This window comes from Phenylobacterium sp. (genome assembly GCF_030681155.1).
Classification (GTDB): domain Bacteria; phylum Pseudomonadota; class Alphaproteobacteria; order Caulobacterales; family Caulobacteraceae; genus Phenylobacterium.
The window spans coordinates 56,346-114,016 of sequence record NZ_JAUXXE010000056.1 but is presented as its reverse complement, the minus strand read 5'-3'; the positions used below and the strand labels follow the sequence as shown (position 1 = coordinate 114,016).

Sequence of the window (57,671 nt, the reverse complement as noted above, 5' to 3'; positions counted from 1 at the left end):
CAACAAGCGCCTCAGCGCCCGCCGCGCAGCCGCCGTGAAGACCTACCTGCTTGAGAACGCCGGCGTGCTGCCGGGCCAGTTCGTGCACTCGACTGCGCTCGGCGAGTCCTCGATCGTCGATGATCCCGATCCGCCGAAGAACGCCAGTGAGGCGCGCCGCGTGACCGTCACCATTATGGTCAGCAAGGCCAGCACTCCGGGCTAGCCCCGCGCGCTCGGGTCGCCCGCCTCGCGGTTCAGCCGGGCGGCCTCGGCGGCCGGGCCGCGACCACCTCGTCGGTGGCCTCCGTCGAAAGGATCGCATCACTCAGGATGCGATTGAGCGAATCCGGATCGAGTAGCGTGGTGAGGCCTCGCGATCAGTCAGCGCTTGATCCGGGGCTGGAGGTGTCGCTTGAGACAGAGCAGTCGTCGTTCGAAACAGCGCTAGCGCTTGAATCCGCGATGGCGTTCGCCGCGAGGGCTGTCGCGATAAGCACATCTTCATCCGGGCGCTTTGGCTGGTGACCAACCTCTCGGGGCTCTCCCATTTCTTGGTGGTGAGTCTGTCATTCGGTCATGAGACTGAGCGGCGGCGCTATTGCGCGCAGCACACGGCGAATGTGGCCGCGCCTGAACATCTGCACAGGACGCTCTTGGACGCGAATTACCGGGGCGCAGCAACCTTGATGGCTCTGCCGGAAACAGCCAACGGCCGCCGCATGGTGCTCTTCGGATACGACATGGGAGCCCCGGAAGTCCGCCGGCGTTTGCGCGGCCGATCCGAACTCTACGACGTACGCCTAAGCCAATGTATTGTCATGGTGCCTGGGCGGTCGTCGCAGCCCCTGAGCCGATCTTGTTCCGGGAATGGGACTTGGCGAAGGTCTGAGTGGGGCGGAAAGCGACGCGACATCCGTCAAGTGTGGTGCGATGTTTCTTATCCGCACAGGCGCCGCCATTGGCGCCAATAAGCCAAAGCACGTCTAGGCCATCCACTACCAAAAGTTTGGCCCTCGGATGCCGTGAGCGGGAGCCATCCGCCCCATCTGCTTTGGATTTCGCACCCCTCAGATGCGGTGAAAGAACTCATCAACACGACGAGATCGCGTCCGCCCCGTCGACGGCCTCAGGAGAAAAACCCTGTTCTCCTTCTCCCCCATTGTCAGGGTTGGCTAGTTTCTGGACATGGTTTGAACACTGGAAACCTGTCCTATCGCTGACGCTCATCTCTTGGCCCTCGATGACGCCCTGTGGTGGCCGAGGTCCGTTACGATGACGCGTAGGAGCATCCCAGATGCGGTTCCACCTTGAATGGAGAGGCGCCCTAGGCGCCACCCTCGCGCTGCTGGCCACACCTGTTGGCGCGGTGGAGACGTCGCCGGAGGCGAAAGGGGCGGCGATAGCCATCCGTGATTGCGGTGGTTGTCACGCCGTTGGTTCGGACGGCGTGAGCGCCGTTTCGGGAGCGCCTGCTTTTCGCGACTTGGGCAAGCGCTACAATGTAGGCGACCTCGCTGAATCCTTGGCGGAGGGGATCTCAGTGGGCCACCCGATGATGCCGGTTGTCGCCTATTCCCCTCAAGAAGTTGAGGAATTGATCGCCTATCTCCGAGGGCTCCAACTATCGCTGCCGCCGACGCCAGGACGCTGAGATGGCCGACCCAACCGTAAGGCTCTTCAGCATTGCAATGTGTGGCCTGACGGCGGCTTGCTCCACAATGATAGGCGCGGCCCGGGGCGACGACGTTGGAGCCATGTGGCGGGGCCGCAGCTTGGCAGATAGTCGTTGCGCGTCCTGCCATGCGGTCGGCGCCAGGGGACAAAGCGCCAATCCGAAGGCTCCGACTTTCGCCGTGATTAGCACCCGCTACTCCGAACCTGGTCTCGGACGAGAGCTTGAGGGAATATCGGCCGTCGGCCACTACGAAATGCCGGCCCTCGAAATCACGCCTCACGACCGCTCAGCGATAGTCGCCTACATAGTCAGTCTTCGGCCCACCGGCCAGCTACGTTGAGGTCGGTCGATTTGGCTGGGTCCGGCTGCTATCGAAGGCCAGTGGTGGGTGGACATTTGAAGAATGGAGGGTCCGAGGCCGCGATCAGAACGTCCAGCGCAGGCTCGGAGGGCGTCGGCTTGGGTAACGTGCCATAGTCGCTCGCGCGGCCTTGCCCAATCCTAACTCACGACGCGAGGGCAGTTGTGAAATAGCCCGACGCACGCTTGGCGCTGATCTCGACATCGGCGCGCCGAGGCACGAGGCCATCGGGGATCTCGACCTGCTGGATGATGCGGATGCCAGCGTCCTCGAGGGCGGCGGACTTCAGATTGCTCATCGACACCCAGCGGTCGATCCGGCGCAGGCCCAACCAGTGCAGGACATCGACCGACAGCGACTGGAACCGCATGTCCGGCACCCCGGCCACGGCCTCGGTGCGGCCGAAATAGTCGGCGGGGCGGTCGCCCGCCGCCGCCTGGCTGCGGGCGTTGTAGACCAGCAGCTTGACCACCTCGCCCAGGGCCCGCCCTTCCTTGCGATTATAGATCACCGCCCCCAGGCCGCCCCGCTGGGCCTGGCGGATGGCTTCTTCCACGCCGAAGGCCAGATAGGGCCGGCAGGTGCAGAGGTCGGAGCCAAATACGTCCGAGCCGCTGCATTCGTCATGCAAGCGGCAGGTGATGCGGGTCGAGGGACGCGCCAGGCGTGCGGGATCGCCGAACAGATAGACGCTGGTCCCGCCAATCGGCGGCAGGAAGACCTTGCGCTCGAGCTGCGACAGCAGGGCGGGATACATGCCGTCTGTGACGGTGAACAGGGCCTGGCGTAGCGCCTGCTCGGCCAGGCCCAGGCGCTCGGCCACGCCAGGCAGCCACCAGACGGGCTCGATGGCGATCTTGGTGACGCGGATGTCGCCGGTGCGGCCCAGGATCTGGCCGTCGGCCGACAGGCGGCCGCTGTCGAGAGCGGCGTTGATCTCGGGCATCAGAAGGTGGCCCGTCGTGACAGCGATGCTCGGGCGGATGTCCAGGCCCGCGGCGCGCTCGGCGGCGAACACGTCACCCACCCGATGGCCCCAGGGGTCCATAGTGACGATGCGGCCCGGCTCGGACCATTGCGGAAACGGACCCAGGGCCGCGGGCGGCGCGGTGCCGGTTAGGTCGGGCCGGTGATGGATCGACAGCGCGCCGGTCGCCACCGCCAAAGCCTGGTAGACGCTGAAGGCGCCGGCATGCACGCCGATCGCGTTGCGGTGCTCGCCGGCGTCGAGCCCGGCCACTACGGGACCCCGGGCTTGGGCGGTGTCGGCCCCCCAGCGGATGATCGGAGCTTTGCTCATTGGGCTGCCGCCTTGGCCTTGGATGACACCGGACAGAAGCCGTGGGGCGCGTCCAGGTCGGCCCCCCGACGCAGGATGAAGACGATTTGCTCGAGGCGGCTGAGGCCAACCACGGTCGCGGTGGCGGTGATCCACCACGACCAGCCGGTCAGGGCGACCAGAGGCCACAGGATGAACAGCAGGAAGGCCCCGGCCTTGGCCGACCAGAAGTGGAACATCATCACCCGTCCGGCCAGCAGCTTGGAGACCGGCAGGTAGAGCAAGGGACCGCCGAACAGAACGATCAGGGCCAGCAGGTGGTCATGGCTCACGCCCGGGACCCCCACTATCAGGAACGTCAGGATGGCCACCGAGAAGATATTATCGACGCCGGCGTCCAACTGGGCGCCGAACGGGGAGGCCTGGCCCGAGCGCCGCGCCAGCCAGCCGTCGATCAGGTCGGTGGAGCAAGCCGCCAGATAAACCGCCAGCGCCCAGCGGGGATGGTCCAGGAGTAGCAGTATCAGGACGGGCGCGATCAGCAGGCCGCGCGACAGGGTCACCACATTGGCCAGCTTCAGCCGGCCGTTCTCGATGATCAGGGACTTCATCGGCGTCGTCACGAGCCAATCTCCTGCTCGATGAGGCGAAGGGTGGTCGGTCGCGCGATGAGGGCTTCGACCGAAAAGGCGCTTCCGTGCTGCGGGCAGACGATTTCGTCGGCGTCGTTCACGAAGCCGGACTTCAGCGGGCCGCCGCGATGGGGGCACTGGTTGAGAACCAGATAGAGCCCGTCCTCGCGGCCCAGCAGGAAATATTCCCGCTCGCCCCGGCGGATAGGCGGCAGGTCCTTTCCGATCCAGGTCGCGCTCACGCCGCCACCTCCATCGGAACGCGACCCAGCGCGTCCTGAGGAAAGTCGGCGAACAGCCCGGCCTCCACCGCGCCCAAACCGCCGACCTGGACCAAGGCGGTCGGGTCGAGGCGCACGGCGCTGGAGGGCGTCACGGGCGCGCCCGCTCGCGAAAGGTCCGGACGGCGCGGCGCGGCGCGGCCCTGGTCGATCGCAGCGTCGAAAGCCCGGCTGACCGCCAGCAACTGGTCGCCGGCCTCGGCGAAGGCCAGGCGGGTCAGTTCCGCGCCGGCGACGATCTCGTAGCCGACCTCGGGACCATGGGTGGCGACCAGCGGCGCGGCCACCTCCTCGATCACCATACGCGTGTGGTGCAGGTCGATATGGGCGTGCTCGCCGAAATAGCGGGCGTCGACCTCGGGATGAAATTTCGCCAGGTAGCGGAAGTGATCCCGAGTGGAGCGCTGATAGGCGGTCTCGGCGTGCAGCAGAAAACCGATCTGCAGGAACAGGTAGCGCGGGTTCTGGAAGAGGCAATGAATGGTGTTGTGCAGGCGCAGGGCGGCGGTGTCGAACAGTGGCCAGCAGGCATTGTACTCTTCGGGCAGGTCAAACCCGCGCATCACCGCGCGATAGAGCACACTGTGCTTGCGCTCGTGCACCCCATAGCCGAACTCGTCGATCAGGATGCGAAACAGCGCCGACTGGGCCGGGCCGAACTCGCCGATCACCCCAAGCGCCGAGGCCGAGGCCTCGGCCAGCAGGTCGGCCGACGATTGCAGCACAAAGTTGCGATAGTGGGCCTCGCGATGTGGGCTGGTCCGCAGGAAGGCCACAAAGGGGCTTTCGGGCGCGGCGCGGACCGTCGTCAGCAGGGTCTCGGCATAGGTCGCCCAGTCGATGCCCGCCGCTGTTGCACGAGCGCGCTCGATCGCAGGAGTGATCAGCAGGTCCTCGAGCTCGGTCCGGGTCGCCTCGACCATGGCCAGGGTAAGGGGATCGTAGCGGCGACGAAGCTGCTCGACCACGTCGCCGGGCGCCCCGTCGGTCGGCAACAAGGCGTAGCGCGACTGGTAGGCGCGCATCAGGGTCTGGTGGCGGGCATGGTCCAGCAGGGCCGGGTCGGCGAGATCGCTGTCGGCGTCGATGCGCACTTCCCAGATCGCAGGCGCGCCCGATACATCTCGACCCGAAAGATGGCGACCGATGCGTGCGATGTCGGCGGCCTCGATCACGCTGCAGCCTCAAACGGGCTGTAGATCGAGATCGCGACGCCACTCAAGACGAACAGTTCCTCCAGGCGCCACCGTGACAGGGACAGGGCGGGGCCTGATGGGCTAGCGCGCAGATAGGTCGGCGCGTCCTCGGCGCCGGCGATGATCGGGATCTGCTTGATGATGATCCGTGACACCAGACCCAGGGCGTGGAGCGCGTGCAGCAGGCGCGAGCCCCCCTCGACAATTAGGCTGCGCACCCCACGGGCCTCCAGGGCCGCCATCAGCGCCGACAAATCCACTTGATCCTCGCCGCAGACGATCACCTCGACGTGCGCCCGCGCTTCCAGGGCCGCGATGATTTCGGGAGACGCCTTGCGCGACACGGCGATCAGGGTCGCCACCCCGTCCCTCAGCAGGCCGCAATCGGACGGCAGGTCGCCCAGGGAGCAAGGGATCACCCTCAGGGGATTGGCCCCGGCCGCGTGGCGCACGGTCAGTTCCGGATCGTCACTGCGCACTGTGCCCGCGCCCACCATGATGGCGTCGTGGGCGGCTCGCTGGCCATGAAACCAGGCGCGCAGGTCGTCGCCATAGAAGCCGAAGAGGTCCTTGCTGGACGCGCCGGGGCCCAGAGACAACTTTCCGTCGATCGTGAGTTCCGACAGCGTTGTGATTTTGACCATGAAACGCCCGCAGCTCGGATAGTCCGAATGCGGTTAAACGAGCAGCTTGGCCGTTGGTTTCCTAAGGGAAATAAAGAGCTGACAGTAACAATGCTTCGCTGTCGCGGCGTCCTTAGCGACTGACTTTCGTTCGCACCTTGGATTCCACGGCCGAAAGTCCGATGAGTACATCTCTGGATTTATCAAGTGTCGCGTTAAGCGACTTCAAATTCCTTCGTGTCGATACGTCTTTTCGCACTGGGGCGGGTCCATTCGAAGCCGATCTGGCGGCCTAGGCGGCAGGCCCGACGGGTCACGTCCGCTCGTTGCGCCGGCGGCGCGCGGGCCGCCAGCGCGTGGACGACGTCGTTCCAGTAAGGCTTTGCCGACTAGGCCTGCGTGACCATGAGTTCAGCCGGTCGTGGCTGTGAACCACCAAGCTAATCAGCTGATCAAGCCCGATCTATTCGTGGAAATGAATGTCGTTTTCTGGACCGATCCCGAGGTCCGCGAGTGGCCCAGCTTGAAAGGATTGGCAGGGCAGGGTGGTGAGCGGAATCTAAGGTGCGGATGCTCCGTGAATGGTGATTGTGCAGCGGACACCCCATCAGGCGACTTTGCGAGCCGTCATGCCACTGAGGCCGTCAAAACCAACGAGCCCCTCGAACATCGGCTTGGCCAGCACGTAACCCTGGATCAGGTTGGCGCCTAGGTCCTGAAGAACGCCAAGCTCCTCGGCGGTCTCGACCCCTTCGCAGATGGTCTGGATATTCAAATCGCTGAGCAGGGTGATCATCGACTTGACGATCCGTTGCTTGACCCCGTCTCGGTCGATGCCGCGGATCAGCTCCATGTCGAGCTTGACGATATCGGGTTGGAATTTCGAGAGCAGGCCAAGACCCGCGTAGCCGGCCCCAAAATCGTCGATCGCCGTCTTGAACCCCATTGCGCGATAGGTTCGCAGGATGTTGAGCAGATGATCGGTGTCGAGCTTCTCGTCCTCGGTAAACTCGAAGATGATCTTGTTGAGGGGGAAGCCGGTGCGCATAGCCGTGGCCAGGGTCAGGCGAATGCAGGCCCTGGGCTCATAAACCGCGTTGGGCATGAAATTGATGGAAAGCGACGCGCCAGTTTGGGGCAAGCCTAGGCCGGTGGCCAACTCGATCGCCTTGACGCGGCATTGTTGGTCGAACGCGTAACGGTTGCCGTCGGCGACCTGGCTCAAGACCGAGTAGGCACCTTGCCGTTCCGTGCCGCGAACCAGCGCCTCGTAAGCGAAGATCGCTTGGCCGTTGACATCGACGATGGGCTGAAACGCCATCGAGAACGGTTGTTCAAATCCGGTTCCGTCGCGGCAGCCCTCGCATCCCGTCGTCATGGTCCCGCTTCCTCAATCTCTATCCGGATTCAGCTTAGAGATTGTCGGTTTATGGAGTCTTGAGCGCCGTCCGCGAGGACTGCTGAACGTCCGCAAGCTGGCACGAGTCCAATTTCCGCTTCTGGCGCTGTCGCTGACTCCAAACCCTGCGACCGCACTTCCGCTGTCCGTCACATGTCGGCCCGACTCATAACCATGCGACTGATTCAATAAGCGCGGGTTTTGACTCCAAACTCTGCGACTGAGATTTGCACGGCTTTTGAGTCATTGCCTCGGGGGCAAGCGCGCTGGTCTGTGCCGATGGCTGGAGTAAAACGGAGCACCGCCAGGCGAGCACGCTAGACCTGGCGCCAGCCCTCAAGAATGTCGCTTACCTCTCTGGCGACGATCAATCTCGCCTCGGCGCGTTCCATGCCTGGGATCTTCAGAAGCAGATCATAATCGGTGAGCTGATGCCGGACGAAGGTCGAAGCGACAATACCGACGACCTTGCCAAGGGATGCTTCTGTCCATCTGGCCACTCCATCTTCGCCTAAGGAATATTATCGGAAGACGGAACAGGTTTAGCCGTGTTGCAATCGGACTGCGATCATCGCCACTAGGTCATGACAGCACAGGCTTTTGTACGTTCCCTCTAATGTCAGTGCAGTTCGTCCAACGCGCGGAGCCCTCTATCGCGCAGACCAACGGGCGCACTTGGAGTCGGAAGTTAACGCGTGGCCTAGCGCTCTGCGATCAACGACCAGCGCATATGGCGCCACGGCCGACTTGCCTTGCGCTGCGCTTCAGCATCCAGCGACCCGTCAGCAACCAGCAGCCCCAATCATTCACATAAGGATATCCTTATGTCCCTGTTGACTCGTCACGTCCTCTCGCCATAGATGCAGCCGTCGTGGTTCCCCGGGGCGTTCGCGCTTTGGGGCTAAGATGGGAATCCGGTGAGGTCGCTTGCGACCAATGCCGGCGCTGCCCCCGCAACTGTAAGCGGCGAGCCGACGTCCAATACGTGTCACTGATCCGCCGAACTTGAACGGTGGCGGATCGGGAAGGCCAGGACGAGAGGCGCTGACCCGTGAGCCAGGAGACCTGCCTCGACAGATAACGTCCTCCGGCGGGGTGCCCGGTCAGGTCGCAAGCATGCCCGACCTGCGCACCCGCGCCGGTTTGCGCCCGCTCGCGTCTGCTCGCCTCGCCATCAACAGAACTGGCAAGGCATCATGACCGTCACCGTCGCCACCCTCGGCTTCCCCCGGATAGGCCCCAAGCGCGAACTGAAGACCGCGCTGGAGCGATATTGGGCCGGCAAGAGCGACAAACAGGCGCTGCTCGACGTAGCGGCCGATCTGCGCGCCAAGACCTGGGCCCGCCAGCGCGACCTGGGCGTCGATCATATCCCGTCCAATGACTTTTCGTTCTACGATCACGTGCTGGATACGAGCGCCATGGTCGGCGCCATTCCGGAGGTCTATGGCTGGAACGGCGGGGCGGTCGAGCTCGACACCTTCTTCGCCATGGCTCGCGGCGCGCAGGGCGAGGCCGATTACGCCGACTGCGGCCACGGCCATCACCACCACGCCCTCGATGCGCCCGCCGCCGAGATGACCAAGTGGTTCGACACCAACTACCACTACCTGGTTCCGGAAGTGTCCCCGGACCAAGCCTTCGCCCTCGCCTCGACCAAGGCGATCGACGAATTCATCGAAGCCAAGGCGCAGGGGATCGATACTCGCCCGGTGCTGTTGGGACCGGTCACCTTCCTCAAGCTCGCCAAGTCCAAGACCGATGGTTTCGACCCGCGCACCCGGCTCGGCGACCTGGTGGACGTCTACACCAAGGTGCTGAACAAGCTGGAGTTGGCCGGCGCCACCTGGGTGCAGATCGATGAGCCCTGCCTGGTGCTTGATCTCGACGGCACAGACCGCGCCGCCCTGCATGAGGCCTACCGCCTGCTGGCGCGCACCGCACCGGGCGTGAAGCTGATGCTGACCACCTATTTCGGGGCGCTCGACGACAACCTGGAAACCGCCCTCGCCCTTCCTGTCGCCGGTCTGCACATCGACCTGGTCCGCGGCGGCGACCAGATTGACCGCGTGCTGGCCAACGCGCCGACCGGGCTCGTCCTCTCTCTCGGCGTCATCGACGGCCGCAATGTCTGGCGCACCGACCTCGAGCGCTTGCTGGCCAAGCTGGAGCCCCTGCTCGCCACCAAGCGGGAAATCATCCTTGCGCCATCCTGCTCCCTGCTCCACACGCCGATCGACCTGGCCCTGGAGCGCGACATCGATAGCGACGTCCGGCAATGGCTCGCCTTCGCGGTCCAGAAAATCGAAGAGCTTGTCGTCCTGGCCCGCGCCCTGAATGGCGGCCGCGCCGTCGTCGCCGCCGAACTCGCCGCCAGCACGGCCGCGGCACAGGCGAGACGGACTTCGGCCAAGATCCATGGCCCGCAAGTCGGCGCGCGGCTCGCCGCGGTCAGCGCCGCCATGACCGCTCGCAAGTCGAACTTCGGACGCCGCCGCGCCGTGCAGATCGCCCGCCTCGACCTCCCGGCCCTTCCGACAACCACCATCGGCTCGTTCCCGCAGACCGAGGAAGTCCGCAAGGCGCGCGCCGAGCATGACAAGGGGCGCACCAGCGACGCCGACTACGAAACCTTCCTACGCGAGGAGACCGAACGAGCCATCCGCTGGCAGGAGGAAGTCGGCCTCGACGTCCTGGTGCACGGCGAGTTCGAGCGGAACGACATGGTCCAGTACTTCGGCGAGCAACTGGCCGGCTTCACCTTCACCAAGTACGCGTGGGTGCAGTCCTACGGCTCACGGTGCGTGCGTCCCCCGATCCTCTATGGGGATGTCTCGAGGCCGGCTCCGATGACCGTGGAATGGTGGCGCTACGCCCAGGGTCTGACCGAGAGGCCTATGAAGGGCATGCTGACCGGCCCGGTGACCATCCTCAACTGGTCGTTCGTGCGCGACGACATCACCCGCGAGCGCGCCTGCCGCCAGATTGCCCTGGCTATCCGCGACGAGGTCGTCGACCTCGAAGCGGCCGGCGCCAAGATCATTCAGATCGACGAGGCGGCTCTGCGCGAGGGCCTGCCCCTACGCCGCAAGGATTGGGACGCCTATCTCGACTGGGCGGTGGAATGCTTCCGGCTGACCGCCTCGGGGGTGGCCGACCACACCCAGATCCATACCCACATGTGCTACTCGGAATTCAACGACATCATCGCTGCGATCGGGGCGATGGACGCCGACGTCATCTCCATCGAGACCGCACGCTCGAAGATGGAGCTGCTCGACGCCTTTGCAGACTACGCCTACCCGGCTGAGATCGGCCCTGGCGTCTATGACATCCACTCGCCGCGCGTCCCAAGCATGGAGGAGATGGCCGACCTGCTGCAAGCCGCCCAACAACGGCTGTCGGTCGGCCAACTCTGGGTGAACCCCGACTGCGGCCTCAAGACCCGCAAGTGGCCGGAGACCAAGGCCGCTCTCGTCAACATGGTCGCGGCGGCCCGCCAGGCCCGGGCGGTTACGGGGCTCTGACTTTCCTGGCGCCGCAAGCTTGCAGCTCGCGGCGCCTCTTTCCCGATCTTCGGCTAATTCCGCGGTCGATGGGTTCTCGACGGCCGACCGCATCACCCAATGCGTCGTGGTTCGGCCTTAGCCCATCGGCCCCCATGCTCTCTCAAAAGTGACTCAAATAGCCACCGTCGACGGCGATGACCTGTCCGGTCACGTAGGATGCGGCCGGCGATGCGAGAAACACCACGGCGCCGGCAATTTCCTGTGGTCGGCCCCAACGCCCAAGCGATGTTCGCTTCTGAAGATAGGCTTCGACCTCGGTGTCAGCCGTCATCGCCCGGTTTGCCTCAGTCGCGAAGTAGCCAGGCGCGACGGTGTTGACCGTGATGTTCCTGGGGCCGAGCTCGGCAGCCAGGGCACGGGTCAGGGCGTCGAGGCCGCCCTTGGCCGCGGTGTAGGCGGCGTCTCCGGACCTGGCGATAGGACCGGCGATGGAGGTGATGTTGATGATCCTTCCCCCCGCGGGCATGTGCCTCAGAGCCATACGCGTCAGGTCGAAGGGCGCGACAAGATCGATCTCGATCAGGTCGCGGACGGCGGCCCGATCGAGCGCGCCAATGGGCCGCCGGTCGCGAACGCTGGCGTTGTGGACCAGGATATCGAGGCGGCCGTGCCGGCCTGCCAAACTCTCGACAGCCACCTTCAGCGCCACTTCATCTGCGAGATCAGCGATGCACGTATCGGTTAGAGCCGATGGCTCCCGCTCGACCATGAGCGCGATCGCCGCCCGCAGTCTTACGGGATCGCGACCGTGCAGCACGACAAGCGCCCCAGCCCTGGCCAAACCGAGTGCAATCTCGAACCCAAGACCGCCGGAAGCGCCGGTGACCAGAGCAACCTTGCCACTTAGATTGAAGGAAGAATCCATTCCGTTCCTTGCCATATCTGGACGAACTCCGACCAGCCAAAGGAGCAGCCGGCTTCTCGCAGTTGCAAAATTCGGCATAGCTCCCAATTTGTGCGAAGTCGTCGCCCTGCCCTGCGCGCGGCGTTTGCCAGCAGATTGGAGCCCACCTTGGCTAAGCCCATGAAGATCGACTTCATCTCGGACGTCTCGTGCCCATGGTGCGTCGTTGGGCTAGGTGGGCTTGAGGAAGCCCTGAGCAAGGTCGGCAACCTGGTCGAGGCCGACATTCATTTTCAGCCCTTCGAACTCAATCCAAACATGCCGCCCGAGGGGCAGAATATCGTCGAGCATGTCGGCGAAAAATACGGGGCGACGCCCGAGCAGTCCGCCGCCAACCGAACGGCCATCCATGCCCGAGCGGCCGAGGTGGGGTTCGCGATGAAAACCCACGACCAAAGCCGCATCTACAACACCTTCGACGCTCACCGACTGTTGCACTGGGCGGGGATCGTCGGCGGCCAAGCCAAGTTGAAGCGCGCTCTTTTCGACACCTACTTCACCCAGGGTCGCAGCCCAGCCGATCATGAGGTGCTTGTAGACACCGCCATAGCCGCTGGCCTTGACGGCGAGGCCGCACGTGAGGTCCTGGCGTCGGGGCGTTATGCCGATGAAGTACGGCAAGCCGAACGTCGATGGCATTCGGCCGGGATCAATTCGGTCCCAGCCGTGGTCATCAATGACCGCTACCTGATCTCCGGCGGCCAGCCGGCTGCGGCTTTCGAACAGGCCCTGCGCACGATCGCCGCCGAGCTCGCCGAGCCCGCGGCAACCTAGGCCCCGCACCCCCCTTCCCTGGTCTGCGCGCGCCGTCGGTGGAGCGCCGAAGCGCTCCACCGGAGCCGTATGAGCGATATGTCGCGCCGCCAAACGCGGCCGCACCATCCGCTTCGGCATCAGGCTGCACATCATCGTCCGCGAGACCGAGGGCGAAGCCGGGGACGCCGCCAACAACGTGATCAAGTGTGTCTCAGATGACGCCATCGCCGAGCGGCTGGAGGAATACGCCCAACTCGGAATCGATACGATCATCGCCCCGGGCTATCCCCACCTGGAGGAAGCCTATCGCGTCGCCGAACTTCTGTTCCCGAAGGTGAACCTCAAGCACGATACCGGCGAGGCGACGCTGAAATTCCCCCATATCTCTCCGTCATTCGCAGCGCCGCTACAACGCGCCGCCTCGTGGCGTAGGACAGGGCCGGCCGGGTATGCGGCTGGCCCATCATAGGGTTTCCACCGATCAACATCGGCCGCTTAGCGGCCCAAGATCATGGTCGGCGCGGAAGCGCGCGCCGATGGATCATCGTCATGACGGTCGCTGAACTGGTCCCGCTGGTGCTCAAGTCCAGCATCTCGGTCCTGGTGTTCACCATCGGCCTGGGCACCGCCCCGCGGGAACTGGCGTATTTCGTCCGCCAGCCTGGGCAGCTTATTCGTTCCGTGATCTCGATGAACCTCGTGATGCCGATCATCGCGGTGCTGATCGTGGTCATTTTCCCGCTGCATCGCGCGGTCCAGATCACCCTTGTGGCGCTGGCCCTGTCGCCCGTACCGCCGATCCTGCCGAGAAAGTTGGTGACCGCTGGCGGGGGCCACGCCTACGTCATGGCCCTCTTATTCTCTGCGGCGCTCTTGTCGCTCATCACCATTCCGGTAGGCGGGATGATCCTCGATGCGATCTTTCCGGCCAAGATCCGCATCCCCGCCGGCCCCATAGTTCCGCTGATCCTAGCTACGGTCATCGTCCCGACCCTCGCCGGCATAGGTCTTCGGCTCGCCGCGCCGAGAGTGGCCGCACGCATCGCAGCGCCGCTGGCGCTTGCCGCCACCGCGCTGATCGTCGCCGCCGCTCTGCTGATCATGGTGAAGGCGGGACCCGCGGTCCTCGCCCAGATCGGAGACGGGACCCTGGTCGCCATCGCGGCCTTCGTGATCCTGGGTCTGGCTGCAGGCCATCTGCTCGGCGGCCCAACGCCCGGCGATCGATCGGTACTGGCCCTGGCCACGGCCTCACGCCATCCGGGCATCGCCATGGCCATCGCCCATCTGGTCAACCCCACCGAGAACGCGGTCCCGGCCGCCATCCTGCTCTATCTGGTCACCAGCATTGTCATCAGTCTGCCCTATGTGATGTGGCGCAAACGAGCCCATGGCGCTACGCCCGCCGCGAACGCCTCAAATCTCTAGCGCCCAGGGCTCGCGTGATGGCGCGAGCCCTGCAAGCGATCAGCGGAACGCCAAGCCTTCGAACTGGCCCGAGTTTCGCCAGCCATCGAGATACTTGAAGTACGCCGTCGCACCGGCGGGGTAGCCAACATTCAAGCGCGCCGCCGGGCCGGGATCCTGCCCCTCATTATTGTAGTAGCCAGGCGTGCAGTCGGGGGCGCCGATCATCCGCCCCGGCGCATTCAGCAGCAGTTCAACCCAGGCCGCTTGGGCTTCTGGAGTGACCTCGACCTGGCGAGCGCCGACGTCCAGAGCGTGCTTGATGGTCACGGCGATCGTGCGGCCGGCCTCGGTCAGGTTGTGCGGCACATTGGAGATCAGGTTCGCGCCCTGGGTCGGCTGCACGAAGAAGGCGTTCGGGAAGCCGTGGACATGGATGCCGTGCTTGGAGCGCATGCCTTCCGCCCAGGCCTCGGAAAGCGTCAGGCCGTCGCGGCCGGTAAGCTCGAACCCTGCCCGGCGCTTGTACTCGGTGCCGACCTCGAAGCCTGAGGCGTAGATGATGCAATCGACCTCGTACTCGACGCCACCGACGACGAACCCCTTTTCGGTGATCCTCTCAACGCCCTTGCCATCGGTGTCGACAAGGTGGGCGCCAGGCGTGTTGAAGGCCTGCAGATAGGCGTCGTGGAAGCACGGACGCTTGCAGAGCTGGCGATACCACGCCTTCAGCTTCTGGGCGGCCTCGTCGTTCTCGACGATGGCGTCCACGCGGGCGCGAATTTCCTCCATCTTCTCGAAGTCGGAATCCTCATAGGCGGCCAGCATCTTCTGCGGCGTCATGTCTTCCCGCGGAAGCTGGGAAATCTTGGCCCGGATCCGTCGGGAGAGGTCGGTCCACCCATCTTGGACCAGATCGACCTCCGCATTTCCACCCGCCTGGTTGGCGGTGAAATTCTCGAGCCAGCGCTGCTGCCAGCCGGGCGTGGCGATCTCGGCGAACCAATCGGGATCGATCGGCGCATTCGCCCGCACATCCACCGAGGACGGGGTGCGTTGAACGACGTAGAGCGCCTTACAAGCCCGCGCCAAATGCGGAACGGCCTGAACCGAGGTCGCTCCAGTGCCGATGATCGCAACCCGCTTGTCGGCGAGTTTCTCCATCAGCGCACCCTTGGGGTCGCCGCCAGTGTAGCCGTAGTCCCAGCGGCTGGTGTGGAACGAGTGGCCTTTGAAGGACTCGATTCCGGGAATGCCCGGAAGCTTGGGCACATGCAGCGGGCCGGTGCCGAGACCAATGAAACTGGCCGTGAAGCGGTCGCCGCGATTGGTCGAGATCACCCAGCGGGAGTTCGCCTCGTCCCAGCTCAGGTCTTTGACCTCGGTGTGGAAGAGCGCGTTATCATAGAGGCCGTATTGCGTGCCGATCCGCTGGCACTGCGCCAAGATCTCCGGCGCGTGCGCATACTTCTCGGTCGGCATGTGCCCGGTCTCTTCGAGCAGCGGCATATAGATCATCGAGGCGGTGTCGCACTGGGCGCCCGGATAGCGGTTCCAATACCAGGTGCCGCCGAAGTCGCCGCCCTTCTCGATGATCCGCACGTCGGTGACACCCGCCTCGACCAGGCGCGCGCCGGTCACCAGTCCCGCAAAGCCGCCGCCGACGAACGCGAATGTCACGTGATCGGTCTTCGGCTCGCGCTCGACGAGCGGTGTGTAGGGATCGTCGAGATAGTGGGCCAGGCGACCCTTCACTTCGAGATACTGCTCGTTTCCATCAGTGCGGAGCCGCTTGTCGCGCTCCTGGATGTACTTGGCGAGCAACGCCTTCTTGTCGATCGGCGGCTTAACAGCCTCGGTCGTCGTCATGCTAAAGACCTCAATCAAAATGACGAAGGTCCATGCGTCCGGCCCCCGCCCATCGCGGCAATATATTCGAAGTTAGAGTATGGAAGGCTGCAGCGCCACTGGCTCAGTGGGCCTCCTGCCCTTCGTCATCAGGTTCGTGTCAATCCCGCCGCACGGAGGTCCGCGATGGTTGGATAGCCATCGACCGCCATAAGTAGATCGGCCTCGGCCAGGATGCTCTTCAGCACGTGGGCGACGCCATCGGCGCCCCCGAGCGCCATGCCATAGGCATAGGGCCGCCCGACGCCCACAGCCGCGGCCCCCAGCGCGAGGGCCTTGACGACATCGCTGCCGGACCGCACCCCGGAGTCGAAGAGCACCGGTGTCTTGCCCGACACTTCGACCACGCCTTTCAGCATGTCGATCGCCGCCAATCCGCCATTGGCCTGCCGGCCGCCGTGGTTGGAGCAATAGATGCCATCGACTCCGCCATCGATCGCGCGGAGCGCATCGTCGGGATGGCAAATGCCCTTCAGGATCAACGGCAGCTTGGTCAGTGAGCGCAGCCAGGGAAGGTCGGCCCAGGTCAAAGGCTTGCCGAAGATCCGCCCCCACTGCCCGACCGCCGCCGCGCCATCTTCCTCCGGCGGCTTGGCCAGCAGCGAGCGGAAGTGCGGATCAGAGAAGTAGTTGGCGAGCGCGTGGCCGCGCAATTGTGGGAAGTTGGCGTCATTGAGATCGCGCGGCCGCCAGCCGGTGACCCAGGTATCCAAGGTCACGACGATACCCTTGAAGCCCGCAGCCTCGGCTCGACGCACGAGGCTCTCGGCCAGATCCTTGTCCTTCGGGGTATAGAGCTGGAAGAAACCTGGCGTGTCGCCCATCGCCGCGGCGACGTCTTCCATCGGATCATTGGTCAGGGTCGACGCCACCATAGGCACGCCTGTGGCAGCCGCCGCCTGCGCCGTGGCGATGTCGCCATGACCGTCCTGAGCGCACAGCCCGATCACCCCAATCGGGGCCATGAAGATCGGGCTCGGCAGCTTTAAGCCAAAGAGATCGACCGTGAGGTCACGCGTGGTGCAATCAACCATCATGCGTGGCGTCAGGCCCAGGCGCTTGAACGCCTCGGCATTGTGATTCTGGGTGAACTCGTCGCCGCAACCACCCTGGACGTAGGAGAGAACGGAGGGCGGCATGGCCGCCGACGCGCGCTGCTCCAACGTCTTGAAATCCACGGGCAGGTTGGGCCGAACCCCTTGCAGGCCCTTGAAGTAGATCTCGTTCTGGTAGGAACCGAAATCGGGCATCAAACTCTCCTTCAAGGAACCTGGGTCGCGGGCCTTGTAGCCGATCAGTCGCGGAAGCTGGGATCGATCCGGTCCAATTTCCGTAGCAGGGCCGGCCAGGCAAGACCTTCCGCCAATCGCTTCATGCCCGGTGCGGCGGTCTGTGTCTCGACCTTCTCGGCGACGCCCTCGTTCGGTTCATGCAGGCCGGCGCGGCCGGCGCTCAGCATCAGCACCTGCGCCTCGCAGGCGCGCTCCAAATAGTACATGTGCAGAAAGGCCTGTGGGACGCTTTCGCCCACGGTCAAAGTGCCGTGGTTGCGCAGGATCATTGCGTTCTTGGTTCCGAGATCGGCGACTAGACGCTCGCGTTCGTCCAGGTCCGTCGCGATACCCTCGAAGTCATGATAGGCGACGTCGTGCATCGCGATCATCGCCGTCTGGGTATGAGGCAGCAGACCTTCGGCCATGGCTGAAACCGCCTGACCATGCGGGGTATGGAGATGCAGCACCGCGTGAGCATCGTCGCGGCCCATGTGGACCGCCGAGTGGATCACAAAGCCAGCCTTGTTCACCGGCTGGCGCGCGTCCATGACGCGATTGCCTTCCACGTCGATCTTCACCAGCGACGAGGCGGTGATCTCATCGAACATGTGGGTGTACGGATTGATCAGGAAGTGGTGGTCGGGGCCGGGGACACGGGCCGACAGATGGGTGAAAATCAGGTCGTCCCAGCCATAGTAGGCCACCAGCCGATAGGCGGCAGCGAGATCCACGCGCAGCGCCCATTCTTCCTCAGACACTAGCTCCCTGATCGTCGGGGCCTCCGTCGCAATCGCGCTCATCGCATTCATGGCTCGTCTCCAGATTAGGTCTGGATCGTTGCACGCGCCCATGGACAAGATTGTCGCCTAATTGACAATCTCGCTCGGCCACGGCGATCTGACCGACCATGACCGCCCCGCATCCCGTCTCGGACGCTCCTCCGTGGTTTTCCACGCTTCATCCCGCGCGCCAATCCGCGCTTCTGGAGCGCGCGCGACCGAGCAGCGTTCTGGCCGGAGCGCGGGTCTACGGCTTGGGCGATCCGCCCGACGGCCTATGGAGCGTCGTGGAGGGCGAAGTGCGCCTGGTTTCATACCCGGCGATCGGCCTGGAGTCGGTGGCCATGATCGTGGGGCCCGGCTCGTGGTTCGGGGAGCTATCGGTCGTCGATGGCGGCCCGAGGCCGCATGATGCAGTGGCCGTACGCCCAACGCGCCTCCTGCATGTGCCCCTCGCGGCCTTCGAGCAGGTCGCCGAAAGCCATCCCCTCCTCTATCGCGACCTTGGCGTCCTGGTCTGCGGGCGACAACGCGCCGCGCTGACCTTTATGGCGCAGAGCATCGCCCAGCCGGTCTCGGTCCGCTTGGCTCGGGTGCTCGGGGCCGCCGCGCGTGCGGCCGGGCCGGACGCCTTGCGAATGCGGCAGGAGGACTTGGCGGCGATGATCGGGGTCTCGCGCCAGACCATCAACAAGGAACTCAAGCGTCTTGAGCGCGCCGGGATGATCGCGCTGTCCTACGGCAAGATCGCCGTTCGCGAACCGCAGGCCCTTCGCGCGATTGGTCAGTGAGGCGCTGATCCCGCTCGGGCTTTCGCATCTGCTGCGAGATAGCGATCAAACACCTGCGGCGGCTGATTCTTGAAGGACGCCCGAAGCTGCTCCATCGCCGTCTGCGCCTCGCGTATGCCCCCCTTGGTGGGCCGATCGATATCGAGAATGAGCAATAGGGACAGCGTCAGCAGAAGAAGCATGAATATTGCCGCCCCCCGCCCCCGGTTCCCAACAAAGACGTAGCCCAGGACCCCCGCGGTCACGATCAGATAGATGAATAGGACGACGAACACCTCCGTCGGCACGCGAGCCATGCGCGCCATCTTTCGCGAGGCGTCAAGGTCGATGACGTTATTCACGCTGTCCACGAAGGTGCTCGAGAAATCCAGGCCCTTGATGGTTACGAACGCAGACGCCGTCGCCGCCCAGAGGTCGGTCAGCATCCGGTCGTTCTCGGCAAGGAGTGGGGGGATCCGGTCCGGGGGCGCCGTGCCCAATGCGATCCGATTGTCTGTGTAGTTCAGCAGCAACTCACTAATGCGGGTGCGATGCGGTTCCTCCAGAAGCTGCGCGCGCAAATAGGCCGTCCCGACGGCGTTGGCCTCTTCCAGGACCAACACGCGCCGCGCATCGAACCGGTCCACCGCGAGGGAGAACGTGAACCCCATCAACAGGGCTAACAAACCAAGGACGGCTGATACGACATAGCCCTCAAGGCCGCCTTCACCGCTTCGCGCGCCTGAAGGATCCCGACGATCGTTCCAGTTGCGGAAGGCGATCCCTCCAGCGACGGCTAAGGCCATGATGATCAACATTCCGCCACCCAAGATCAGCAGCGGGGAGTTGTTCAACCAGTAGTGCAGGGTTTTCCAGACCATCGGAGCCTCCGCGGTCAGGCTCCGGCACATCATCGGCCCGGGATATCGGTAATAACCCGAATACTCGAAAAAAACGCACCGCGCTGACGATCGAATACTCCGGTCATGAATTTGCGCCGCGAACACTTGGAGCGATCACGGTGGAAAAATCCCGTCCTCACTCGTCCGGCGGCTCGCAGTGAGTGAAAGCCCCGATTGACGGCTCCGACAATTGAGGATCAGTCTTCAAAGCTGCAGCATACCGGGCAACCACTTTAGCGTGGAGAGATGCGTTGCTACTCAGTATCGCCGACATCTGTCTTGGGTCAGCTTCCAAGCTTGGTTCCAGCCTCCGCGTGACCGCGCGCCTGCCAATGCAGCAGCCCTAAGGCGAGGTCCCCGCGTCATGGGGAAAGCCCCTAAGCCAATGGATGACCCGGCCGAAGAGCCGCAGGGCGAGCGCGAACCCGCACCGCCGAAAAGCCCCATCCGTCGGGTGACGCTCATCGTCCTGGCGCTCGGCGTCGGCATGTTCGCTTATGGCGTATTTGCAGATCGCCTGACCCCGTACACCGACCAGGCAACCGTGCAAGCCTATGTCGTGCGTGTCGCGCCCGACATCAGCGGCCGGGTAAAAACAGTCAATGTCGCCGACAACCAAGCTGCGAGGACCGGCCAAACCCTCTTCACCCTCGATCCAGAGCGCTACGAGATCGCCGTCGAGTCGGCCGAGGCCCAATTGGCGACAGCTGGCCTTGAGGTCGGAGCCTCAACCGCAGGACTTGCTGCGAGCGAGGCAAACCTCGCCGAAGCTCAAGCCAACCTCACCAATGCCCGGGAACAGAGCAAGCGCACCTTTGATCTCGTGAGACGCGGGTTCGAAGCCAAGTCGCAGGGTGATCGAGCCCAAGCTGCGCTCGACTCCGCGATCGCCGCCGTCGGTCAGGCGGTGGCCGAAGTCGAACGCGCCGAGCAAAACTTGGGACCGCGCGGCGCCGGAAATCCACAAATCCGTCAGGCTCAAGCGACGCTCCGAAAAGCCCGGCGTGATCTTGCCGATACAATCGTCCGGGCGCCTTCGAACGGTGTCGTCACAAATCGTCAGCTAGCCACCGGCCAGTATGTGAATGCCGGCCAGCCTGTGATGACGTTCTTTGACAGCAGCGCGATCTGGGTCGAATCCGAGATGGAGGAGAACGCGCTTGAGCACATCGAAGTCGGGGATCCCGTAGGCATCGCTCTCGATATCCGGCCAGGACGTGTCTACCGCGGCAGGGTGGAGAGCGTCGGCTGGGGCGTGGACAGTCGGGAAATCGACTCCCAGACCGGCCTGCCGACGATAAGGAACGACTCTGGCTGGGTTCGCGAGCCCCAGAGGTTCGCGGTGCGCGTCCGTTTCGAACCCGATGACCGCCCGCGCGGCATACGGGTTGGATCACAAGCCAACGTCGTCGTTTTCACGGGGAAAAACCCGGTGACCGATGTGATCGGGCGGCTCTGGATCGGGCTGGTCTCATATCTCAGCTACCTGACCTGAGATGACGGGCTGGCCGAGATTCAGGCGTTCGATCAGCCTGGCGCCGGCGGACAAGGCCGTGTTGCGTCTGGCGTTCGCGGCGACCTTCGCCTTCGCCATCGCCGCGCTTCGAAATTGGGAGTTCAGCTTTCTCGCGCCAATGCTGGCGGTTCAGATTCTGGCGGCGAGCCCAGCATGCCCGAACTTTCGGCAAGGCGTGACCATTCCGCTGGTGATCTTCCTGGCGACGAAGGTCGCGCTTGGCGCCTCCATCCTGCTCATGGCGAATCCCAGTGTGCTGTTGGCGGCCATCGGCGTGGTCATGTGCTGGAGCTTCTACGCCCATAGGCGCGGCGCGCCGCCGATCGTGGTTCTGCTTGTCCAAATCGCCTTCTGTTGCGTGCCGCTGATCTCCACGATCTCGCGTGACGTGGCGCGCGACTTCTCAGATTTCCTACTGTGGAGCAGCATCGCGGCGACCATTACGGTGTGGCTCAGCCATGCGCTGTTTCCAGGGCCATCGAGCCCGCCCGGCGCCGCCCCCGTGTCAGCCGCCCTCAGCGTGGCGCACGCCTCGCAGGTGGCGATTTCCGACACGTTGGTCCTTCTTCCCCTGCTGGTGACATTCGTCGTCGGTGGCGACATCAACAATATCGTCATCCTCATGATCACCATGAATCTTCTGCGGGAGATCGAGCTTACGGCGGGGCGTCGCCTGGCCCTCGCGATCCTGCTCGCAAACCTGCTTGGCGGCGCCCTAGCGGTCTTCGCTCACCAATTCGTCCTGCTATCGGACAACCTGCTGTTGTTTCTCCTCACTGTGTTCCTTGCCGGTCTGTGGTTCGGGGGCCGTTTCGTTCGCGGCGGCCCCACGGCCCCCATCTATGCCCTTGGATTTGGAACCTTCCTTCTAATCCTGGGCCTTGCGGTCACGCCTTTGCCCGGCGGGTCCGACGAGCTCTTCACCGTTCGAATAGCCAAGATCGTCCTGGCCAGCCTCTATACCCTCGGAGCCTTGAGCCTAGTGACGCGGCTGCGCCTGCGTGCGCGGGCTGGCTAGGGGGTACTCCGGGCCATGCTTGACGGCGCGCGTACTTGACCTCGACATCACGCCCGACACTGATGTTGCATGACCACGGTTCAGCCCATGACGCCCGATTCTGAGCTCCAAGCTGCCTGGAGAGACGGTGCACGAGCGTTGCGCGAGGGCCGGGCGGCCGAAGCCCTGGGCCTTTTCAGCAAGATCACAGCGGCAGGCCAAGCGCCCTCCACAGTCTGGATCGGCGTGGCGATGGCTTATCGCGCCCTGGCCGATCGAGTCCAGGAACTCGCGGCTCTGCAGCAGGCGCTGAGCCTTGAGCCCCGCGATATTCGCGTGCTGATCATGGTCGCCGATAACCACGCCGCGGCGAACGATGCGCGGGCGGCGGGGGCTTACTACTCCACAGCGGTCAAGATCGCCGCAGCGACGACGGGCCTGGACCGAGGCCTCGACGCCGAAGTCGCGCGGGCTCAGCAGATGTTGGAGAACTACGCGGCCGGCTATGGCGACCATCTGCTCGATAGTCTGGGCGGTACGACCTTGGCCCAGCCCGAAGCGCGCCGCATGAGCCGCGCCTTGGATCTGATGCTCGGCAAGAGCGAACTCTTTCTGCAGAAGCCGACCTCGTTCTATTTCCCCGAGCTGCCCAACATCGAATACGCCGACCGCGCGCAGTTTCCGTGGCTCGACAAGGTGGAGGCGGCCACCGACGACATTCGCACCGAGCTAATGCGCGTGCTCGAAGAGGACGCCGCCTTCTCGCCCTATGTGGAGGCCGATCCGAACCGGCCGTTCTTCGACGGCCACGGCATGTTGGGCAATCCAGATTGGAGCGCCTTCTACCTTTGGAAGGCTGGCGCGCCGGTCCCCGAGAACGCCGCGCGGTTCCCGGCCACCATGGCCGCGCTCGAGGACGCACCGCTGTGCCGCGTTCCGGGTCGTACGCCTTCGATCCTGTTCTCGCTGCTGCGACCCGGCGCGCACATCCCGCCGCACCACGGGTTCATGAACGCGCGCTACATCTGCCACCTGCCGCTCATCGTTCCCGATGGCTGCGCCATGCGCGTGGGATCGGAGACTAGAGCCTGGAGCGAAGGCCGCGCCTGCGTGTTTGACGACAGCATCGAGCACGAGGCGTGGAATCGAAATTCCGACCAGCTGCGGGTGGTGATGATCTTCGACATCTGGCGTCCCGAATTGACCGCGGCGGAACAGGACATGATCAGCACCGTCCTCCAGGCCGTGGACGCCTATGGAATGGGCGCGGCCGCCGACGCGACGCTCTGAGGCCGTCGCCGTCCTTATAACTCCCTTATGTCGCCCGCTCGGGACTCGTCTCGAAACCTGACGCCCCGCGGGTCCACTCTCCAAGCCTGACCATAAGGCTATGGAGACATCACCGTGGCGGACCTCATCTATCTCGGCCTAGGCGCGGGGGCGTTCCTGCTCTTCGCGGCCTTCGCCATTGGCCTACGGCGGCTCTGACAATGTTCGTGGACCTGCTCTGGGCCGCCGGCGCGATCGCCGTGGCCGTCTACATGCTTGCGGCGCTGCTGCGCCCTGACCGCTTCTGACGGAATACTGAAATGACCTGGCAAGGATGGGCGGAGATCGCCCTGACGCTGGCCGTGGCCCTAGGGCTCGGCTGGCCTCTCGGCGTCTATATGTCCCGAGTTTGGAATGGCGAGCGGACCTGGCTCGACCCGGTGTTCAAACCGGTGGAGCGGCTGGTCTATGCCGGCTGCGGCGTGGATGCGACGAAGAGCCAGACCTGGTTCTCCTACGCAGCGGCCCTACTGGCCTTCAATGCGGTCGGCTTCGTCCTCGTCTACACGATCATCCGGCTGCAGGGCGTCCTGCCGCTGAACGGCCAGGGCTTTCCCGGCGTGTCCGAGCACCTGGCGTTCAACACCGCCGTGAGCTTCGTGACCAACACCAACTGGCAGTCGTACGGCGGTGAAAGCACCATGTCGCACTTCAGCCAGATGGCGGCTCTGACGGTGCAAAACTTCGTTTCCGCCGCGACTGGCGCGACCATCGCCGCGGCCCTGGCGCGCGGCTTCGTCGCCCACCGCGGTGAGGGCGTCGGCAACTTCTGGGCCGATCTCGTGCGGACCGCCCTCTATGTCCTGCTACCATGCTCCATCGTCCTGGCCCTGGTGCTGGTCGCGCTGGGCGTCCCCCAGACGCTCCAAGCTTCAGCCATGGCGACCACGGTCGAAGGCGCCGAGCAGAAGCTGTCGCTCTTCGCGGTCGCCAGCCAACTGGCCATCAAGCAGCTTGGGATCAACGGCGGCGGCATTTTCAACGTCAACTCCGCCCATCCGTTCGAAAACCCCAATCCGCTCACCAACTTCCTCACCGCCGTCTCGATCAACGTGCTCGGCTGGGCCGCCTTCTTCGCCTTTGGCCGTTCGGCCCTGGCCGGCAAGGACATTCGCGCCCTGGTGATGGCCGCCGCCATCCTGCTTTCGGCCGGGGCGACGGGGATCTATCTCGCCGAGACCCAGCCCGCTCCCGCCTTGGTCGCGGCCGGCGTCGACGCCAGCCAGAATATGGAAGGCAAGGAGATGCGCTTCGGCGCCAGCGCAACCGCCGCCTGGGCCGCCCAGACCACAGGCGCCTCGAACGGCTCGGTCAACGGCATGCACGGCAGCTTCATGCCGCTCGGCGGCGGGATCGCAATGTTCCTGATGATGCTGGGTGAAATCCTGCCCGGCGGCATCGGCTCTGGGATCGCCGTGATGGTTATCATGGCCCTGCTGGCGGTGTTTATCGCGGGACTGATGGTCGGCCGGACACCCGAGTACCTGGGCAAGAAGGTCGAGGCCAAGGAGATCAAGCTCGCCATGCTGGCGGTGTTGGTCATCCCGCTGTCGATGCTAGGCTTCTCAGCCATCGCCGCGATCCTACCCACGGCGCTTGAGGGCCTGCTGAACCACGGCCCGCACGGCCTGTCTGAGATCCTCTACGCCTATGTCTCGACCACAGCGAACAACGGCTCGGCCTTCGCGGGACTGACCGCCAACGCGCCCTGGTGGAACACGACTCTGGGCCTGGCCATGCTGATGGGGCGCTTTATTCCCATTGTCGCCGTGCTGGCCATCGCCGGCTCGCTGGTCGCCAAGCCCAAGCTCGCTCCGTCCGCAGGCACTCTGCCCACCAACAGCGGCCAGTTCGTCGGCCTGCTAGTGGGCGTAATCCTAATCCTGGGCGGCCTGCAATTCTTCCCTGCCCTCGCCCTAGGCCCGATCGTCGAGCACTTCCAAGTGCTGACGACGCTGGCCGCTCGCTGATCCTTCGAGGCATCCGACAATGACCGCGTCTTACGTTCCGCAAGGCGAAAACCGCCGCAAGGCGTCCACCCTGGCCACAAGTCTGTCGCCGGCCATGCTCGGCCGCGCCGCCCGCGACGCCGTGGTGAAACTCGACCCGCGCAAGCTGACCGGCAACCCGGTGATCTTCGCGACCTGGGTGGTGGCCCTGCTGGCCTCAGCCTCCGCCGTCGCCGAGATCATCGCCGGCCGCAACTGGGGCTTCGAGATTCAGATCGCGCTCTGGCTCTGGGCCACGGTGCTGTTCGCCAACCTGGCGGAGAGCGTCGCCGAGGGCCGGGGCAAGGCCGCCGCCGACTCGCTGCGCGCCACGCGGGTCACCACCAAAGCCAAGTTGATCGTCGACCAGGTCACGGGCACTATTGTGCCCACCCCTGCCCACAAGCTCGGGGTCGGCGAGATCGTTCTGGTCGAAGCCGGTGACGTGATCCCCGCCGACGGCGAGATCATCGAAGGCGTGGCCTCGGTCAACGAGGCCGCCATCACGGGTGAAAGCGCCCCGGTGATCCGTGAAAGCGGCGGCGACCGGTCCGCTGTCACAGGCGGCACCACGGTCGTCTCCGACTGGCTGAAGATCCGCATCACCTCGGAAGCCGGCAACACCTTCCTCGACCGCATGATCGCGATGGTCGAAGGCGCCGATCGCCGCAAGACGCCGAACGAGATCGCGCTGGCTGTGCTTTTGGCCGGGCTGACCCTGATCTTCCTGATCGCGGTCGCCACTTTGCTCGGTCTCGGCAAATATTCGGGCGTCATCCTGCCGCCGATGGTGCTGGGCGCGCTGTTCATCACCCTTATCCCGACCACTATCGGCGGGCTGCTCTCGGCTGTTGGGATCGCCGGCATGGACCGGCTGCTGAAGGTCAACGTCCTCGCCACCTCGGGCCGCGCGGTGGAAGCCGCCGGCGATGTCGACACTCTGCTGCTCGATAAGACCGGCACCATCACCTTCGGCAACCGCATGGCCACCGAGGTCATCGCCGCGCCCGGCATTCGCCAGGAGGTCGCCATGCGCGCGACCTTGATGGCCTCGCTTGGCGACGAGACCCCGGAAGGCCGCTCCATCGTCGATCTCGCACGCGGCCTGGGCTTCGAACTGGAGGCGCCGGAAGGTGCGACCCTGATCCCGTTCAGCGCCACAACCCGGCAATCGGGCCTGGATGCGGACGGTCAGTCGTGGCGAAAGGGCGCGGTCGATGCGGTGATCCGCAGCCTGGACCTCAAGCCTGAGCAAATCCCGGCCGATCTGTCGGCGGCGGTCGATCGCATCGCCCGGTCGGGGGGAACGCCGCTCGCCGTCAGCGAGAATGGGGCCCTGGTCGGCGTCATCCACCTGAAGGATGTCGTGAAGCCCAACGTGAAGGAGCGGTTCGCTGACCTGCGCCGGATGGGCCTGCGGACGGTGATGATCACTGGCGACAATCCGGTGACCGCCGCGGCCATCGCCTCGGAAGCCGGCGTGGATGACTTCCTCGCCGAGGCCACGCCGGAGGACAAGCTGCGCCTGATCCGCGAAGAGCAGGCCAAGGGACGGCTGGTCGCCATGTGCGGCGACGGCGCCAACGACGCTCCGGCCCTGGCCCAATCGGATGTCGGCGTGGCGATGCAGACCGGCGCCCAGGCCGCCCGGGAGGCCGGCAACATGGTCGATCTGGACAGCGATCCGACCAAGGTCATCGAGATCGTCGAGGTCGGCAAGCAGATGCTGATCACCCGCGGCGCGCTCACCACCTTCTCGATCGCCAACGACGTGGCCAAGTATTTCGCCATCATCCCGGCGATGTTCGTGACTGCCTTGCCCGCGCTCGGCGCCCTGAACATCATGAACCTGCACAGCCCGGAAAGCGCGATCCTCTCGGCGGTGATCTTCAACGCCCTGATCATTGTGGCGCTGATCCCGCTGGCCCTTCGCGGAGTGCGCTACCGGGCGGTGGGCGCGGCCAAGCTCCTGTCCCGTAACCTGCTGATCTATGGCCTGGGCGGCCTGGTCGCCCCGTTCATCGGCATCAAGCTGATCGACATGATCGTCTCCGGCCTTGGGTTTGCCTGATGGTCATGCGTGAACTTCTCATCTCGGGCGGCCTGATCGCCCTGCTCTTCGCCTGCGCCCTCCTGGGCCGCGCCGCCTAGGACGCCGCCATGGTCACGCCCAACACACAAAAAGAACCTTCCAGGACCTTTCTCATGACCCAGTACCGCGCACTCACCGCCGCCGTCCTCGCCACCGCCTCCCTTGTCGCCGCGCCGGCCTTGGCGCAGGAAACGAGCGATATGTTCGACGTGTCGTTCAATGTGGGCGCCGCCACCGACTACGTCTGGCGCGGCGTCAGCCAGACGGACGAGAACCCCCAACTGTCGGCCGGGATCGACACCACAGTCGGAAGCCTCGGCTATGCTGGAGCCTGGATTTCGAACGTCGACTTCAACAACGGAACTGACGCCGAGTTCGACCTCTATGCGGGGATCAAGCCCCAGGTCGGCCCAGTCACAGTTGATCTTGGCGTCATCTACTACGGCTACATCAACCAACCGTCCGGCCCTGAGCAGGACTTTGTCGAACTGAAGCTGGCGGGTTCGATGCCAATCGGCCCGGCCACGCTAGGCGCGGCGGTGTTCTATTCCGACGACTTCTTCGGCGAGACCGGCCAGGCGACCTATGTCGAGCTCAATGGCTCGGTCCCGGTCGCCGAGAAGGTTTCAATCTCGGGCGCCGTCGGCCGTCAGAACGTCGACTATGACGGCGACTACACGACCTGGAACCTGGGTGCGAGCTACGCCCTCAACGACGTCGTCGGCTTCGATCTTCGCTACCACGACACCGACGAACATGGCTTCGGCGACCTCTACGGCAGCCGGGTCGCCCTCGGCGTCAAGGCCGTCTTCTAGGAGATTTGCGCCATGCTTTCCCTTATCCGCCCAGCCGTCGTATCGATGGCCTTCTTCACCCTTCTGCTTGGGATCGCCTATCCAATGCTGATCACCGGCGTGGCCCAGGGCGCCTTTCCGAACCAGGCGAACGGCAGTCTCGCCGTTGTCGACGGCAAGGTGGTGGGCTCCGAACTGATCGGCCAGAACTTCGCCAAGCCTCAGTATCTCCACCCGCGTCCCTCCGCCGCCGGCGCAAATGGCTATGACGCCTCGGCCTCGTCCGGCTCCAACCTCGGCCCTCTGAACGAAGATCTCGCCAAGCGGATCAAGGACAGCGCCGTCGCGATCCGGGCCGAGGACGGTCAGGGCGTCATCCCCGCCGATGCGGTCACCACCTCAGGCTCAGGTCTCGACCCGCATATTTCTCCGGAGTATGCGGCCCTGCAGGCCGATCGTGTCGCAAAGGCCCGGGGCGTCGATCCACGCCTCGTACGCGAGTTGTTCGCAGCCCATGTCGAGGGCCGGGTCTTCGGTGTTCTCGGCCAGCCGCGCGTGAACGTGCTGGAGACCAATCTGGACCTCGACGCACGCTATCCCGTGCTTCAACCTCCCGCAGCATGAGCCCGGACGAACCCCGCCGCCCCGATCCGGACGCCTTGCTGGCGGCGACCGCCAGGCCAGGCCGGGGGCGTCTGAAGGTCTTCCTCGGCATGTCGCCGGGGGTGGGCAAGACCTTCGAAATGCTACGCGCCGCTCGCCGCCGAAAGGCGGAGGGCGGCGACGTCGTTGTCGGCGTGGTCGAAACCCACGGCCGCCGCGAGACGCAGTCGCTGCTGCGTGGGCTGGAGGTCATGGCCCGCCGCCCGATCGACTACCGCGAGCGGACCTTGCTGGAGTTCGACCTTGATGGGGCCCTGGAACGCAAACCGGCCCTGCTGCTCGTCGATGAATACGCCCACTCCAACGTCCCAGGATCACGCCACCCCAAGCGCTGGCAGGACGTCGAGGAGATCCTGGCCGCGGGTATCGACGTCTGGACAACGCTGAACGTCCAGCACCTGGAGAGCCTGCGGGAGGTGGTCTGGAAGATCACCGGCGTACGCCAGCGCGAGACTGTTCCAGACTCGGCGCTCTCGCGAGCCGACGAGATCGAGCTCATCGACATCACCCCGTCCGAACTCCGCGAGCGGATGGCCGAGGGCAAGGTCTATATCGGCGACACCGCCCGCCTCGCCGCCGAGCGGTTCTTCAAGCCCGAAAACCTGACGGCGCTGCGTGAACTCGCCTTGCGGCGGGCGGCCCAGACCGTGGACGACCAACTGCTGGGAGCGATGAAGCGCGCCGGCGTCGAGGGCCCCTGGGCGGCTGGAGAACGCATCCTCGTCCTTCTCGGCCCCGACGCCTCAGCCGGAGCCCTGGTCCGGACCGGTCGGCGGCTGTCGGACATGATGATGGACGCGCCATGGTTCGTGGCTCACGTCGAACGTCCCAACGCCCCACCCGCGCCGGCGGTTGGACAAGCCCGCCTGAACGAGGCGCTCAAGTTGGCTGAACAACTGGGCGGCGTTCCGGTGATGCTGACTGGCGACGACCTCGTGGCCAGCGTCCTCGACTATGCGCGGCGTAACAATGTCACCCAGATCGTCGTCGGCAAATCTGGGCGTCCGCGTCGCAACCCCTTCCGCCGCTCGCTGATCCACGCCCTGTTGGAAGAGGCCGAGGGCGCGGCCCTGCACGTCGTCACCGAGGGTGCAGAACCCGACGCACCGGCCCCGCCTCGTGCGCGCGCGCCATTGAGTTCCTGGCCCTGGGCGGGGCACGCCGGCGCGGTCGCGCTGGTGAGCGTCGCCGCACTGGTCGCCAGCGCGACCTTCCAGGTCGCCGAGACCGCCAACCTCGCGATGATCTTCATGCTGAGCGTACTGGTCAGCGGGCTGGCGTTCGGACTCTGGCCCGCCCTGACCGCGGCGACGCTCTGCGCTTTCGCCTACAATTTCTTCTTCCTCGAGCCGCGCTTGACGGTGCGCATCGGGCATCCAGCCGACGTGCTGACCTTTGCAGTCTTCTTTGCCGTGGCGCTCACCACGGGTTGGCTGACCGGCCGCATCCGTGACCAGGCGCGGGCGGTCTCTCGACGCGCGTCGGCCATCTCGTCCTTGCTCGCCGCCAGCCGCCGGCTGTCGTCCGCGGCCAAACAGGACACCGCCGCCCAAGCGCTGGCCGAGCAACTAGCCGCCGCAAGCAATGGAGCCGCGATCGTGTTGACGCCCGAACGCGGCGATCTGGCGCTGACAGCGGCCTCCCCGCCCTTGGACATCCTGCCGCCCGGCGACATGGCCGCCGCCCGCTGGGCCTGGGAAAAGGGCGAACCGGCAGGCGCCGGCACCGGCACCCTACCCAACTCCGCCTGGACCTTCCGACCGTTGCAGGGGGTCAAGGCGCGAGCCGGGGTGGCCGGCGTCGAGTTGAAAGCGATAGCCGCCGAAGATAACGAGCGCTTTGTCAGCGCCCTGCTCGACCAGGGCGCGGTGGCTCTGGAACGCGCCGAATTCGCGGCCCAGGCCGCCGACGCCGAGGCCCTGCGCCGCACCGACCGCCTGCGCGGCGCCCTGCTCAACTCCGTCAGCCATGACTTGCGCACCCCCCTGTCCACGGTGCTCGGCTCGGTCACCACCCTGCTCGACTACGGCAAATCCCTGGACAGCCGGGTGCAGCGGGATCTGCTGCTCTCCATTCAGGAAGAGGCCGAACGACTGAACCGCTATGTCGGCGATTTGCTGGACATGACCCGTCTGGAGGGCGGCGCGCTGGTCACCCGCCGGGACTGGGTCGACATCCGCGACGTGCTGCGCGCGGCCGTGGACAGGGTGAAACGGCGGCTGGACAAGCGCACCGTCGCGCGCGACTTCCCTGCGGAGCTGTCGATGGTCAAGGCCGATCCTTCGCTGCTGGAGCAGGCCCTCGTGAACATCCTGGAGAACGCCATCGCCTACAGCCCCGACGGCTCGGCCATCGAAGTCGCGGCCTACGAAGACCGGGGCAATGTCGTGATCTCCATTGAAGACGAAGGCCGCGGGATACCCACGCCGGAGCTCGAGCGCGTGTTCGAGAAGTTCCGCCGGATGGAAGAAGCCACCGACCGGGGCAAAGGCGCTGGCCTCGGGCTGGCGATCTCCAAGGGCTTTGTCGAGGCTATGGGTGGTCGCATCGCCGCCGCCAGCCCGATCCACGATGGGCGCGGAACGCGCATCCTGATCAGCCTGCCCAAAGAGACCTCCATGCCGGGGCACATGCTGTGAGCGCCAACCGTCCCCGCGTTCTCGTCATCGACGACGAGCCGCAGATCCACCGGTTCCTGCAGCCGGCGCTAGAAGCGGCCGGCTACGAGCCGGTCCGTGCCGATACGGCCGCCGAGGGGCTGAAGGAAATCGCTCGCAAGGCTCCGGACGCCGTAGTGCTGGACCTCGGCCTGCCGGATTTTGACGGCAAGGAGGCGCTGACCAGGGCCCGCGCCTTCTACGACGGACCGATCATCGTGCTCTCGGCTCGCGACAAGGAGACCGAGAAGATCGACACCCTGGATCTTGGCGCCGACGACTATGTTGAGAAGCCTTTCGGCGTGGGGGAATTGCTGGCTCGGCTGCGGGTGGCGCTGCGCCATCGCCTGCGCCAGAAGGGCGCCGATCCAATCGTCACCGCCGGCGAACTCACCATCGACCTCATCAAGCGGCTGGTCACTCGAGCCGGCGTCGCCATCCGTCTGTCGCCCAAGGAATACGACTTGCTGGCTCAGTTGGTGGAGGGTGGCGGCAAGGTCTGCACGCACAGGCAGCTGCTCACCGCAGTCTGGGGACCTGCCCATGTCGAGGATGTCCAATACCTGCGTGTCATCGTCGCCCAACTGAGGCAGAAGATCGAACCTGACCCCGCCGCACCGGCCTTGATCGTAACTGAGCCGGGCGTCGGCTATCGGTGGCTGGGCTAGATTCTCCATCGGCCAGATGGCCGCATTCTGAACACCCTTCGCGGTTTGGTTTCCGCCTATGTCGATATCGCCCACCCGCCAGCTTTTCGTGGCGTCAGTCGCCGCCGCGTTCTGCCTTGGCGGCAGTGCTCAGGCCCAGAACTCCCCCGCGGCGCAGCGGGTTCTGGATCGCGCGCGCGCAGCGTCCGGCGCCTCTGGCTGGAACCTCCTGCGCGGGCTGCATGAAGTCGGCGTCAAAGGGGGCGAACCCTATGAGCGTTGGACCGATCCCTTGCGCTACGGCGATCGTACAGAGACCATGACGGCGGCCGGGAAACACGTCCAAGGGTACAACGGCGCGGCGGAATGGCGGATCCTGGCCAACGGCGTCATCACCGGCTCTGTCGATCCGGCGGTGGTCGGACGGGTCCGCTCCGACGCGTTTTTTGGAGCCTACGGCTACTTTTACCCCAGCCGGTTCGACCTGCGCAGCGTTCATCTGGGCGTCCGGCAAAGCCAGGGTCGTTCCTTTGATGTCCTGAAAATCCAGCCCGCGGGCGGCAAGCCGCGCGACCTTTGGTTCGATCGGAGCACCGGGCTGTTGGGCTTGGTGATCGACGACGCCGGCGGCGCATCGGTGACCGTCGAGCTATCCGACTATCGCCGCATCGGGCCGGTGCTTGTCCCGTTCAAGGCGAAGTCCTACGGCGGCGATTTGACCATCCCCCAAGAGCGCATTGTAGAGCGCGTCGATTTCATTCCCGCAGACCGCAGCAAGTTCAGTCTGGCGCCGCCGCCGAAGCCGTAACGCCCCCCGTGTGGCCGCAGAGATCTCGGAGGTGGAACGAGCAACCTCCCGGGTCTACGATTCCCCTATGGCAGATTCCGACAACTCGACCCGCATCCTCGTGCCGGCTGGCGCGCTCGGCTCAGGCGTCCGCGCCGACGAATTGGAATCCGGCCTGGCTGTGGCCCCGCACGCTATCGCCCTGGACGCCGGTTCCACCGACAGCGGCCCTGCCTATCTGGCCAGCGGCAAGTCGAAATACAGCCGCCAGGCGGTCAAGCGTGACCTCGGCTTGCTGATGGCGGCCCGTGAAAAGGCCGGCATTCCGTTGTTGGTCGGGTCTTGCGGCACATCCGGGTGCGACATGGCGCTCGACTGGACCTTGGAGATCGTCCTTGAGCTCGCGCTAGAGCACGGTTCGACACCCCGCATAGCCGTGCTCTATTCCGAGCAGGACAAGGCTCTCCTGAAATCAAAGGCCGCCGCCGGAGCGGTTCGCCCCCTCGCTCCGATGGGCGAGCTGAGCGAAGACTCCATCGACGGCTGCACGCATATCGTCGCGTTGCTGGGCCCCGAACCGTATATGGCCGCCGTCGAGCAAGGGGCCGATATCGTCCTCGGTGGCCGCACGACCGATACGGCGGTGCTTGCCGCGGTCGCCTTGCTGCGCGGAGAGCACCCCGGCGCCGCCTGGCACGCAGCCAAGATCGCCGAGTGTGGAGGCCTATGCACGGTCACCCCCACCAGCCCCGGCGTGGTCATGAGCGTCGATCGGGAGGGCTTTGCGATCGCTCCGCTGTCGCGAGCCAATCGCTGCACGCCGCAGACCGTCTCTGCCCATATGCTGTATGAGAACAGCGACCCCTTCCGCCTTGTGGAGCCCGGCGGAGTTCTGGATGTCACCGACGCGCAGTACGTCGCGATTGACGAGCGCAGCGTGCGGGTCACCGGCTCGCGCTGGGCCCCGGCCCCCTACACGATGAAGTTGGAAGGCGCCGGGGGTGGCCCGTTCCAGACCATCATGCTGGTGGGGATCGAAGATCCCGCCGTGCTGGAAGACATCGACGGCTTCCTGGCTCGGATGTCGCACGCCCTGAAGCGCAAGGTCGAGCGGACGCTGGGTGCCCAGGCGGAAGGCGCCGACATCTCGCTGCGCCCCTATGGCTGGAACGCCGTCTCCGGCCGAACCCCGCCGGAGGGCTCCACGCCTCCCCGTGAGATCGGCCTCCTGTTTGTCGCCACCGCCGCCACTCAAGCGCTCGCCACCGAGATCGCGAAGATCTGCAACCCCATGTTCTTCCACTTCCCCGTCCGCGAGGGAAAGGAACTGCCGAGCTACGCCTTCCCATTCTCCCCTGCGGAAATTGAGCGTGGGCAGGTTTTCGAGTTCCACCTCAACCACGTTGTCGAAGTGGCGACGCCGTTCGAGTTGATGCGGACGCGCTGGGTGAACGTACGCAGCAAAGAGGGAGTTTCGGCCGATGCCTAAGTTGAACGACGTCTGCCGCTACGTCCGCTCCAAGAACGCCGGGCCGTTCTGGGTAACGATCGACCTCTTTTTCGACGGGCAGGACGCCTACCAGAGATACAGCGACGATCCGGCCATTTCAGCGGCCGCCATCGGACGCCTCTACGGGGTCGAGACCCAGGCCGTGCGGCGCTTCAAGGTCGACACGCTGAACGTGGTCAAGATCTCGATCCCCCGCAGCCAACCGCAGGGCGGAGTGCTGGAGCGCGACATGCACAGCGGCCAACAGTTCGTTCCCATGCTCGACATCGTGCTGGCCTGACCCTCCGCCCTTCCAGCCTCCAACCTGACGCAAAAAGAAGCGGCCTGGGGTGTGAACCCCAGGCCGCTTTGTCGTTCTAGTCGATGGCTAGTTCGGGTTAGGCGAACTGGTTCATCGTGTTGTGCGCGCCGCCGGCCTTCAGGGCCGCTTCGCCGGCGAAGTATTCCTTGTGATCGTCACCCATGTCCGAGCCCGACATGTTCTGGTGCTTCACGCAGGCGATGCCTTCGCGGATTTCCTTACGTTGGACGCCCTTCACGTAGCCGAGCATGCCTTGCGAACCGAAGTATTCCTTCGCCAGGTTGTCGGTCGACAGCGCGGCCGTGTGGTAGGTCGGCAGCGTGATCAGGTGGTGGAAGATGCCAGCGCGCTTGGCGCCGTCAGCTTGGAAGGTGCGGATGCGTTCGTCGGCTTCGTCGGCCAGATCGGTGCCGTCGTAGTCAACGCTCATCAGCTTGTCGCGGTCATAGGCCGAGACATCCTTGCCCGCCGCCTTGTAGGCGTCGAACACCTGCTGGCGGAAGTTCAGGGTCCAGTTGAAGGACGGCGAGTTGTTGTAGACCAGCTTGGCGTTGGGGATCACTTCGCGAACGCGATCCATCATGCCGGCGATCTGCTCGACGTGGGGCTTCTCGGTTTCGATCCACAGCAGGTCGGCGCCGTTTTGCAGCGAGGTGATGCTGTCGAGGACGCAGCGGTCTTCGCCGGTGCCTTCACGGAACTGGAAGAGGTTCGACGGCAGACGCTTCGGACGCAGCAGCTTGCCATTGCGGTTGATGATCACGTCGCCGTTGCTCAGGTCGGCGGGCGAGATTTCTTCGCAGTCGAGGAAGCTGTTGTATTGGTCGCCGAGGTCGCCCGGGGTGTGGCTGACAGCGATCTGCTTAGTCAGGCCAGCGCCCAGCGAGTCGGTGCGGGTGACGATGATGCCGTTCTCAACGCCCAGCTCGAGGAAGGCGTAGCGGCAGGCGCGCACCTTGGCGAGGAAGTCGTCGTGCGGAACGGTGACCTTACCGTCCTGGTGGCCGCACTGCTTTTCGTCGGACACTTGGTTTTCGATCTGCAGGGCGCAGGCGCCGGCTTCGATCATCTTCTTGGCCAGCAGGTAGGTCGCTTCGGCGTTGCCGAAACCGGCGTCGATGTCGGCGATGACCGGAACGACGTGGGTCTGATAGTTGTCGACCGCTTCGAGCAGCTTGGCTTCCTTGGCCTTGTCGCCGGCTTCGCGGGCGGCGTCGATCTCGCGGAACATGCCGCCCAGTTCACGGGCGTCAGCCTGACGCAGGAAGGTGTACAGTTCTTCGATCAGAGCCGGCACGGAGGTCTTCTCGTGCATCGACTGGTCCGGCAGCGGGCCGAATTCCGAACGCAGAGCGGCCACCATCCAACCCGACAGGTAGAGGTAGCGACGGTCGGTGGTGCCGAAGTGCTTCTTGATCGAGATCAGCTTTTGTTGGCCGATGAAGCCGTGCCAGCAGCCCAGCGACTGGGTGTACTTGGACGAGTCCGCGTCGTAGGCGTCCATGTCCTTGCGCATGATGTCGGCGGTGTAGCGGGCGATTTCCAGACCGGTCTTGAAACGGTTCTGGAGACGCATACGAGCCACGGACTCGGCGTCGATGCCGCTCCAAGGGCCCTTCTTGCTCTCAATGAGCTGGCTCATCTGAATGATGTGGTCTTGATACGACATGTGCCTCTTCCGCGATCAGCCGGGGGAAACTGAGGACCCGGTACTTGGCTGGCGACGTACAGCGCCATCCTCGGCCTGTGGAGTCCGCGCGAGGTGCAGATGTCAAACTTTACAGACGTCCCTTGTAGTGATGTAAGGACTCTACACACAGCGGAGTCTAGAAATGCTGCCGGAACGCCGCCTTTATGTCGGGCCGAGCCTCAGGCGCCTTCGTCGCGATCATGGCCTGACCCAGGCCGATATGGCCGCCGACCTTGATGTCTCCGCCTCCTATATCGCCCTGCTGGAACGCAATCACCGACCACTCAGCGCCGAGATGCTGCTCCGCCTGTCCCAGACCTACAAGATGGACATGGCCGCCCTCGCCGGCGACGGCGGCTCGGACGACGCGGCCCGCCTCCAGGGGGTGCTGAAGGACCCGATGTTCACCGACATCGACCTGCCGGCGCTGGAAACCGCCGACGTCACGACGAACTTCCCGGGGATCACCGAGGCTTTGCTGCGCCTCTACACGGCCTACCAGGAAGAGCAGCTGGCGCTGGCCGACCGCGGGGCTGAGGCGCTGGCCACCGGCGGGCGCGGCTCGGACGCGCCGGATCCCGTCGCCGAGTCGCGGCGGTTCCTCGCGGCTCGCCGCAACAGCTTTCCAACCCTGGACGACGCCGCCGAACGGCTGGCCCAGGCCGTCAGCAACCATGACAACATCGTCGGCTACCTGAAGGCCCGGCACAATCTGCGGGTCCGCCGCCTCCCCTCCAGCGTCATGGTCGGTTCCATCCGCAGGCTTGACCGGCACCGCAAGGAAATCCTCCTCGACGATGGGCTGGACACCGCCAGCCAGCTCTTCCAGCTCGCGCTCCAACTGGCCTATCTGGAAATGCGCGACGACATCGACGCGGTCGCCAACGAAGGCGCCTTCGTCACGGAAAGCGGCGAGCGACTGACCCGCCGGGCCCTGGCTAGCTACGCCGCCGCGGCGCTGCTGATGCCCTACACCGCATTCGCCAAGGCGGCCGAAGCGCGGCGCTACGACGTCGAGGCCCTGGGACGTCAGTTCAGCGCCAGCTTCGAGCAGACCGCCCACCGACTGACGACGCTGCAGAAACCCGGCCAGGAACGGGTGCCGTTCTTCTTCATCCGGGTGGATCCGGCAGGAAACGTGTCCAAGCGGCTGGACGGCGCCGGATTCCCCTTCGCCCGCCATGGCGGCGGCTGCCCGCTCTGGTCGGTGCATCAGGCGTTCAAGACCCCGCGCGAGATCGTCACCCAGTGGCTGGAGCTGCCGGACGGCCAACGGTTCTTCTCTATCGCCCGCACAGTGACGGCCGGCGGCGGGGCCTACGGCGCGCCAAAGGTGGAGCGCGCCATCGCCCTTGGCTGCGCGGCAGAGCACGCCCACCGCCTGATCTACACCCAGGATCGACCAGGGTTCGGACCCGACACCGCCACCCCCATCGGGGTCACCTGCCGCCTCTGCCACCGGACCGAATGCACGGCCAGATCAGCGCCGCCCATAGGCCGCCAAATCCTCTCAGACGACATCCGCCGCACGAGCGCGCCCTTCGGCTTTTCGGACAGCTGACCCCCTCCCGGACCTGAAGGCCGAAACTCGCCTAACACCGATTAGGGGCTTCAAAGCGACGCGCTTCCGTGCAGTAAAGCGCCCTGCAAGATTGGTTCGTCGCCGATGCGGCGGACTGTAGGACGCATTTATTGAGAGCCCAGTACGCAAATGGACATCAGCAACGCCCTCTCGGTCGACGACATCCTGCACGCCTTTGTCGAAGGCGAGCTGCTGCCCGAAACCGGCGTAGCGCCCGCGGCATTCTGGGCCGCGCTTGAGCAGATCCTGGCCGACTTCACGCCGCGCAACAAAGAGCTGCTGGCGCACCGTGACGCCTTGCAGGTCAAGATTGACGCGTGGTGGCGCGATCGCCGCGGGCGTCCGTTGGACGTCGCTGAGGAGACCGCTTTCCTTCGCGAGATCGGTTATCTGCTGCCCGAACCCGAAGCCTTCCAGATTACGACCGACAACGTTGATCCGGAGATCGCAAAGATCGCCGGCCCTCAACTCGTCGTGCCAGTTTCGAACGGGCGGTTTGCTTTGAACGCCGCCAACGCTCGTTGGGGCAGCCTCTATGACGCGCTCTACGGCACCGATGCCTTGGCTCCGGTGATCGCCGCCAAGGGCTATGACACCGAACGCGGCGGCAAGGTTATCGCATTTGCTCGCGCCTTTCTGGATCGCGCCGCCCCGCTTTCCGGCGGCTCGCACGTGGACGCCACGTCCTATGTCGTGACGAACGGCGCGCTTGTCGTTCGCCTGAGCAATGGCCAGGACGCGACGCTGGCGGCGCCGGCTCAATTCGTCGGCTGGCGCGGTAGCGCCGAAGCCCCGGACGGCGTCCTGCTGCGCCACAACGGCCTGCATCTTGAGATCCAGATCGACCGTCAGCATTCGATCGGTAAGGACGACGCCGCCGGCGTCTCCGACGTACTGGTCGAGGCCGCGCTCACCGCCATCCAGGACTGCGAAGACTCGGTCGCGACCGTCGACGCCGAGGACAAGGCCGGCGTCTATCGCAACTGGCTGGGCCTGATGCGCGGCGACCTGTCGGCCAGCTTCGCCAAGGGAGGCCGCACCGAAACCCGTCGCCTTGACGAGGATCGCCGCTACACCGCCGCGGGCGGCGGCGACCTGGTCCTGCGGGGTCGCAGCCTGATGCTGGTGCGCAATGTCGGCCACCACATGCTCACTGACGCCGTGCGCTACAATGGCGAGCCGGTGTTCGAGACTGTCGTCGATGCGCTGATCACCGTGACCGCCGCGCTGCACGACCTGAAGGGCGCCCGGCGCAACAGCCCTGCCGGCTCCATCTACGTGGTGAAGCCGAAAATGCACGGTCCCGACGAGGTCGCGCTCGCGGTCCGACTCTTCGACCTAGTCGAGGACGCTCTGGGCCTTGAGCGCAACACGGTCAAGCTGGGCGTGATGGACGAAGAGCGCCGCACGAGCGCCAATCTGGCGGCCTGTATCCATGCGGCGCGCAACCGCATCGTGTTCATCAATACCGGCTTCCTCGACCGCACCGGCGACGAAATCCATACGGCGATGGAAGCTGGCCCCATCGTCCGCAAGGACGCCATCAAGGCCGAGCCCTGGCTGCCGGCCTATGAGAAGCGCAACGTCGAAATCGGGCTCGCCGCTGGCTTCCCCGGCCGCGCCCAGATCGGCAAGGGCATGTGGGCCGCCCCCGACATGATGCAGGCGATGATGACCGCCAAGATCGGCCACCCCAAGGCCGGCGCCAACACCGCCTGGGTCCCCTCGCCCACCGCCGCCGTTCTCCACGCGCTGCACTACCACGAGGTCGATGTGCCAGCGCTTCAGGCGTCCATGGGTGCGGGCGGCGTCACCGGCCTCAACGACCTACTCACGCCGCCGCTCGCGCATTCGAACTGGAACGCCGCCGACATCCAGGAAGAGCTCGATAACAACGCCCAGGGCATCCTCGGCTACGTGGTCCGCTGGATCGACCAGGGCGTCGGCTGCTCCAAGGTTCCGGACATCCACGATGTTGGTCTGATGGAAGACCGCGCGACCCTGCGGATCTCCAGCCAGCACATCGCCAACTGGCTGCACCACGGGATCTGCACCGAGGAGCAGGTCCGCGAGACCTTCGGCCGCATGGCCAAGATCGTCGATGGCCAGAATGCGAACGATCCGCTGTATCAGGCCATGGCGGTCAATCCCGCCGCCAGTATCGCCTACCAGGCGGCGCTGGAACTGGTCTTTGAGGGTCGCGTGCAGCCGAACGGCTACACCGAGCACATCCTCCAGCGCCGCCGCCGTGAGCGTAAGGCCGAACTAGCTGCTGGCTAAAGCCAAGCGGGGCGCGCGATCAACGCGCGCCCCATCTTGTCGAGCAGTAGATGAAAAATGCCTCGGGGTGACGAGCAGCGCCCGAGCTAGCTTCGGCTGTGGCGGTAGCCCTAGAGCGAACGCGCGAGCCTCAGGCTTTCAGCGTTCTCGACCAGCGCCCGACGCGCATTGATCTCCAACGACTGCGCATCCAAGGCGTCGTCAGCCAGTCCCTCGCCGTCGGCGAGATCGATCTCTTCGAAAGGCGACGCTACTTCGAACATCTGGTTCGGCATCGAAACACCTCCATGGCAGGGATCTGAAACTGTTAGGTAAAGCTTAACGCAGAACGGGGCTCCAGGAAGGAACAAAGAGGCGCCCGGGGCCTCGGATCACGCCATGTTGAGCGAGCTCGGCTCCAAGGCGAACAGATCTCGATCGACGCGCCTGAGGCGTCCATCAGTCACCAAGATGCAAGCCGAGGCGTCATTTTGGTCAAGAAATGTATTGGCTGACGGTCCGAACCGGTCCTACCATCCTTTCGAACGCTGCGTCGCGGTAGGCGAGCCTGCTTTCATTGGCCCTGGTCTGCGCATCCGCGAGAGAACGGCGTCTATGGAAGGAAGCCGTTGTGCAGCGCACCAGTACCGAGGGGCCTGACTACTTTCATAAAGTTGTCGATTGCCAGTGGGCCTGTCCGGCCCACACGCCGGTTCCAGAATACATCCGCCTTATCGCCGAAGGGCGTTACACCGACGCCTACATGGTCACTTGGAAATCGAACGTCTTCCCGGGCATTCTCGGGCGGACCTGCGACCGTCCTTGCGAGCCCGCCTGTCGGCGCGGCCGGGTCGAGGATGAGCCAGTGGCCATCTGCCGCCTGAAGCGCGTCGCGGCCGACAACAAGGGGGACATCGCCGACCGCCTCCCTGTCCCAGTCGCAGCCTCCAACGGCAAGCGCGTCGCTCTGGTCGGGGCGGGGCCCGCCTCCTTAACCGTCGCCCGCGATCTCGCCCCACTGGGATACGAACTCACGCTCTTCGACGGAGAGACCAAGTCCGGCGGGATGATCCGCAGCCAGATCCCTCGGTTTCGCCTGCCCGAGGAAGTCATCGACGAGGAAGTCGGCTACATCACGGGCCTGGGGATGGAAGTCCGGCTCGGCGAGCGCGTAGGCAGCCTGAAAGCCTTGATGGATGAGGGCTATGACGCGGTGTTCGTCGGCTCAGGCGCGCCGCGCGGCCGCGACCTCGATCTGCCCGGCCGCCAGGAAGCGGCCGCCAACATCCACATCGGCATCGACTGGCTTTCCAACGTCTCGTTCGAACACGTCAACAGCATCGGCAAACGGGTCATCGTGCTCGGCGGGGGCAACACCGCGATGGATTGCTGCCGCACCTCGCGCCGACTGGGAGGCGAGGACGTCAAGGTCATCGTTCGCTCGGGCTTCGAGGAAATGAAGGCCTCGGCCTGGGAGAAGGAAGACGCGATCCACGAGGACATCCCGATCCTCAACTTCCTTGTCCCGAAGGAATTCACCCATCAGGACGGCAAGCTGACGGGCGTCGTCTTCGAAAAAGTTCGGCCGGAATACGACGATAGTGGCCGGCGCAAGCTCGTCCACGCTGGCGAGCCCGACCAGCACTTCGAATGCGACGATGTCCTAATCGCCGTGGGCCAGGAGAACGCCTTCCCGTGGATCGAACGGAACATTGGTCTGGAGTTCGACGAGTGGGGCATGCCGCAGGTCAACCCCCTCACGTTCCAGTCCACCGCGCCAAGCGTCTTCTTCGGCGGCGACGCAGCCTTTGGCCCAAAGAACATCATCTGGGCCGTGGCGCATGGCCACGACGCAGCGATCTCGATCGACAAGCACTGCAATGGCGAGGATGTCGCCATTCGGCCTGCGCCTATGACCACCCTGATCAGCCAGAAGATGGGCATCCACGAGTGGAGCTACGACAACGATCCGGCCAATGACGGCCGCTACAAGGTGCCCCAGCGCGACAAGGCCGATGCGCTGAAAGATGTGCGGCTGGAGGTCGAACTCGGCTTCGCTCGAGAGATGGCCTACCGCGAGACCCAGCGCTGCCTGAACTGCGACGTCCAGACAGTGTTCGCCGAGCCTGCCTGCATCGAATGCGACGCCTGTGTCGACATCTGCCCGACCGACTGCATCACCTTTACCGAGAACGGCGACGAGGATGACCTGCGTGGGCGGCTGAAGGCGCCGGCGACCAATGTCGAACAGGCGCTCTACGTGTCCGACGTCCTGCCGACGGGCCGGGTGATGGTGAAGGACGAAGACGTCTGCCTGCATTGCGGGCTCTGCGCCGAACGCTGTCCGACCGGGGCCTGGGATATGCAGAAGTTCCTGTTGGAAATGACCCACGCGGGGGGATCATGCCGCTAGAGGCGCTCAACGATTTCGTCGTCAAGTTCGCGAACGTAAACGGGTCTGGTTCGGCAAGCACCAACGGCATGTTCGCCAAGGCGATCCTGCGCATGGGTGTGCCCGTCGCGGCGCGTAACATCTTCCCGTCCAACATCCAGGGGCTGCCAACTTGGTTCGAGGTTCGGATCACCGAGGCTGGCCATCTGGGGCGCCGAGGCGGCGTCGACCTCATGGTCGCCATGAACCCTCAGACCTGGGACCGGGACGTCGCCGAGATCGAGGCCGGCGGGTATCTGTTCTACGACTCGACCAAGCCACTGCCGCCGTCGAAATTCCGCGAGGACATCACCGTGCTCGGCGTGCCGCTGACCGCCATGTGCAACGCGGCCTACCAACTCCCGCGCGAGCGCCAGCTCTTCAAGAACATCATCTATGTCGGCGCCCTGGCCGCCCTGCTCGATATCGAGATCGGCGTCATCGAGACCCTGCTGAGCGAACAGTTCGCGGGCAAGGAACGGCTGATCAAGGCCAATGTGGCGGCCCTGCACATGGGCCGTGACTATGTCGCCGAGCATCTCAGCCCTCTTCGCCTGCGCGTTCGACGGGCCGACAAGGTGGGCGACCGGATTTACGTGGAAGGCAACGCCGCCGCTGCCCTAGGCGCGGTCTATGGCGGCGCCACGGTCTGCGCCTGGTATCCGATCACGCCCTCGACATCGCTTGCCGAAGCCTTCACCGGCTACTGTGAAGACCTGCGCATCGAACCAAGGACTGACAAGGCTCGCTACGCCATCGTCCAGGCCGAGGACGAGATCGCCTCCATCGGCATCGTGATCGGCGCGGGGTGGAACGGCGCACGCGCCTTCACGGCCACCTCCGGTCCTGGAATTTCGTTGATGACCGAGTTCATCGGCCTCTCCTACTTCGCCGAGATTCCGGCTGTGATCTTCGATGTTCAACGCGGCGGCCCCTCGACCGGCATGCCGACCCGAACCCAACAAGCCGACCTGCTGGCCGCCGCCTATTCGGGGCACGGAGATTCCAAGCATCCGCTGCTGCTGCCGGCCGATCCGGGCGAATGCTTTGAAATGGGAAGCTTGGCCTTCGACCTGGCCGATCGGCTCCAGACCACGATCTTCGTCATGCTCGACCTGGATATCGGCATGAACGAGTGGCTGACCAAGCCCTTCGAATGGGACGACAGCCGCAAGCTCGATCGCGGAAAGGTCATGACCTACGACGATCTGGAGGCTGGCCGCGATTTTGGACGCTACCTCGAGGTCGACGGCGACGGCATCCCCTATCGCACCTACCCTGGCACCCACCCGACCAAGGGCGGCTATTTCACCCGTGGGACCTCTCGCAACCCCTATGCCCGCTACAGCGAGGAGGGCTCGGTCTACGTCGGGAACATGGAACGTCTGCTGCGCAAGTTCGACACGGCGCGAGGCCTGGTTCCAGCCCCCATCCGACGCGACGCCAAGCGCGCGACCCGCGACGGGGTGATCTTCTTCGGATCCAGCACTCCAGCGGTCCATGAGGCCTTGGATGCTCTGGAGCATCGGGGTCTCCACCTCGACGCTCTCCGAGTGCGGGCCTACCCCTTCCCTGACGAGGTGTTCGCCTTCGTCGCTGCTCACGATAGAATCTTCGTCATCGAGCAGAACCGCGACGGCCAGCTTCGCACCCTACTGATCAACGAGGGCGATATCGACCCGTCGCGGCTGACCGCCGTGCTGCACTACGATGGCACCCCGATCACCGCCCGCTTCATCTCCAGCGCAGTCGAAGCCTTGATGACTGACCGCCGGCAGGTTCCCGAGGCCGCCGAATGACCTACATCACCAAACCTCAGCTGCATCACCCGAAGCTGGCTGAGAACGCGCTGGGCTATACGCGTCGCGACTACGAGGGCTCAGTCTCAACCCTCTGCGCCGGCTGCGGCCACGACTCGATTTCGGCGGCGATCATCCAGGCCTGCTACGAACTCGACCTTCCGCCGCACCGGATCGCCAAGCTGTCGGGGATCGGTTGCTCGTCGAAAACCCCGGACTACTTTCTTGGCAATTCTCACGGGTTCAACACGGTCCACGGCCGGATGCCGTCTGTGCTCACCGGCGCCAACCTGGCCAATCGCGACCTGATCTATCTGGGCGTCTCCGGCGACGGGGATTCGGCCTCGATCGGTCTTGGCCAGTTCGCGCACTCGATCCGGCGCGGCGTGAACATGCTCTACATCGTCGAGAACAACGGCGTTTACGGGCTCACCAAGGGCCAGTTCTCGGCCACCTCCGACAAGGGCTCGAAGTCCAAGAAGGGCGTGATCAACCACGACGCCGGGATCGATCTCGTCAGCCTTGCTCTGCAGATGGGCGCGACCTTCGTTGCCCGGTCCTTTTCCGGCGACAAGGCCCAACTTGTGCCGCTGATCAAGGCCGCGCTCAGCCATCGCGGCGCGGCCTTCATCGACTGCGTCAGCCCGTGCGTGCAGTTCAACAACCACGCCGGTTCGACCAAGTCCTACGACTATGTGCGCGAACACAATGAGGCAGTGAACAGGATGGACCTGATCCCTCACCGCGACGCCATCACAGTCGACTACGCGCCCGGCGAGACGGTCCCGGTCACCCAGCATGACGGGTCAGTTCTGCAACTTCATAAGCTGGCCGCGCACTACGATCCCTCGGACCGCATCGGCGCGCTCGCCTATCTTCAGTCTCGACAGGCGTTGGGCGAAATTGTCACTGGCCTGCTGTTCCTGGACCCAGAGGCGCGCGATCTGCACGAGAACCTCGGCACGGTTTCGGCGCCGCTCAACACGCTCACGGAGCGTGAACTCACCCCCGGAGCCGCGGCGCTCGCCAAGCTCAACGCTTCGCTGCGCTAGGCGCAAAACCACCCGATATGACCGTATCCTGACGGCCTTCTCCCCTCGCCCGGCACGCGAGGCAGGGGTTTAACCGGATGGCTTGGCCGTCCCGGCGCTGGAAGTGTGGGTCAACGGGAGGCTCCCGTCTTGACGGACTTTGACCATACACTCGCCCCGCACGAGATCCGAAGGATCGCCGCCGACGCGTTCGTGTTCGGCTTTCCCCTCGTGCTTGTCGATCTGGTTCGGCGCGCCCATCCCGTGGGCGCCAACCAGGTCCTGCACCTGCCAGACGACGCCGCCGACGTAGCGCCCGGGCTGCGGGACGGCGATCCTCGCATGGTGCAGTCGAGCGCCTGGATCGATCTTTCCAGCGGACCGATGGTCATCACCATGCCGCCGGTCGAAGGGCGTCACCTCACCCTGACCTTGATTGACGCCTGGGGAGAAACCGTGCCCGCCCCACGGGCCAATCCAGCCGAGGGCGTGGGCCTGGTGCTCGCCGGTCCCCGGGGGCAAACCGATCCGAAGCTGGGGCTGACGGTGCTTCGGGCGAGGACCGACGCGGTATGGATGGTCACCCGGCTCGCCGCCGACAGCATTGCTGACCGGGAGGCGGCCCGAGACCTCCTGGCCGCGCAGCGCATCCGGCCCTACGAGGAGCCGAGCTACGGATCGGCCTTTGCGCCGCCCGTTCTGGAACCCCCTGCCAAGGCCTCCATTGAGGCGATCGGCAATCTCCCCCCCGAGATATTCCTGCATCGGCTGGCGGTCCTCCTGGCCCGCCATCCCCACGCGCGCGTCGCCGCCGATCTTGAGGCTCTCGCCCTGATCAATGTCGCGCCCGGAAAGCCCTATGCGCCGCCGCCGCATGACAGCAAGGAATACCAAGCCACGATCCGCGGACTGGCCGACGGCCTCGCAAAGATCAAACACGCCGCAAATCCCGCGCCGCCGGCTATCGGGTGGCGTCGGCTCTACAGCTCGCCATCGCCCAATGACCACCTTGCGTATGCAGCAGCCGCCCTGTCGGGCCTGGGCGCCGCGGCGGCCGAGAGCATTCTGCACTTCGCCTGCGAGGTGGACGATACCGGACGCCCCTTCAACGGCGCCGAGCGATACGAATGCCGATTTGCTCCCGGCGACACGCCACCAGTTGGCGCCTTTTGGTCACTGTCGCTTCAGCGCCGCCCGGCGCATGGAGAACTCTTGTTGCATCGCTACGCCTTGAGCGACCGCGACCGTCCGCAGCCAGAACCTAACGGCGAATTGTCCCTGCGGATTCAACACACGCCGCCCTCGTCGGGTTTGGCTGCCAACTGGCTTCCCGCTCCCCTCGGGGAGTTCGCCCTGGTTCTTCGCTTGCATGCTCCGAAGGACGCGGCCCTGACGGGCGCCTGGCGCCCGCCCCCGGTTCGCCGGCTCGAGCCCAGCGCCAAGTGACGTCGCCGACTCGGGTAAATCACCCGGTGATCTGCGGGTTAGGCCTGATCGTCGCGAGCGAGGCGGCGCGATTCACTGAGTGAACCTGGCTCAGCACCCCCCGTGACGCCGGGTCGATTGGGCGAAGCCCGATCATTCCTCGACCGGCCCCGCGCAGCAAGGCGTGGGGCCACCGGTGCCTCTACTGGGCCAAGACATGAAATTCCCGCCACCTGTGCCAGCCCCCTCAAAGGCGCCCGCCGCGGCCCTTCTTGCCCTCGGCCCGCCAGTGCGGCGTGGCGTGGAGGCGCACGGGCGTCATTATCGCACCGCGTGCTGGTCTGACGACCTCCACGCAACGGAACGTCCGCAAGAGCGCCACGTCCTAGACCTCCGCGTTTAGTCGCCTAGTTCACGCGCCGCGTCCGGCCGGCCCAGTAGGGCTCGCGAAGTTCGCGCCGCAGAATTTTCCCCGATGCGTTGCGAGGCAAGGCCTCAATGAAGTCGACGCTCTTGGGTGATTTGAACGCCGCTATCCGCGAACGAGCGAAGGCGATGATGCTCTCCGGGTCCGGTGTGGTTCCTGGTTTCCGGACCACGATGGCTTTCACCGCCTCCCCCCAGACATCATCCGGTATGCCGATCACCGCGACTTCGGCCACATCCGGATGCCCATAAACGGCGCTCTCCACCTCGGCCGGATAGATGTTCTCCGCACCCGAGATGATCATGTCCTTCACCCGATCGTGGATGAAGAGATAGCCATCCTCGTCCAGGTAGCCGGCGTCACCGGTTCGCAGCCAACCGTCCTCGCCCACCGTCGCCGCCGTAGCGTCGGGCAACCGCCAATAGCCCGCCATGTTGGAAACCGAGCGGACTGCAACCTCGCCGACTGTATTGACCGGCAGGCTCGCGCCCGCATCATCGACGATCTTCAACTCGACGCCCGGCATCGGCAGGCCCGCGGCGCGCATCCGCGGCGTCCCGTTGGGATCGTGGTCCTCCGGCGGGAGATAGACGATGGTGCCGCAGGTCTCGGTCATGCCGTACTGCTGGCAAAAGCCGCAGCCAAAGACCTCCATGCACTCGCGCAGCAGGTCCAGCGGGATCGGGCTGGCCCCGTAGAGGATGTATTTGAGGCGGCTGTAGTCCACCTCCCTAGCCTTTGGTTGGCGGACGACGATCTGCAAGGCGGCGGGGACCATGAACATCTTGGAGATGCGGTCACGCTCGATAAAGTCGAGCACCTTGGTCGGATCGAACTCTCGCGCCACCACGCCCTTGGCGCCGTTCACCAGCCCGACGATCCCCCAGCCGGTGCCGCCGATATGCCCAACCGGCATGGCCACCAGGCTGATGTCGTCCGGCCCCCAGCGGTTCCACGCCATCTCGGCCTCGGCCGCCTTGCGTCGGCCGCCCAAAATGTTGAGGTGGCTCAGCATCGCTCCCTTCGGACGTCCTGTCGTACCCGAGGTGTAGAGCTGTACGGCGACATCGCGCTCCTCGATCGGCAGTTGAGGATCGCGCGCCGGCTGGGCGTCGCGCCAAGCTTCGAAGGTCGGCCATCCAGATAGGCCAGCCTCCATGGCCACAATCTTCACACCGGGAAGCTCAGGCGCGATTTGACGGGCGTTCTCCAACACCTCAGGCCCGACGAACAGCATCCTGGCCCGCGCGTCGCCGGCGATATAGGCGACCTCCGGCGGCGCCAAACGCCAGCCGATCGGCGCCATGACCACCCCGACCTTGGCAGCCCCAAACAACAGTTCGAAATAGTGGTCGCTGTTCTTCCCGAGATAGGCGATCCGGTCGCCCTTCCCCAGGCCTTCGGCGAGCAGCGCCTGGGCCGCCTGGTTCGTGCGGCGGTCGAACTCGGCGAAGGTTGTTTCGCGCCCTTCGAAGACCAGGGCTATTGACGTCGGCCGTCGCTGGGCGTGGTAGCGAGGTATGTCGGCCAAGGTCCTCATGGCCTCGAAGTCGATCGTCTGGTCGGGCTGATTGGTCGTGGCCAGCGCCATCGGGCGTCCCTTTCTCAAAGTCCCAACACCAGACGGGCGATGATGTCCCGCTGGATCTCGTTCGAGCCGCCATAGATCGTGGCGGCGCGGTCGTTCAGATATCTAGGCATGGCCGTCAACGCCGCGTCGGGCCCGATCGGCGCAACGTTCGAACCAGGCTGACGGGCCCCCGGCTGGTCGGCGGCGGCGTAAGCGCCCGCGGTTTCCAGCATCAGTTCATCGACCATCTGCAGGGCCTCGGCGCCTTGCGCCTTCAGCATTGAGGATGCCGGCCCCGGATTGGCGCCCGACGCCAGCGCCGCCAGGGTGCGCTGTTCGGCGATTTCGATTGCGGTTACCGCGATTTCGGCCGCCATCAGCTTGGAGCGAAAAGCCGCTTCGGTCAGCAGGCCAGCTTCCCAGGCGACGTCTCGCACCCGATCAAGCATCACTTGCAGGCCGGGCGCCGAACTCCCGCCCCGTTCGAACTCCAGCAGGTACTTGGCGACCGTCCAGCCCTTGTTCTCCTCGCCGACCCGATCTGAGACAGGAACCCGCACCTGGTCAAAGAAGACCTCGTTGACCTCGTGCTCACCGGCCAGGGTGATGATCGGGCGTACGCGAATTCCTGGTGTGTTCATGTCCAGCAGCAGGAAGGTTATGCCAGCCTGCGGCTTCCCCGTCGCATCGGTGCGGACCAGGCAGAACATCCGGTTGGCCCAGTGGGCGTGAGTGGTCCACAGTTTGGAGCCCGACAAGACGTAGTCGTCGCCATCGCGGACAGCCCGCAACGCCAGCGCGGCTAGATCAGAGCCGGCCTGCGGCTCCGAATAGCCCTGACACCAGTAATCCTCCCCCGAGAGTATCCGCGGCAGATAATGCGCCTTCTGCTCGGGCGTGCCGAACCCCATGATCACCGGCCCCACCATCCGCAGCCCCATAGGCGCCAGGCCCGGCGCGCCAGCCCGCGCGCACTCGGCGGCAAAGATGTGCCGCTGCATCACGCCCCACCCAGGCCCGCCATACTCGACAGGCCAGGAGGGCGCGGCCCAGCCCTTGGCGTGCAGGATTTTCTGCCAAGGCAAGCTGTGCTGCTTGTCAGTGAAGACGCTGGTGGCCCGGCGCCCGACCTCACGGAGCTCTGGGCTCAGTGAGGCGTCGAGGAAGGCGCGAACCTCGTCACGGAACGCCACCTCCTCATTCGTGAGGTCGAGGTTCACGGCCGCCTCCTAGAACTTGGCCCTCAAGGTCAGGCCGTAGGTGCGCGGTGGAGCCAGGAAGGTGGCGAAGGTGCCCGTCTGCAGCGGCTGATCGACGACGACCTGATGATAGTCTTCATCGGTCAGGTTCTGGGACCACAGCTCGGCCGACCAGCGCTCATCAATCGAGCCGAGCACCAACCGTGCATTGACCAGAGTCATCGGCTTCTGAGACTTTAGCGGATCCAGGTTCGAGCCGGTGTTGTACTCCGACGTGTACTTCGCCGAAATGCTGGCCCGGAATTCCAGAGTGTCGCTGATCGGCTTTTCATAGTTCACGGTCCCGGCGCTGGACCAAAGCGGCGCGTAGGAGAGGCGGGTGTTGGGTAGGCGCGGCGAAATGCCAGCCGGCGGCGTGAAATCTCCAAATTGGGTCTCCGCGTAGGTCACCCCGCCGGAAAAGCTGAGGCCCTCAACCGGCGTGCGCCACATGAGGTCGAAGTCGACGCCGCGGGAGACGACCTCGGGGATCGAAGCCACCAGCCAGCTGATCCCCGTATAGGTGTTGAGCTGGAAGTCCTCGAAGGTCTGGTGGAAGATCGTGGCGTTCGCCACCAACCCGTAGCCGAGGGTGTTGGTCTTCACACCCAGCTCGTAGCTTGTCACCGTCTCGGCCGGGAAGCTGGTGTTGGGATCGATGACCCCAATGGCCAGCCGCGAGCGGTCGAGGTTGAAGCCTCCGCTCTTGAAGCCCTCGGCGTAGGAAGCGTAGGCCATTACGCTTTCATTGAACCGATAGGCGCCTTTCAGGGTGCCACTCCAGCGGCCCTCGTCCTGCTTCTGGTGGGTGACCACGTTGTTGAACGCTGGGTCCGAGTGCGGCGCGCAGAGCGCGGCGCGGGCCGCTGGCGGAATCGGACGGGCGATGGCCGCAGCGCAGGCCGCAGCCGGGACCGAGTTGGTGTAGTGGCTTTCGACGGTCTTCTCGTCGTCGGAATAGCGCAAACCCAGCGTCAGTTCGAAGGCGTCGGTCACCTTCCAGCTATTGTTGGTGAACAGGGCCCAGCCCTTCGAGCTGTGATCATAGCTGTCGCGGGGCCCCTGGCCGGCCGGGAAGTTGGTCCCGGCAGGCAGGCCGGTGAGCGCCGAGACCAGAGCTGGATTGGTCCCTTGCGACAGCAGCAGGCTGAAATAGGGTTCGTAGGCGCTGCCGAAAGTTGTCGCAGCGCGCGCAAGCAGGGCCTCGTCGGAATAGAAGAACCCGACCAACCAGTTGATTTTGTCCGTTGCACCGGCAAGCCGGAGTTCCTGCGACAGCGACTTTATCTGGCTGAAGCTCGAGCCGTCGGCGGACCGATACCAGATGTCAGCGGACGAGAAGTCGATGTCGGAGCCGTTCTCAGCGCGCCACTCGCGATAGGCCGTGATCGAGGTCAAAGCGACGTTCTCGTTGATCTCCCAGTCGAGCTGCGCCGAAACGCCTCGGTCGCTGATCTTGGACCCCATGTCGCGGTTCGCGTTCGCGACGCGCGCATAGGGGTTAGGTGGACGGATCACACCATTGTCGGCGGCCAGTGCATCGACCAACGGCGCGGTGGGACCGGCCACGGTGACGAAGTTGACGCAGCAATGCTCGTCCCGCTCGGAGAGGTCGGCCAGGACCTTCACCACCAACGCGTCAGTGGGCGCGATCAGCAGTTGGCCCCGAACGGTGTAGTAGTTCTGGTCGGTGTCGTCGGTCCGGGTTCGGGGTCCAGCGCCGACCAGGACGTCGGCGAAACCGTCACGTTCGCGCTTGGCGACATACAGCCGCCCGGCCATCACATCGCCGGCGATCGGGCCGGTCACGCTGGCCGACAGGCCCCGGGCGCCGTAATTGCCAAAGGTCAGTTCCGCATCGGCTCCAAACTCGAACGATGGCGCCTTGGTGATGACATTGATGACGCCCGCCGAGGTGTTCTTGCCGAACAGCGTGCCTTGCGGCCCTTTCAGGATTTCGACCCGTTCCAACTCCCCGAGATCGCCGAAGGCCACGCTGCTACGCGAGCGGTAGACCCCGTCGATCACCGTACCGACCGATGATTCCAGCCCTGGATTGTCGCCGATGGTGCCGACCCCGCGGATACGCGCCGAAGTCTGCGCCTCGCTCGTCGACGACGTCACGCTGAGGCCGGGAGCGAGAACCTGGAGATCCTTGATGTCGCGAACGCCGGCGTCCTGTAGCTGGCGTTGCGGCAGCGTCGTGACCACCACGGGCACATCCTGCAGATTTTGCTCGCGCTTCTGAGCGGTCACCACCAACTCAGACACGGTGGCGGACTCTTGAGCCAAGGCCGGGCCAGCCGCGCAGGCGGCCGCCAAAATCGCCCACGAGGCGTTGCGCATCATGTGTCTCATTGTCCCTCCCGGCGCCGCCCTTGATTGGCGGCTTGTTTTCTCGCTGCGATCTTGCGCAGCTCTGCCCTCGATGGTTGCGGAACTAGGTGGGGACCTGCAAGCTATCGGAAGTGATAGGGTCGCCTCCGCGATCGTGAAATCGGGCGGGCGAATGACGCGGACGACAGCGCAGGCCGAGCATGATCTGGTGCAGGCCTTGGCCGTCCAGGTACGCGACGACGGCGCAAGGATCGGCCTGCCCTACATCGCCGTCAGCGCCGACATTGGCGATCCAGAGCCCATGCGGGACGCCGAGGGCCGACCGTTCGCCGAGACCCTGTTCAACTGGCTCGATCCAGACCTGCACTATTGGAAGGACCGCAGCTTCGCCTTGCGCTCTCCTTTCGTCTTCGGGGCTCGCTACACCGCCGAGCCGTTCTATTTCGTCGAGGGCCGTTTCGGGACCTGGCGGCCGGCGCCGCGGCTTGAACGAATAGACGTGGTGCAGGCCCCGGAACGCGTTGCGGTGGGCACGGCGATCGTGGCCCCGGCACACCTGCCAGGCGGCGTCATCGGCGCGGTCGTTTGGGCCTCCCAAGAGGTCTTCGACATTCGGCCGGTGTTCGAGCGCGAAGCCGCCAGCCTCCACGCGCTAGCCCTCAAGATGCTCGCCACATACAATGATCTCGGTGTCGCGGCGAAGTCCGAGGAGGTCCGGCTGACCCGGCGCGAGATCCAGTGCCTGAAGTGGGCCGCCGACGGAAAGACAGACGTCGATATCGGCGAGATCATGAAAATCTCGACGCCCACCGTCCGGTTTCATATGCGCAACGCCGCCGACAAGATGGGGGTCGGGGGCCGGTCCCAGGCCGTGCACCACGCCACGACCCTGGGTTATATCGGCGAGCGAAAGAGCCGGACGAAAGTCTAGGCCGCGAGGGAGGCCCGGCGTCTCTACACCGAGCCTCGATCACGTCATTCGGCCGGCGCCAAGGCCGGCTCAGCCTTCGCGCCCCGCCCAGCCAAGCTCAGCACGACCTGGGTGATCGCGGGCAGCACCACCAAGGTCAGGGCCGTCGCTGTGATCAGCCCTCCGATCACCACCATCGCCAGGGGCTTCTGCACCTCGGCGCCCGTGCCGCTGGCCACCGCCATCGGGATGAAGCCGATGGCCGGGACAAGACCGGTCATCACCACCGGCCGCACCTTTTCCATCGCCCCATCGATGATCGCCTGACCCAACGCCACGCCATCGGCCAAGCGCTGGCGGATGCTGCTCATCACGACGAGGCCGTTGAGGACGGCGACGCCGGCCAGGACGATGAACCCGACCGCGGCGGAGACGGAGAAGTTGATCCCCGACAAGGCCAGGGCGAACACCCCGCCACTGAGCCCCAGGGGCACAGCGATAAACACCGCAAACGCCGGCGCAAAGCCGCCCAGAGCCAGATAGAGCAGCGCAAACACCGCAGCGAAGCACAGCGGCACCACAATCGCCAGGCGTTGCGACGCCGCCTGCAGGTTCTGGAACTGCCCACTCCATTCGATCCACGTGCCGGGCGGCAAGGCCACAGCTTCGACCTTCGGCTGGGCGGCGGTGACAAAGGAACCGACATCGCGGCCGCGGACGTTGGCCTGTACGACGACCCGGCGCTTGCCACCTTCACGGCTGATCTGGTTCAGCCCCTCGGCATGCGTGAACCGCGCGAGCTGGCTCAGCGGGACGGACCTGCGCAGCTGCCCTAGCTCGGCCGGGAGCATGACGGGTAGAGCCCCAAGTGCGTCCAAGTCGTTGCGGCTGGCCTGTGGAACTCGGACCACCACGTCGAAGCGACGATCGCCCTCGAACAACAGCCCCGCCTCGCGGCCAGCCATGGCCGCAGCCACCGTATCGGCCACCTCCTCCACCGTCAGCCCAAGACGTCCGATCTCGGCGCGGTCGAACTGGACGTCGAGGGTCGGCGCACCGGTCACCTGTTCGACACGGACGTCGGCGGCGCCCGGGACCGATTGCAGCGCTGCGGCGATGCGAGCCCCGGCGGCGCTCATCTTGTCGAGATCATCGCCATAGATTTTCACGGCCACATCGCCGCGAACGCCACCGATCAGCTCATTAAACCGCAGCTCGATCGGTTGGCTGAGTTCATACCCCTGACCGATCAGTGCATTGGCCTTCGCCTCGACGCGAGCGATGACGTCTGCCTTGGTGTTCACCCCGTCCGGCCATTCCTTCTGCGGTTTGAGCATCACGAAGCCGTCTGAGATATTGGGCGGCATGGGATCGGTGGCGACCTCCGCAGTCCCGGTCTTGGAGAACATGTAGTCGACCTCCGGAAGGCTGGTGATCGCCTGTTCGACACCCCGTTGCATGCGCACCGACTGCTCAAGAGACGTCGACGGGACCCGCTGAGACGCCAAGGCCAGGTTCTTCTCATCGAGCTGCGGCATGAACTCCTGCCCCAGGAAGGTGAACGTCACCCCGGCCAGCACGAAGATCCCGACCGCCGTGCCGATAAACGGCGCGGGCTTCGCAACGGCGCGGCGGAGGACCGGCTCGTAGTGCAGTTTGATCTTGGCGATCGCCCAGACCTCCTTCTCCGCGACCTTGCCTCGGATCAGGAGGGCGACCATGGCCGGCACGAAGGTCAGCGACAGCACGAAGGCCGCCCCCAAGGCCAACATCAGGGTGATGGCCATCGGCGCGAAGGTTTTACCCTCCACCCCGCTGAAGGTCAGCAGCGGCGCAAAGACCAGGAAGATGATCGCCTGCCCATAGACCGTCGGAGGGATCATCTCCTGAGAGGCCAGCAGGGTTTCTTCCAGTCGCTCGCGCAGATCGAGCAGCCTGCCCTCCCCGTGTTGTCGTTCGGCAAGCCGGCGCAGACAGTTCTCAATGATGATGACCGCGCCATCGACGATCAGGCCGAAATCGAGCGCGCCCAGGCTCATCAGGTTTCCCGATACGCCGAGGATGTTCATCCCGATGCCGGTCATCAAGAACGAGATTGGAATGATCAGCACGGCGATCAGCGCGGCGCGAACATTGCCCAGCAGGAAGAACAGCGCGATCGCCACCAGCAGCGCGCCCTCGAAGAGGTTTCGCTGGACCGTGGCGATGGTGGCGTTGACGAGTTTCGAACGGTCGAGCGCCGGGGTGACCTTCACGCCGACCGGAAGGGACTTCTCGATGGCCTCCAGCTTTTCGCCGACCGCCTTGGCGACGGTCCGGCTGTTCTCCCCGATCAGCATCAGGGCCGTACCGACCACCACCTCGTGGCCGTCAATGCTGGCCGCGCCGGTTCGCAGCTCACCGCCAATTCGGACCGCGGCCACGTCCTTAACCCGGACCGGAACCCCGCCCCGTGTCGCGATCACAGCGTCGGCGATCTCGTCGATCGAGCGGATGCGGGCGTCGGCCCGAACCAGATAGGCCTCGCCGCCCCGTTCCAGGAAGTTGGCGCCGACCGAGAGATTGGCCGCTTCCAGAGCCTTGGCCAGCTCGGAGAACGATACGCCGTAGGCGCTGAGCTTCACCAGATCGGGTTCAACCAGATAGTGCTTCTGGAATCCGCCGATCGAGTCGATCCCGGCCACGCCGGGTACGGTCCGCAATTGTGGACTGACGATCCAGTCTTGAACGGTCCGCAGATAGGCGCTGCGCGCGATGTCGTCGGTGAGGCGCTCGCCCTCTGGCGTCAGGAAGCTGCCGTCCGACTGCCAGCCGGCCTGGCCATCCTTGACCGGCGCGCCCTTCCCGCCCGGGTTGGCGAAATCAACGGTGTACATGAAGACTTCGCCCAATCCGGTCGTGACCGGGCCGATCTGGGGCTGCACGCCTTCGGGCAAATCGTCTTGCGCTTGGGCGAGCCGTTCGCTCACCTGCTGGCGGGCGAAATAGAGATCGACGTCTTCCTTGAAGACCGCCGTCACCTGCGAGAACCCGTTCCGAGAGACCGAGCGTGTGCTCTCCAGCCCCGGGATGCCGGCCAGCGCCGTTTCCACTGGGAAGGTCACCCGCTTCTCGATCTCGATGGGTGAGAGCCCCGGATCGGTGGTGTTGATCTGGACCTGGTTGTTGGTGATGTCCGGCACGGCGTCGATCGGCAGCTTCGAGAGCTGCCAGACGCCGACCCCGGATAGGATCGCGATGATGAAGATGACCGCCCAGCGCGCCCGGACGGATAGGGCCATGAGACCTGAAATCATGACCTAGTGCGCCTCGCCTTCGCCCTTGCCCAACTCGGCCTTCAGCAGGAAGGCGTTGCGCGCGGCGATGCTCTGGCCAGCCGTCAGGCCTCTGACGATCTCCACCCGACCAGCCCCCCGTTGACCGATGGTCATAGGTCGCGCCTCGAAACCAATCGGCGTCCGAACAAAGACGACATCTCGGCCGCCAACGCTCTGCACCGCCTCGTCGGGGACGACGATGGCGGTGGAACCGGCCGCAGCCGTGGCGACGACGCGAGCTCTCACGGCCTGTCCTGGTTGCAGGCCCTCGCCTAGGACACTCACAATCGCCGTCGCAGCACCCGTCTCACGATTGAGCCCGGGGGTAAGCGAGCGGACCTTGCCCTCGACGGTTCGGCCATCGGCAGCTTCGACAACCACGCGGTCGCCGGGCGCGATCCTCCGCGCATCCATGCCGCTGACCGAGGCCTCCACATGAACCAGCTTTGGATCGGCAATGCGGAAGAGTTCGGTTTCGGGCTGAACGAAAGCCCCTAGGGTCAAGGACGCCGCCGTGACGCGCCCGGCGATCGGACTAGTTACGACAACGCCGCGGCCATCGGCCGAAATGTTCGCCGCGCCAGCCGCGACCTGTGCTCGGCGGGCTTCGGCGTTAGCAGCCGCGGCCTCGGCCTGGGCCTGCTCATAGTCCTGACGGGGCGAAACACGTTGCTCAA

47 protein-coding genes and 1 riboswitch (2 of these 48 cut by a window edge) are annotated in these 57,671 nt (G+C 65.0%); of the genes, 28 read left to right on the top strand and 19 right to left on the bottom strand.

Translation table 11 applies throughout. The features are described 5' to 3' along the window. The 3 genes from Q8M13_RS14695 to Q8M13_RS21065 form a co-directional block, all read left to right on the top strand. On the top strand, positions 1-205 hold the 3' end of the coding sequence (locus Q8M13_RS14695; RefSeq protein WP_305300740.1) for an OmpA family protein. 584 nt of this gene lie to the left of the window's left edge; only the last 205 of its 789 coding nucleotides appear in the window; the start codon falls outside the window, past its left edge; its stop codon occupies positions 203-205. A gap of 1,071 nt (positions 206-1,276) precedes the next feature. Continuing rightward, positions 1,277-1,633 carry a c-type cytochrome gene (locus Q8M13_RS21070; protein ID WP_370870072.1) on the top strand — a complete coding sequence of 119 codons (357 nt, stop codon included), beginning with the start codon at positions 1,277-1,279 and terminating at the stop codon, positions 1,631-1,633. Position 1,634: 1 nt separating this feature from the next. Beyond that, positions 1,635-1,997: a cytochrome c gene (locus tag Q8M13_RS21065; RefSeq protein WP_370870071.1), complete on the top strand. Its 363-nt coding sequence runs from the start codon at positions 1,635-1,637 to the stop codon at positions 1,995-1,997. Between the two features lie 166 nt (positions 1,998-2,163). Here Q8M13_RS21065 and Q8M13_RS14690 read toward each other — a convergent pair whose 3' ends face one another. The 7 genes from Q8M13_RS14690 to Q8M13_RS14660 form a co-directional block, all read right to left on the bottom strand. Further along, entirely contained in the window at positions 2,164-3,318 is a 1,155-nt protein-coding gene (locus Q8M13_RS14690; RefSeq protein WP_305300738.1) for a GTP cyclohydrolase II, read from the bottom strand. Beyond that, positions 3,315-3,920: a CDP-alcohol phosphatidyltransferase family protein gene (locus Q8M13_RS14685; RefSeq protein ID WP_305300737.1), complete on the bottom strand. Its 606-nt coding sequence runs from the start codon at positions 3,918-3,920 to the stop codon at positions 3,315-3,317. Before Q8M13_RS14685 ends, Q8M13_RS14690 begins: the two co-directional genes overlap by 4 nt. After that, positions 3,917-4,171, bottom strand: a complete 255-nt coding sequence (locus Q8M13_RS14680) for a Rieske 2Fe-2S domain-containing protein (RefSeq protein ID WP_305300736.1) — start codon at positions 4,169-4,171, stop codon at positions 3,917-3,919. Before Q8M13_RS14680 ends, Q8M13_RS14685 begins: the two co-directional genes overlap by 4 nt. After that, complete coding sequence (locus tag Q8M13_RS14675; RefSeq protein ID WP_305300735.1) at positions 4,168-5,385, bottom strand: iron-containing redox enzyme family protein; 1,218 nt, start codon at positions 5,383-5,385, stop codon at positions 4,168-4,170. The genes Q8M13_RS14680 and Q8M13_RS14675 overlap by 4 nt, the downstream gene beginning before the upstream one ends. Continuing rightward, positions 5,382-6,050, bottom strand: coding sequence for a dihydrofolate reductase family protein (locus tag Q8M13_RS14670; protein WP_305300734.1), 669 nt, complete (start codon positions 6,048-6,050; stop codon positions 5,382-5,384). Before Q8M13_RS14670 ends, Q8M13_RS14675 begins: the two co-directional genes overlap by 4 nt. Positions 6,051-6,636: 586 nt before the next feature. Next, on the bottom strand, positions 6,637-7,407 hold the full coding sequence (locus Q8M13_RS14665) for an EAL domain-containing protein (protein WP_305300733.1): 771 nt from the start codon (positions 7,405-7,407) through the stop codon (positions 6,637-6,639). A gap of 338 nt (positions 7,408-7,745) precedes the next feature. Beyond that, complete coding sequence (locus Q8M13_RS14660) at positions 7,746-7,928, bottom strand: DUF2293 domain-containing protein (RefSeq protein WP_305300731.1); 183 nt, start codon at positions 7,926-7,928, stop codon at positions 7,746-7,748. Positions 7,929-8,283: 355 nt separating this feature from the next. Beyond that, positions 8,284-8,516: riboswitch (cobalamin riboswitch) on the top strand. 108 nt (positions 8,517-8,624) lie between these two features. Between Q8M13_RS14660 and metE the strand changes: the two genes are divergently transcribed. Continuing rightward, positions 8,625-10,955, top strand: a complete 2,331-nt coding sequence (metE, locus tag Q8M13_RS14655) for a 5-methyltetrahydropteroyltriglutamate--homocysteine S-methyltransferase (protein ID WP_305300729.1) — start codon at positions 8,625-8,627, stop codon at positions 10,953-10,955. A 142-nt stretch (positions 10,956-11,097) separates the two neighbouring features. Here the strand turns inward: metE and Q8M13_RS14650 are convergent, their stop codons facing one another. Further along, positions 11,098-11,862 (bottom strand): SDR family oxidoreductase, encoded by a 765-nt coding sequence (locus Q8M13_RS14650; RefSeq protein ID WP_305300728.1) that lies wholly within the window; start codon positions 11,860-11,862, stop codon positions 11,098-11,100. 147 nt (positions 11,863-12,009) lie between these two features. On the opposite strand from Q8M13_RS14650, the gene Q8M13_RS14645 reads away from it, so the two are divergent. The 3 genes from Q8M13_RS14645 (at position 12,010) to Q8M13_RS14635 (ending at position 14,085) form a co-directional block, all read left to right on the top strand. Then, entirely contained in the window at positions 12,010-12,675 is a 666-nt protein-coding gene (locus Q8M13_RS14645) for a DsbA family oxidoreductase (protein ID WP_305300727.1), read from the top strand. A 178-nt stretch (positions 12,676-12,853) separates the two neighbouring features. Continuing rightward, the gene (locus Q8M13_RS14640) at positions 12,854-13,126 is read left to right on the top strand and encodes a hypothetical protein (protein WP_305300726.1); all 273 of its coding nucleotides are present in this window, start codon (positions 12,854-12,856) and stop codon (positions 13,124-13,126) included. Between the two features lie 80 nt (positions 13,127-13,206). Continuing rightward, the gene (locus tag Q8M13_RS14635) at positions 13,207-14,085 is read left to right on the top strand and encodes a hypothetical protein (protein ID WP_305300725.1); all 879 of its coding nucleotides are present in this window, start codon (positions 13,207-13,209) and stop codon (positions 14,083-14,085) included. Between the two features lie 39 nt (positions 14,086-14,124). On the opposite strand, the gene Q8M13_RS14630 is transcribed toward Q8M13_RS14635, so the two are convergent. The 3 genes from Q8M13_RS14630 to Q8M13_RS14620 form a co-directional block, all read right to left on the bottom strand. Further along, positions 14,125-15,933, bottom strand: a complete 1,809-nt coding sequence (locus Q8M13_RS14630) for an NAD(P)/FAD-dependent oxidoreductase (RefSeq protein WP_305300723.1) — start codon at positions 15,931-15,933, stop codon at positions 14,125-14,127. 128 nt (positions 15,934-16,061) lie between these two features. Next, a complete protein-coding gene (locus tag Q8M13_RS14625; protein WP_305300722.1) occupies positions 16,062-17,222 on the bottom strand; it encodes an alpha-hydroxy-acid oxidizing protein in 1,161 nt (386 codons plus the stop codon). A 44-nt stretch (positions 17,223-17,266) separates the two neighbouring features. Then, positions 17,267-18,046: a class II aldolase/adducin family protein gene (locus tag Q8M13_RS14620; RefSeq protein WP_370870074.1), complete on the bottom strand. Its 780-nt coding sequence runs from the start codon at positions 18,044-18,046 to the stop codon at positions 17,267-17,269. A 107-nt stretch (positions 18,047-18,153) separates the two neighbouring features. On the opposite strand from Q8M13_RS14620, the gene Q8M13_RS14615 reads away from it, so the two are divergent. Beyond that, positions 18,154-18,816 (top strand): Crp/Fnr family transcriptional regulator, encoded by a 663-nt coding sequence (locus Q8M13_RS14615; protein WP_305300719.1) that lies wholly within the window; start codon positions 18,154-18,156, stop codon positions 18,814-18,816. Here Q8M13_RS14615 and Q8M13_RS14610 read toward each other — a convergent pair. Beyond that, entirely contained in the window at positions 18,810-19,676 is an 867-nt protein-coding gene (locus Q8M13_RS14610; RefSeq protein WP_305300717.1) for a hypothetical protein, read from the bottom strand. The two genes, Q8M13_RS14615 and Q8M13_RS14610, sit on opposite strands and share 7 nt — an antisense overlap. A gap of 508 nt (positions 19,677-20,184) precedes the next feature. On the opposite strand from Q8M13_RS14610, the gene Q8M13_RS14605 reads away from it, so the two are divergent. The 13 genes from Q8M13_RS14605 (at position 20,185) to Q8M13_RS14550 (ending at position 34,957) form a co-directional block, all read left to right on the top strand. Further along, complete coding sequence (locus tag Q8M13_RS14605) at positions 20,185-21,192, top strand: HlyD family secretion protein (RefSeq protein ID WP_305300716.1); 1,008 nt, start codon at positions 20,185-20,187, stop codon at positions 21,190-21,192. 58 nt (positions 21,193-21,250) lie between these two features. Then, positions 21,251-22,231, top strand: coding sequence for a DUF2955 domain-containing protein (locus tag Q8M13_RS14600; protein WP_305300715.1), 981 nt, complete (start codon positions 21,251-21,253; stop codon positions 22,229-22,231). A gap of 87 nt (positions 22,232-22,318) precedes the next feature. Then, positions 22,319-23,500, top strand: coding sequence for an aspartyl/asparaginyl beta-hydroxylase domain-containing protein (locus Q8M13_RS14595; RefSeq protein WP_305300714.1), 1,182 nt, complete (start codon positions 22,319-22,321; stop codon positions 23,498-23,500). Between the two features lie 200 nt (positions 23,501-23,700). Then, on the top strand, positions 23,701-23,787 hold the full coding sequence (locus Q8M13_RS21060) for a potassium-transporting ATPase subunit F (protein ID WP_156406174.1): 87 nt from the start codon (positions 23,701-23,703) through the stop codon (positions 23,785-23,787). 12 nt (positions 23,788-23,799) lie between these two features. After that, complete coding sequence (gene kdpA, locus Q8M13_RS14590; protein WP_305300713.1) at positions 23,800-25,509, top strand: potassium-transporting ATPase subunit KdpA; 1,710 nt, start codon at positions 23,800-23,802, stop codon at positions 25,507-25,509. A gap of 19 nt (positions 25,510-25,528) precedes the next feature. Beyond that, positions 25,529-27,598, top strand: a complete 2,070-nt coding sequence (kdpB, locus tag Q8M13_RS14585; protein WP_305300712.1) for a potassium-transporting ATPase subunit KdpB — start codon at positions 25,529-25,531, stop codon at positions 27,596-27,598. Positions 27,599-27,732: 134 nt separating this feature from the next. Next, positions 27,733-28,434 (top strand): TorF family putative porin, encoded by a 702-nt coding sequence (locus Q8M13_RS14580; protein ID WP_305300710.1) that lies wholly within the window; start codon positions 27,733-27,735, stop codon positions 28,432-28,434. A 12-nt stretch (positions 28,435-28,446) separates the two neighbouring features. Continuing rightward, on the top strand, positions 28,447-29,037 hold the full coding sequence (kdpC, locus tag Q8M13_RS14575) for a potassium-transporting ATPase subunit KdpC (RefSeq protein ID WP_305300709.1): 591 nt from the start codon (positions 28,447-28,449) through the stop codon (positions 29,035-29,037). Further along, entirely contained in the window at positions 29,034-31,715 is a 2,682-nt protein-coding gene (locus Q8M13_RS14570) for a sensor histidine kinase KdpD (protein WP_305300708.1), read from the top strand. Before kdpC ends, Q8M13_RS14570 begins: the two co-directional genes overlap by 4 nt. Then, the gene (locus Q8M13_RS14565; RefSeq protein ID WP_305300707.1) at positions 31,712-32,401 is read left to right on the top strand and encodes a response regulator; all 690 of its coding nucleotides are present in this window, start codon (positions 31,712-31,714) and stop codon (positions 32,399-32,401) included. Before Q8M13_RS14570 ends, Q8M13_RS14565 begins: the two co-directional genes overlap by 4 nt. Before the next feature lie 58 nt (positions 32,402-32,459). Further along, positions 32,460-33,188, top strand: coding sequence for a hypothetical protein (locus Q8M13_RS14560; RefSeq protein WP_305300705.1), 729 nt, complete (start codon positions 32,460-32,462; stop codon positions 33,186-33,188). Between the two features lie 67 nt (positions 33,189-33,255). After that, a complete protein-coding gene (locus Q8M13_RS14555; RefSeq protein ID WP_305300704.1) occupies positions 33,256-34,656 on the top strand; it encodes an acyclic terpene utilization AtuA family protein in 1,401 nt (466 codons plus the stop codon). Further along, positions 34,649-34,957 (top strand): DUF4387 domain-containing protein, encoded by a 309-nt coding sequence (locus tag Q8M13_RS14550; RefSeq protein ID WP_305300703.1) that lies wholly within the window; start codon positions 34,649-34,651, stop codon positions 34,955-34,957. The genes Q8M13_RS14555 and Q8M13_RS14550 overlap by 8 nt, the downstream gene beginning before the upstream one ends. Before the next feature lie 97 nt (positions 34,958-35,054). Here the strand turns inward: Q8M13_RS14550 and Q8M13_RS14545 are convergent, their stop codons facing one another. Beyond that, positions 35,055-36,647, bottom strand: a complete 1,593-nt coding sequence (locus tag Q8M13_RS14545) for an isocitrate lyase (RefSeq protein ID WP_305300702.1) — start codon at positions 36,645-36,647, stop codon at positions 35,055-35,057. A gap of 163 nt (positions 36,648-36,810) precedes the next feature. On the opposite strand from Q8M13_RS14545, the gene Q8M13_RS14540 reads away from it, so the two are divergent. Both Q8M13_RS14540 and Q8M13_RS14535 read left to right on the top strand, forming a co-directional pair. Next, positions 36,811-38,229 carry a short-chain fatty acyl-CoA regulator family protein gene (locus Q8M13_RS14540; protein WP_305300701.1) on the top strand — a complete coding sequence of 473 codons (1,419 nt, stop codon included), beginning with the start codon at positions 36,811-36,813 and terminating at the stop codon, positions 38,227-38,229. A gap of 150 nt (positions 38,230-38,379) precedes the next feature. Next, on the top strand, positions 38,380-40,530 hold the full coding sequence (locus Q8M13_RS14535; protein ID WP_305300700.1) for a malate synthase G: 2,151 nt from the start codon (positions 38,380-38,382) through the stop codon (positions 40,528-40,530). A gap of 110 nt (positions 40,531-40,640) precedes the next feature. On the opposite strand, the gene Q8M13_RS14530 is transcribed toward Q8M13_RS14535, so the two are convergent. After that, entirely contained in the window at positions 40,641-40,805 is a 165-nt protein-coding gene (locus Q8M13_RS14530; protein ID WP_305300699.1) for a hypothetical protein, read from the bottom strand. 335 nt (positions 40,806-41,140) lie between these two features. Here Q8M13_RS14530 and Q8M13_RS14525 point away from each other — a divergent pair, with 335 nt between their 5' ends. The 4 genes from Q8M13_RS14525 (at position 41,141) to Q8M13_RS14510 (ending at position 47,216) form a co-directional block, all read left to right on the top strand. After that, a complete protein-coding gene (locus Q8M13_RS14525) occupies positions 41,141-42,922 on the top strand; it encodes an FAD-dependent oxidoreductase (RefSeq protein WP_305300698.1) in 1,782 nt (593 codons plus the stop codon). Beyond that, complete coding sequence (locus Q8M13_RS14520; protein ID WP_305300697.1) at positions 42,913-44,739, top strand: 2-oxoacid:acceptor oxidoreductase subunit alpha; 1,827 nt, start codon at positions 42,913-42,915, stop codon at positions 44,737-44,739. Before Q8M13_RS14525 ends, Q8M13_RS14520 begins: the two co-directional genes overlap by 10 nt. Further along, positions 44,736-45,791, top strand: coding sequence for a 2-oxoacid:ferredoxin oxidoreductase subunit beta (locus Q8M13_RS14515; RefSeq protein ID WP_305300696.1), 1,056 nt, complete (start codon positions 44,736-44,738; stop codon positions 45,789-45,791). Before Q8M13_RS14520 ends, Q8M13_RS14515 begins: the two co-directional genes overlap by 4 nt. A 129-nt stretch (positions 45,792-45,920) precedes the next feature. Further along, positions 45,921-47,216 (top strand): DUF1214 domain-containing protein, encoded by a 1,296-nt coding sequence (locus tag Q8M13_RS14510; RefSeq protein WP_305300695.1) that lies wholly within the window; start codon positions 45,921-45,923, stop codon positions 47,214-47,216. Between the two features lie 386 nt (positions 47,217-47,602). On the opposite strand, the gene Q8M13_RS14505 is transcribed toward Q8M13_RS14510, so the two are convergent. The 3 genes from Q8M13_RS14505 to Q8M13_RS14495 are packed head-to-tail and all read right to left on the bottom strand — an operon-like array spanning position 47,603 to position 52,788. Beyond that, entirely contained in the window at positions 47,603-49,213 is a 1,611-nt protein-coding gene (locus Q8M13_RS14505; protein WP_305300694.1) for a fatty acid--CoA ligase, read from the bottom strand. A gap of 14 nt (positions 49,214-49,227) precedes the next feature. Further along, on the bottom strand, positions 49,228-50,412 hold the full coding sequence (locus Q8M13_RS14500; protein ID WP_305300693.1) for an acyl-CoA dehydrogenase family protein: 1,185 nt from the start codon (positions 50,410-50,412) through the stop codon (positions 49,228-49,230). A 9-nt stretch (positions 50,413-50,421) separates the two neighbouring features. Further along, a complete protein-coding gene (locus Q8M13_RS14495; protein ID WP_305300691.1) occupies positions 50,422-52,788 on the bottom strand; it encodes a TonB-dependent receptor in 2,367 nt (788 codons plus the stop codon). Positions 52,789-52,939: 151 nt separating this feature from the next. Between Q8M13_RS14495 and Q8M13_RS14490 the strand changes: the two genes are divergently transcribed. After that, positions 52,940-53,698, top strand: coding sequence for a helix-turn-helix transcriptional regulator (locus Q8M13_RS14490; RefSeq protein WP_305300690.1), 759 nt, complete (start codon positions 52,940-52,942; stop codon positions 53,696-53,698). A 44-nt stretch (positions 53,699-53,742) separates the two neighbouring features. Here the strand turns inward: Q8M13_RS14490 and Q8M13_RS14485 are convergent, their stop codons facing one another. After that, positions 53,743-56,973, bottom strand: coding sequence for an efflux RND transporter permease subunit (locus tag Q8M13_RS14485; RefSeq protein ID WP_305300689.1), 3,231 nt, complete (start codon positions 56,971-56,973; stop codon positions 53,743-53,745). 3 nt (positions 56,974-56,976) lie between these two features. Further along, positions 56,977-57,671, bottom strand: partial view of an efflux RND transporter periplasmic adaptor subunit gene (locus tag Q8M13_RS14480; RefSeq protein WP_305300688.1) — the 3' portion only. Its footprint extends 472 nt past the window's final position; only the last 695 of its 1,167 coding nucleotides appear in the window; its start codon lies beyond the right edge, outside the window; the stop codon is at positions 56,977-56,979.

Bases quoted from the DNA above. Each gene is read 5' to 3' on its own strand.
- Q8M13_RS14545 (WP_305300702.1), bottom strand. From the start codon at position 36,647: ATGTCGTATCAAGACCACATCATTCAGATGAGCCAGCTCATTGAGAGC.
- kdpB (WP_305300712.1), top strand. From the start codon at position 25,529: ATGACCGCGTCTTACGTTCCGCAAGGCGAAAACCGCCGCAAGGCGTCC.
- Q8M13_RS14635 (WP_305300725.1), top strand. From the start codon at position 13,207: ATGACGGTCGCTGAACTGGTCCCGCTGGTGCTCAAGTCCAGCATCTCG.
- Q8M13_RS14595 (WP_305300714.1), top strand. From the start codon at position 22,319: ATGACGCCCGATTCTGAGCTCCAAGCTGCCTGGAGAGACGGTGCACGA.
- Q8M13_RS21065 (WP_370870071.1), top strand. From the start codon at position 1,635: ATGGCCGACCCAACCGTAAGGCTCTTCAGCATTGCAATGTGTGGCCTG.
- Q8M13_RS14555 (WP_305300704.1), top strand. From the start codon at position 33,256: ATGGCAGATTCCGACAACTCGACCCGCATCCTCGTGCCGGCTGGCGCG.
- Q8M13_RS14570 (WP_305300708.1), top strand. From the start codon at position 29,034: ATGAGCCCGGACGAACCCCGCCGCCCCGATCCGGACGCCTTGCTGGCG.
- Q8M13_RS14670 (WP_305300734.1), bottom strand. From the start codon at position 6,050: ATGGTCAAAATCACAACGCTGTCGGAACTCACGATCGACGGAAAGTTG.
- Q8M13_RS14610 (WP_305300717.1), bottom strand. From the start codon at position 19,676: ATGGTCTGGAAAACCCTGCACTACTGGTTGAACAACTCCCCGCTGCTG.
- Q8M13_RS14550 (WP_305300703.1), top strand. From the start codon at position 34,649: ATGCCTAAGTTGAACGACGTCTGCCGCTACGTCCGCTCCAAGAACGCC.
- Q8M13_RS14540 (WP_305300701.1), top strand. From the start codon at position 36,811: ATGCTGCCGGAACGCCGCCTTTATGTCGGGCCGAGCCTCAGGCGCCTT.
- Q8M13_RS14535 (WP_305300700.1), top strand. From the start codon at position 38,380: ATGGACATCAGCAACGCCCTCTCGGTCGACGACATCCTGCACGCCTTT.
- Q8M13_RS14620 (WP_370870074.1), bottom strand. From the start codon at position 18,046: ATGAGCGCGATTGCGACGGAGGCCCCGACGATCAGGGAGCTAGTGTCT.
- kdpC (WP_305300709.1), top strand. From the start codon at position 28,447: ATGCTTTCCCTTATCCGCCCAGCCGTCGTATCGATGGCCTTCTTCACC.
- Q8M13_RS14690 (WP_305300738.1), bottom strand. From the start codon at position 3,318: ATGAGCAAAGCTCCGATCATCCGCTGGGGGGCCGACACCGCCCAAGCC.
- Q8M13_RS14495 (WP_305300691.1), bottom strand. From the start codon at position 52,788: ATGAGACACATGATGCGCAACGCCTCGTGGGCGATTTTGGCGGCCGCC.
- metE (WP_305300729.1), top strand. From the start codon at position 8,625: ATGACCGTCACCGTCGCCACCCTCGGCTTCCCCCGGATAGGCCCCAAG.
- kdpA (WP_305300713.1), top strand. From the start codon at position 23,800: ATGACCTGGCAAGGATGGGCGGAGATCGCCCTGACGCTGGCCGTGGCC.
- Q8M13_RS14615 (WP_305300719.1), top strand. From the start codon at position 18,154: ATGACCGCCCCGCATCCCGTCTCGGACGCTCCTCCGTGGTTTTCCACG.
- Q8M13_RS14530 (WP_305300699.1), bottom strand. From the start codon at position 40,805: ATGCCGAACCAGATGTTCGAAGTAGCGTCGCCTTTCGAAGAGATCGAT.
- Q8M13_RS14505 (WP_305300694.1), bottom strand. From the start codon at position 49,213: ATGGCGCTGGCCACGACCAATCAGCCCGACCAGACGATCGACTTCGAG.
- Q8M13_RS14515 (WP_305300696.1), top strand. From the start codon at position 44,736: ATGACCTACATCACCAAACCTCAGCTGCATCACCCGAAGCTGGCTGAG.
- Q8M13_RS14605 (WP_305300716.1), top strand. From the start codon at position 20,185: ATGTTCGCTTATGGCGTATTTGCAGATCGCCTGACCCCGTACACCGAC.
- Q8M13_RS14490 (WP_305300690.1), top strand. From the start codon at position 52,940: ATGACGCGGACGACAGCGCAGGCCGAGCATGATCTGGTGCAGGCCTTG.
- Q8M13_RS14630 (WP_305300723.1), bottom strand. From the start codon at position 15,933: ATGACGACGACCGAGGCTGTTAAGCCGCCGATCGACAAGAAGGCGTTG.
- Q8M13_RS21070 (WP_370870072.1), top strand. From the start codon at position 1,277: ATGCGGTTCCACCTTGAATGGAGAGGCGCCCTAGGCGCCACCCTCGCG.
- Q8M13_RS14560 (WP_305300705.1), top strand. From the start codon at position 32,460: ATGTCGATATCGCCCACCCGCCAGCTTTTCGTGGCGTCAGTCGCCGCC.
- Q8M13_RS21060 (WP_156406174.1), top strand. From the start codon at position 23,701: ATGTTCGTGGACCTGCTCTGGGCCGCCGGCGCGATCGCCGTGGCCGTC.
- Q8M13_RS14665 (WP_305300733.1), bottom strand. From the start codon at position 7,407: ATGACGACGGGATGCGAGGGCTGCCGCGACGGAACCGGATTTGAACAA.
- Q8M13_RS14520 (WP_305300697.1), top strand. From the start codon at position 42,913: ATGCCGCTAGAGGCGCTCAACGATTTCGTCGTCAAGTTCGCGAACGTA.
- Q8M13_RS14625 (WP_305300722.1), bottom strand. From the start codon at position 17,222: ATGCCCGATTTCGGTTCCTACCAGAACGAGATCTACTTCAAGGGCCTG.
- Q8M13_RS14485 (WP_305300689.1), bottom strand. From the start codon at position 56,973: ATGATTTCAGGTCTCATGGCCCTATCCGTCCGGGCGCGCTGGGCGGTC.
- Q8M13_RS14580 (WP_305300710.1), top strand. From the start codon at position 27,733: ATGACCCAGTACCGCGCACTCACCGCCGCCGTCCTCGCCACCGCCTCC.
- Q8M13_RS14650 (WP_305300728.1), bottom strand. From the start codon at position 11,862: ATGGATTCTTCCTTCAATCTAAGTGGCAAGGTTGCTCTGGTCACCGGC.